This is a genomic window from Plantactinospora soyae, from assembly GCF_014874095.1.
Classification (GTDB): domain Bacteria; phylum Actinomycetota; class Actinomycetes; order Mycobacteriales; family Micromonosporaceae; genus Plantactinospora; species Plantactinospora soyae.
Window position 1 is genome coordinate 2,069,709 of sequence record NZ_JADBEB010000001.1, and the last position, 56,296, is coordinate 2,126,004.

53 protein-coding genes, 2 tRNA genes, 2 pseudogenes and 1 riboswitch (1 of these 58 running past the window's edge) are annotated in these 56,296 nt (G+C 70.9%); of the genes and pseudogenes, 31 read left to right on the plus strand and 26 right to left on the minus strand.

The window, feature by feature from the left end; all coding sequences use genetic code 11:
- Both H4W31_RS09220 and H4W31_RS09225 read right to left on the minus strand, forming a co-directional pair.
- On the minus strand, positions 1 to 1,073 hold the 5' portion of the coding sequence (locus tag H4W31_RS09220; RefSeq protein ID WP_318783107.1) for a class E sortase. It extends 730 nt beyond the left edge of the window; 1,073 of the gene's 1,803 nt are visible here — the first part of the coding sequence; it begins with the start codon at positions 1,071 to 1,073; the stop codon falls past the left edge of the window.
- The gene (locus tag H4W31_RS09225; RefSeq protein WP_192766276.1) at positions 1,070 to 1,879 is read right to left on the minus strand and encodes a DUF881 domain-containing protein; all 810 of its coding nucleotides are present in this window, start codon (positions 1,877 to 1,879) and stop codon (positions 1,070 to 1,072) included. The genes H4W31_RS09220 and H4W31_RS09225 overlap by 4 nt, the downstream gene beginning before the upstream one ends.
- A gap of 224 nt (positions 1,880 to 2,103) precedes the next feature.
- Between H4W31_RS09225 and H4W31_RS09230 the strand changes: the two genes are divergently transcribed.
- From H4W31_RS09230 to H4W31_RS09245, 4 genes are all read left to right on the plus strand, one after another.
- Complete coding sequence (locus H4W31_RS09230) at positions 2,104 to 2,367, plus strand: cell division protein CrgA (RefSeq protein ID WP_192766277.1); 264 nt, start codon at positions 2,104 to 2,106, stop codon at positions 2,365 to 2,367.
- A gap of 430 nt (positions 2,368 to 2,797) precedes the next feature.
- Complete coding sequence (locus tag H4W31_RS09235) at positions 2,798 to 4,975, plus strand: (Fe-S)-binding protein (protein WP_192766278.1); 2,178 nt, start codon at positions 2,798 to 2,800, stop codon at positions 4,973 to 4,975.
- A 209-nt stretch (positions 4,976 to 5,184) separates the two neighbouring features.
- On the plus strand, positions 5,185 to 6,324 hold the full coding sequence (locus H4W31_RS09240; RefSeq protein WP_192766279.1) for a sensor histidine kinase: 1,140 nt from the start codon (positions 5,185 to 5,187) through the stop codon (positions 6,322 to 6,324).
- Entirely contained in the window at positions 6,315 to 6,959 is a 645-nt protein-coding gene (locus tag H4W31_RS09245; protein WP_192766280.1) for a response regulator, read from the plus strand. The genes H4W31_RS09240 and H4W31_RS09245 overlap by 10 nt, the downstream gene beginning before the upstream one ends.
- 61 nt (positions 6,960 to 7,020) lie before the next feature.
- Here the strand turns inward: H4W31_RS09245 and H4W31_RS09250 are convergent, their stop codons facing one another.
- Positions 7,021 to 7,689: a DedA family protein gene (locus H4W31_RS09250; protein ID WP_192766281.1), complete on the minus strand. Its 669-nt coding sequence runs from the start codon at positions 7,687 to 7,689 to the stop codon at positions 7,021 to 7,023.
- A 227-nt stretch (positions 7,690 to 7,916) separates the two neighbouring features.
- Between H4W31_RS09250 and H4W31_RS09255 the strand changes: the two genes are divergently transcribed.
- The 3 genes from H4W31_RS09255 to H4W31_RS09265 all read left to right on the plus strand — a co-directional run bounded on the left by H4W31_RS09255 (position 7,917) and on the right by H4W31_RS09265 (position 11,166).
- On the plus strand, positions 7,917 to 8,699 hold the full coding sequence (locus tag H4W31_RS09255; protein WP_192766282.1) for a hypothetical protein: 783 nt from the start codon (positions 7,917 to 7,919) through the stop codon (positions 8,697 to 8,699).
- Positions 8,700 to 8,786: 87 nt separating this feature from the next.
- The gene (locus tag H4W31_RS09260) at positions 8,787 to 10,127 is read left to right on the plus strand and encodes a hemolysin family protein (RefSeq protein WP_192771962.1); all 1,341 of its coding nucleotides are present in this window, start codon (positions 8,787 to 8,789) and stop codon (positions 10,125 to 10,127) included.
- Positions 10,120 to 11,166 carry a hemolysin family protein gene (locus H4W31_RS09265; protein ID WP_192766283.1) on the plus strand — a complete coding sequence of 349 codons (1,047 nt, stop codon included), beginning with the start codon at positions 10,120 to 10,122 and terminating at the stop codon, positions 11,164 to 11,166. The genes H4W31_RS09260 and H4W31_RS09265 overlap by 8 nt, the downstream gene beginning before the upstream one ends.
- 123 nt (positions 11,167 to 11,289) lie before the next feature.
- Here H4W31_RS09265 and H4W31_RS09270 read toward each other — a convergent pair whose 3' ends face one another.
- Positions 11,290 to 13,290, minus strand: a complete 2,001-nt coding sequence (locus H4W31_RS09270) for an N-acetylmuramoyl-L-alanine amidase (protein WP_192766284.1) — start codon at positions 13,288 to 13,290, stop codon at positions 11,290 to 11,292.
- Positions 13,291 to 13,555: 265 nt separating this feature from the next.
- Positions 13,556 to 13,697: riboswitch (cyclic di-AMP (ydaO/yuaA leader) on the plus strand.
- Between the two features lie 84 nt (positions 13,698 to 13,781).
- Between H4W31_RS09270 and H4W31_RS09275 the strand changes: the two genes are divergently transcribed.
- Positions 13,782 to 14,747 (plus strand): C40 family peptidase, encoded by a 966-nt coding sequence (locus H4W31_RS09275; RefSeq protein WP_225945455.1) that lies wholly within the window; start codon positions 13,782 to 13,784, stop codon positions 14,745 to 14,747.
- 177 nt (positions 14,748 to 14,924) lie between these two features.
- Here the strand turns inward: H4W31_RS09275 and dcd are convergent, their stop codons facing one another.
- On the minus strand, positions 14,925 to 15,503 hold the full coding sequence (gene dcd / locus H4W31_RS09280) for a dCTP deaminase (RefSeq protein ID WP_192766286.1): 579 nt from the start codon (positions 15,501 to 15,503) through the stop codon (positions 14,925 to 14,927).
- A 98-nt stretch (positions 15,504 to 15,601) separates the two neighbouring features.
- Between dcd and H4W31_RS09285 the strand changes: the two genes are divergently transcribed.
- The gene (locus tag H4W31_RS09285; RefSeq protein WP_192766287.1) at positions 15,602 to 16,153 is read left to right on the plus strand and encodes a pyridoxamine 5'-phosphate oxidase family protein; all 552 of its coding nucleotides are present in this window, start codon (positions 15,602 to 15,604) and stop codon (positions 16,151 to 16,153) included.
- 11 nt (positions 16,154 to 16,164) lie between these two features.
- Here the strand turns inward: H4W31_RS09285 and H4W31_RS09290 are convergent, their stop codons facing one another.
- Positions 16,165 to 17,142 carry a zinc metalloprotease gene (locus tag H4W31_RS09290; protein WP_192766288.1) on the minus strand — a complete coding sequence of 326 codons (978 nt, stop codon included), beginning with the start codon at positions 17,140 to 17,142 and terminating at the stop codon, positions 16,165 to 16,167.
- A gap of 213 nt (positions 17,143 to 17,355) precedes the next feature.
- Between H4W31_RS09290 and H4W31_RS09295 the strand changes: the two genes are divergently transcribed.
- Positions 17,356 to 17,426, plus strand: a tRNA-Gly gene (locus tag H4W31_RS09295).
- Positions 17,427 to 17,470: 44 nt separating this feature from the next.
- On the opposite strand, the gene H4W31_RS09300 is transcribed toward H4W31_RS09295, so the two are convergent.
- Positions 17,471 to 17,995, minus strand: coding sequence for a tyrosine-type recombinase/integrase (locus H4W31_RS09300; RefSeq protein WP_225946344.1), 525 nt, complete (start codon positions 17,993 to 17,995; stop codon positions 17,471 to 17,473).
- Positions 17,996 to 19,081: 1,086 nt separating this feature from the next.
- Positions 19,082 to 19,435 (minus strand): nuclear transport factor 2 family protein, encoded by a 354-nt coding sequence (locus H4W31_RS09305; RefSeq protein WP_192766289.1) that lies wholly within the window; start codon positions 19,433 to 19,435, stop codon positions 19,082 to 19,084.
- A gap of 293 nt (positions 19,436 to 19,728) precedes the next feature.
- On the opposite strand from H4W31_RS09305, the gene H4W31_RS09310 reads away from it, so the two are divergent.
- From H4W31_RS09310 to H4W31_RS09330, 5 genes and pseudogenes are all read left to right on the plus strand, one after another.
- Positions 19,729 to 20,076 (plus strand): hypothetical protein, encoded by a 348-nt coding sequence (locus H4W31_RS09310; RefSeq protein ID WP_192766290.1) that lies wholly within the window; start codon positions 19,729 to 19,731, stop codon positions 20,074 to 20,076.
- 538 nt (positions 20,077 to 20,614) lie between these two features.
- Positions 20,615 to 21,091, plus strand: a pseudogene (locus H4W31_RS09315) (SigE family RNA polymerase sigma factor); the annotation flags it as partial.
- A gap of 115 nt (positions 21,092 to 21,206) precedes the next feature.
- Positions 21,207 to 22,118, plus strand: a complete 912-nt coding sequence (locus tag H4W31_RS09320) for a hypothetical protein (protein ID WP_192766292.1) — start codon at positions 21,207 to 21,209, stop codon at positions 22,116 to 22,118.
- 188 nt (positions 22,119 to 22,306) lie between these two features.
- A complete protein-coding gene (locus H4W31_RS09325; protein ID WP_192766293.1) occupies positions 22,307 to 22,675 on the plus strand; it encodes a GntR family transcriptional regulator in 369 nt (122 codons plus the stop codon).
- Complete coding sequence (locus tag H4W31_RS09330) at positions 22,672 to 23,685, plus strand: hypothetical protein (protein ID WP_192766294.1); 1,014 nt, start codon at positions 22,672 to 22,674, stop codon at positions 23,683 to 23,685. Before H4W31_RS09325 ends, H4W31_RS09330 begins: the two co-directional genes overlap by 4 nt.
- A gap of 54 nt (positions 23,686 to 23,739) precedes the next feature.
- On the opposite strand, the gene H4W31_RS09335 is transcribed toward H4W31_RS09330, so the two are convergent.
- From H4W31_RS09335 to H4W31_RS09350, 4 genes are all read right to left on the minus strand, one after another.
- On the minus strand, positions 23,740 to 24,270 hold the full coding sequence (locus H4W31_RS09335; RefSeq protein WP_225945456.1) for a SigE family RNA polymerase sigma factor: 531 nt from the start codon (positions 24,268 to 24,270) through the stop codon (positions 23,740 to 23,742).
- Positions 24,270 to 25,367: a hypothetical protein gene (locus H4W31_RS09340; RefSeq protein WP_192766295.1), complete on the minus strand. Its 1,098-nt coding sequence runs from the start codon at positions 25,365 to 25,367 to the stop codon at positions 24,270 to 24,272. Before H4W31_RS09340 ends, H4W31_RS09335 begins: the two co-directional genes overlap by 1 nt.
- Before the next feature lie 115 nt (positions 25,368 to 25,482).
- Complete coding sequence (locus H4W31_RS09345; protein ID WP_192766296.1) at positions 25,483 to 25,692, minus strand: hypothetical protein; 210 nt, start codon at positions 25,690 to 25,692, stop codon at positions 25,483 to 25,485.
- Positions 25,693 to 25,770: 78 nt separating this feature from the next.
- Positions 25,771 to 26,376 carry a UTRA domain-containing protein gene (locus tag H4W31_RS09350; protein WP_318783108.1) on the minus strand — a complete coding sequence of 202 codons (606 nt, stop codon included), beginning with the start codon at positions 26,374 to 26,376 and terminating at the stop codon, positions 25,771 to 25,773.
- Between the two features lie 144 nt (positions 26,377 to 26,520).
- Here H4W31_RS09350 and H4W31_RS09355 point away from each other — a divergent pair, with 144 nt between their 5' ends.
- Both H4W31_RS09355 and H4W31_RS09360 read left to right on the plus strand, forming a co-directional pair.
- Complete coding sequence (locus tag H4W31_RS09355; protein WP_192766297.1) at positions 26,521 to 26,883, plus strand: YciI family protein; 363 nt, start codon at positions 26,521 to 26,523, stop codon at positions 26,881 to 26,883.
- Between the two features lie 22 nt (positions 26,884 to 26,905).
- A complete protein-coding gene (locus H4W31_RS09360) occupies positions 26,906 to 28,171 on the plus strand; it encodes an RNA polymerase sigma factor (protein WP_192766298.1) in 1,266 nt (421 codons plus the stop codon).
- 12 nt (positions 28,172 to 28,183) lie between these two features.
- Here H4W31_RS09360 and H4W31_RS09365 read toward each other — a convergent pair whose 3' ends face one another.
- The 4 genes from H4W31_RS09365 to H4W31_RS09380 all read right to left on the minus strand — a co-directional run bounded on the left by H4W31_RS09365 (position 28,184) and on the right by H4W31_RS09380 (position 33,044).
- Positions 28,184 to 28,939 carry a LytR/AlgR family response regulator transcription factor gene (locus H4W31_RS09365; protein ID WP_192766299.1) on the minus strand — a complete coding sequence of 252 codons (756 nt, stop codon included), beginning with the start codon at positions 28,937 to 28,939 and terminating at the stop codon, positions 28,184 to 28,186.
- Positions 28,940 to 28,955: 16 nt separating this feature from the next.
- Positions 28,956 to 30,173: a sensor histidine kinase gene (locus H4W31_RS09370; protein WP_192766300.1), complete on the minus strand. Its 1,218-nt coding sequence runs from the start codon at positions 30,171 to 30,173 to the stop codon at positions 28,956 to 28,958.
- Between the two features lie 96 nt (positions 30,174 to 30,269).
- Positions 30,270 to 31,835: a sugar transferase gene (locus H4W31_RS09375; protein WP_318783723.1), complete on the minus strand. Its 1,566-nt coding sequence runs from the start codon at positions 31,833 to 31,835 to the stop codon at positions 30,270 to 30,272.
- A gap of 348 nt (positions 31,836 to 32,183) precedes the next feature.
- The gene (locus tag H4W31_RS09380) at positions 32,184 to 33,044 is read right to left on the minus strand and encodes an Fpg/Nei family DNA glycosylase (protein WP_192766301.1); all 861 of its coding nucleotides are present in this window, start codon (positions 33,042 to 33,044) and stop codon (positions 32,184 to 32,186) included.
- A gap of 112 nt (positions 33,045 to 33,156) precedes the next feature.
- On the opposite strand from H4W31_RS09380, the gene H4W31_RS09385 reads away from it, so the two are divergent.
- Positions 33,157 to 34,320 carry a glycosyltransferase gene (locus H4W31_RS09385; protein WP_192766302.1) on the plus strand — a complete coding sequence of 388 codons (1,164 nt, stop codon included), beginning with the start codon at positions 33,157 to 33,159 and terminating at the stop codon, positions 34,318 to 34,320.
- 69 nt (positions 34,321 to 34,389) lie between these two features.
- Here the strand turns inward: H4W31_RS09385 and H4W31_RS09390 are convergent, their stop codons facing one another.
- The 5 genes from H4W31_RS09390 to H4W31_RS09410 all read right to left on the minus strand — a co-directional run bounded on the left by H4W31_RS09390 (position 34,390) and on the right by H4W31_RS09410 (position 38,419).
- Positions 34,390 to 35,118, minus strand: a complete 729-nt coding sequence (locus H4W31_RS09390) for a CDP-alcohol phosphatidyltransferase family protein (RefSeq protein WP_192766303.1) — start codon at positions 35,116 to 35,118, stop codon at positions 34,390 to 34,392.
- Entirely contained in the window at positions 35,093 to 36,160 is a 1,068-nt protein-coding gene (locus H4W31_RS09395; RefSeq protein WP_192766304.1) for an iron-containing alcohol dehydrogenase family protein, read from the minus strand. Before H4W31_RS09395 ends, H4W31_RS09390 begins: the two co-directional genes overlap by 26 nt.
- A complete protein-coding gene (locus H4W31_RS09400; RefSeq protein WP_192766305.1) occupies positions 36,148 to 36,879 on the minus strand; it encodes a phosphocholine cytidylyltransferase family protein in 732 nt (243 codons plus the stop codon). Before H4W31_RS09400 ends, H4W31_RS09395 begins: the two co-directional genes overlap by 13 nt.
- A gap of 260 nt (positions 36,880 to 37,139) precedes the next feature.
- Entirely contained in the window at positions 37,140 to 37,973 is an 834-nt protein-coding gene (locus H4W31_RS09405; protein WP_192766306.1) for a hypothetical protein, read from the minus strand.
- On the minus strand, positions 37,970 to 38,419 hold the full coding sequence (locus H4W31_RS09410; protein WP_192766307.1) for an NUDIX hydrolase: 450 nt from the start codon (positions 38,417 to 38,419) through the stop codon (positions 37,970 to 37,972). The genes H4W31_RS09405 and H4W31_RS09410 overlap by 4 nt, the downstream gene beginning before the upstream one ends.
- Before the next feature lie 118 nt (positions 38,420 to 38,537).
- Between H4W31_RS09410 and H4W31_RS09415 the strand changes: the two genes are divergently transcribed.
- The 3 genes from H4W31_RS09415 to corA all read left to right on the plus strand — a co-directional run bounded on the left by H4W31_RS09415 (position 38,538) and on the right by corA (position 42,153).
- On the plus strand, positions 38,538 to 38,930 hold the full coding sequence (locus H4W31_RS09415) for a CBS domain-containing protein (protein WP_192766308.1): 393 nt from the start codon (positions 38,538 to 38,540) through the stop codon (positions 38,928 to 38,930).
- Positions 38,931 to 39,072: 142 nt separating this feature from the next.
- Positions 39,073 to 40,167 (plus strand): aminotransferase-like domain-containing protein, encoded by a 1,095-nt coding sequence (locus H4W31_RS09420; protein WP_192766309.1) that lies wholly within the window; start codon positions 39,073 to 39,075, stop codon positions 40,165 to 40,167.
- Between the two features lie 840 nt (positions 40,168 to 41,007).
- On the plus strand, positions 41,008 to 42,153 hold the full coding sequence (corA, locus tag H4W31_RS09425; RefSeq protein WP_192766310.1) for a magnesium/cobalt transporter CorA: 1,146 nt from the start codon (positions 41,008 to 41,010) through the stop codon (positions 42,151 to 42,153).
- Between the two features lie 168 nt (positions 42,154 to 42,321).
- On the opposite strand, the gene H4W31_RS09430 is transcribed toward corA, so the two are convergent.
- Positions 42,322 to 43,035 (minus strand): hypothetical protein, encoded by a 714-nt coding sequence (locus H4W31_RS09430; protein WP_192766311.1) that lies wholly within the window; start codon positions 43,033 to 43,035, stop codon positions 42,322 to 42,324.
- Positions 43,036 to 43,226: 191 nt separating this feature from the next.
- Here H4W31_RS09430 and H4W31_RS09435 point away from each other — a divergent pair, with 191 nt between their 5' ends.
- Both H4W31_RS09435 and H4W31_RS09440 read left to right on the plus strand, forming a co-directional pair.
- Positions 43,227 to 43,757, plus strand: coding sequence for a peptidylprolyl isomerase (locus H4W31_RS09435; protein WP_192766312.1), 531 nt, complete (start codon positions 43,227 to 43,229; stop codon positions 43,755 to 43,757).
- Positions 43,758 to 43,883: 126 nt separating this feature from the next.
- Positions 43,884 to 44,795: a rhomboid family intramembrane serine protease gene (locus tag H4W31_RS09440; RefSeq protein ID WP_192766313.1), complete on the plus strand. Its 912-nt coding sequence runs from the start codon at positions 43,884 to 43,886 to the stop codon at positions 44,793 to 44,795.
- Between the two features lie 17 nt (positions 44,796 to 44,812).
- On the opposite strand, the gene H4W31_RS09445 is transcribed toward H4W31_RS09440, so the two are convergent.
- The gene (locus H4W31_RS09445) at positions 44,813 to 45,277 is read right to left on the minus strand and encodes a PH domain-containing protein (protein WP_192766314.1); all 465 of its coding nucleotides are present in this window, start codon (positions 45,275 to 45,277) and stop codon (positions 44,813 to 44,815) included.
- Positions 45,278 to 45,453: 176 nt separating this feature from the next.
- Here H4W31_RS09445 and H4W31_RS09450 point away from each other — a divergent pair, with 176 nt between their 5' ends.
- The 5 genes from H4W31_RS09450 to H4W31_RS09470 all read left to right on the plus strand — a co-directional run bounded on the left by H4W31_RS09450 (position 45,454) and on the right by H4W31_RS09470 (position 50,649).
- Entirely contained in the window at positions 45,454 to 46,653 is a 1,200-nt protein-coding gene (locus H4W31_RS09450) for a thiolase family protein (protein WP_192766315.1), read from the plus strand.
- A gap of 59 nt (positions 46,654 to 46,712) precedes the next feature.
- Entirely contained in the window at positions 46,713 to 47,312 is a 600-nt protein-coding gene (locus tag H4W31_RS09455; RefSeq protein ID WP_192766316.1) for a hypothetical protein, read from the plus strand.
- Positions 47,313 to 47,438: 126 nt separating this feature from the next.
- Positions 47,439 to 48,134 carry a response regulator gene (locus tag H4W31_RS09460; protein ID WP_192766317.1) on the plus strand — a complete coding sequence of 232 codons (696 nt, stop codon included), beginning with the start codon at positions 47,439 to 47,441 and terminating at the stop codon, positions 48,132 to 48,134.
- Between the two features lie 178 nt (positions 48,135 to 48,312).
- Positions 48,313 to 49,677: a sensor histidine kinase gene (locus tag H4W31_RS09465; RefSeq protein ID WP_225946353.1), complete on the plus strand. Its 1,365-nt coding sequence runs from the start codon at positions 48,313 to 48,315 to the stop codon at positions 49,675 to 49,677.
- Between the two features lie 267 nt (positions 49,678 to 49,944).
- The gene (locus H4W31_RS09470) at positions 49,945 to 50,649 is read left to right on the plus strand and encodes a glycosyltransferase family 2 protein (protein WP_192766319.1); all 705 of its coding nucleotides are present in this window, start codon (positions 49,945 to 49,947) and stop codon (positions 50,647 to 50,649) included.
- Between the two features lie 71 nt (positions 50,650 to 50,720).
- On the opposite strand, the pseudogene H4W31_RS09475 reads toward H4W31_RS09470, so the two are convergent.
- Positions 50,721 to 51,616: pseudogene (locus H4W31_RS09475) on the minus strand (transketolase family protein).
- A 5-nt stretch (positions 51,617 to 51,621) separates the two neighbouring features.
- Positions 51,622 to 52,359, minus strand: a complete 738-nt coding sequence (locus H4W31_RS09480) for a transketolase (protein WP_192766320.1) — start codon at positions 52,357 to 52,359, stop codon at positions 51,622 to 51,624.
- Positions 52,360 to 52,421: 62 nt separating this feature from the next.
- On the opposite strand from H4W31_RS09480, the gene soxR reads away from it, so the two are divergent.
- Positions 52,422 to 52,859, plus strand: a complete 438-nt coding sequence (gene soxR / locus H4W31_RS09485) for a redox-sensitive transcriptional activator SoxR (RefSeq protein ID WP_192766321.1) — start codon at positions 52,422 to 52,424, stop codon at positions 52,857 to 52,859.
- Between the two features lie 70 nt (positions 52,860 to 52,929).
- Here the strand turns inward: soxR and H4W31_RS09490 are convergent, their stop codons facing one another.
- Entirely contained in the window at positions 52,930 to 53,907 is a 978-nt protein-coding gene (locus tag H4W31_RS09490; RefSeq protein ID WP_192766322.1) for an NAD(P)H-quinone oxidoreductase, read from the minus strand.
- A gap of 335 nt (positions 53,908 to 54,242) precedes the next feature.
- Between H4W31_RS09490 and H4W31_RS09495 the strand changes: the two genes are divergently transcribed.
- Together H4W31_RS09495 and H4W31_RS09500 are read left to right on the plus strand one after the other, a co-directional pair.
- A complete protein-coding gene (locus H4W31_RS09495; RefSeq protein WP_192766323.1) occupies positions 54,243 to 55,937 on the plus strand; it encodes a D-glucuronyl C5-epimerase family protein in 1,695 nt (564 codons plus the stop codon).
- A 120-nt stretch (positions 55,938 to 56,057) separates the two neighbouring features.
- Positions 56,058 to 56,144 (plus strand) — tRNA-Ser (locus tag H4W31_RS09500).
- Positions 56,145 to 56,296: the final 152 nt, after the last annotated feature.

Below are 56,296 nucleotides of genomic sequence, written 5' to 3' on the forward strand. Positions count from 1 at the left end.
TGCTCGGGCCGGAGCTGGACGACACGCTCGCCGCGTCGGGGGCGTTCGCCGTCGGCCGCCGAATCGCCGTCCGGCCCGTCACCGCCGGGCGGCGCGGGTGGGATCGCCCCGATCAGGGCGGTGGCCTCGATGTCGTCCCGGCGTGGCGCGGCCGGCCCGGGCAGGTGTGGAAGGCTCGTGGTGGCGCCGTCGTCGCCACTTCCCCGCCGGTTCGTGACGGTGGGGATCAGAGCGGTGACCCCGGGATCCGCATTCGGGATCGTCGGGATGAGGGTGGTCGGACTGTCGCTCCGGTTGACTCCGCCGGGGCGCTCGGCCGTACCCGCCGAATCGGGGCCGGGCGGACGTATCCGGCCGGTCGGCGCGGCGGCGGGCGGGGTCGGCACCGGCGCGCCGCCGCCGAGCCCGGCCATGGCGGCGGTCACCGGCCCGGCACCGGCGGGGACGGCGGTGGGGCGGCCCGGCACCGAGGGCGCCCAGGGAGCAGCGCCGGAGGGCGCCGGAGTCGCCGAGGCGAGTCCGGGACCGGCCGGCGGGGCCTCCCGGCGTTCCCGGGCGGTGGCCGGGGTCAGTTCCCAGCGGTCCGCGCCGACGGCGGGGGTCGGCTCCCGCCGCTCGGAGCCGGCGACCGAGGGGGGTGTCCAGCGGCCCGGGGCGGGCTGCGGGTCCCACGCCTCGGGGGCGGACGCCGGTGGGGCCGGGCGGCGCTGGAATCCGTCGGCACCGTCGTGGGGCCGTGGTTCGGGGGTGGCCGACGCCGTCCGGCCGTTCGGCTCGGTGGCCGGTCTGCGGCCGTGGTCACCGGTGGGGATTGCGACGGTGTCGTCGTTGTCCCGGCCGACTTCCGGCTCGCGAGGTGGACTCGGCGGCGGTACGACGTGGTCGACGGTTATCCGGAGCCGCCGGCCGGCCGGTTCGGCGGGCCCGGGTGAGGCCGACCGCTCCGGCCGATCCACCGGGGACGGCTCGCCGGCCTCGCCGGGCCGGGGGATGAACATGGTCGGGTCTTCGCCGTCGGGGGCGCGGTGCCGACCGTTGCGGGCGGAGTACGGGTCGCCGGTCACTGGACTCACCCCGGAACCTTCGCGGACCGCAGTCCGCCGGGACCGTCGTACGCCGGCACGGTCACGGTGGGCTCCACTGTCTCGCGGTATCCGAGCTGGTAGTGGGCGACGGCGTCTTTGAACAACCGGACCCCCTCGGATGCGGCGAGTGCCCGCGTGAGTGCGGCGGGATCGCCGATGGCGGTGATCTGGAAGGGTGGTGAGTACACCCGCCCGTGCAGGAGCAGGGTGTTCCCCACGCAGCGTACCGCGCTGGTGGAGAGGATGCGGACATTCATGATTGCCATGGCCTCGGCCCCTCCGGCCCAGAGCGCGTTGACGACGGCCTGCACGTCGCCCTGGTGCACCACGAGATCGTCGTTGCTGGCGTCGGCCGGCTGGCTGCCGTCACCGAGCCGTGGTGCGTCGTTGAGTTCCACACTGATCCCGGGGCCGGTGAGCGCGGTGAAGCCGGCCGCCTCCCGGCTGTTCGCGGCGCGGCCGCGTTGGGCCGCGACCCTGCCGTCGGAGCCGCCGAGCGCTTCGGTCTGGCTCTCCACCTCGTCCCGGAGGGCGGCGGCCCGTTCCTGGCCGGTGGCCACCTGATCTCGACGGTCCTCGATGAGCTGAGCGATTTCCGGCCGCCGGTCCTCGCGCAGCGAGGTGCCGCCCGCCGCCGTGGCCGAGGTCGTGAAGAGCACCCCGGCGGCGAGGGCGATCAGCGGTACGCCGATCGACCAACCGGGTTTGCGCTGCGTGGGCCGTCGAGGGAGCAGCCCTGCGGCCGCTCGCCGGAGCACCTTCTGCCAGGAGGCGGCGCCGGATGTGTACTCCATCGAGGCTCTCCCTCCGGGTCATGCCGATATGGTAAGTATGTCCTGATCGCGGGAATTCCTGGAGCGATCTGGATGTTCACCCTTCCGTACCCACGTGACCGGGTCCGTGGCTTGAACGGGTCATCGCGACTACGCTAGCTGTCGAACATTATTGGCCATGGACCGTCGCCCTTGCGTCCGGTTGTCAGGCCGGACGAGGATCACCACCCCCTCAGGAGAGCGCCGTGCCCAAGTCTCAGGTCCGCAAGAAGAAGGTGTACACGCCACCGACCGACGTCCGACCGACGTCGACCGCGGCGACGCGTAAGCCTAGCCCGGTGTGGTTGCCGGCCACCGCAGTCGCCTTGATCGTCTTCGGTATCGGCTGGCTGGTGGTTTTCTACCTGTCCGACATGCAGTACCCGGTCGCCACCTGGCGCTACTGGAACCTCGCTATCGGCTTCGGCGCGATGGTCGGCTCGCTCGGACTGCTCTCCCGCTGGCGCTGACCTCCGAGTTCACCCGCGCGGCGGGCACACCCGGCCGTGCCGGGTTCGCTGGCGTGCGGCGCAGGTTGCGGACCTGAGGAACAGCGTCGTACGCCACCTGCGAGTGGAAGGTTCGCGCCTCCCGGTCGCGTCTCCGCCCGGCGATTCGCCGCTCGGACGGCGGGTCCCGGGGTGACCCCGTGTCGCCGTTCCTCGGCGCCTCCGGGCGGGTGACGCCATGCTCCGACCCTGGTCGGTGCCGCCTGGCCGACCGGCGGTACCGCCCGACGGCCTAGGGTGTCCGCAGGGTGGCGGCGGGCGCCACGAGGACGGCCACGTTACCAACGAGTAACCTCGCCGCGTAGGCTGCACCCATCGCCGCCGCCGGTCGATGGACCGCCCGCCCGGCAGCGGACGGATCAGGCAGCAGCAGGACGGGGAGGCCAAGCGCATGGGCAGCGTCCAGATCGTCACCACGGTCCTCGCCGCCGGCATCACCGCGGTAGCGGTATGGCTGGCGACGCGCGCGGTGCTGCGGATGACGGCGGTGATCCGGCGGGGGCAACCAGACCCGGAGCGGTTCGCCGACAAGGGCGTCCGGGCCAGGAACATGCTGGTCGAGACCGTCGGCCACACCCGGATGCTGCGCTGGGGTGTGGTGGGCGCCGCGCACTGGTTCGTCATGGTGGCCTTCGTCGTCCTCTCCCTGCTGGTGCTGGAGGCGTACTTCGAGGTCGTCAGCCCGACCGGTGGGCTTCCGGTGCTCGGACACTGGGTCGTCTACGGCCTGGTCACCGAGGTGATCGGCGTCCTCGGGGTGGTCGGCATCCTGGTGCTGATCGCCATCAGGCTGGCCAACCGGCCGGGTAATCCGGAGCGGCGGTCGCGGTTCACCGGCTCCACCATGTGGCAGGGCTACTTCGTCGAAGCCGTCGTGCTCGCCGTACTGGTCTGCGGATTCCTGATCCGGGGATTCAAGGTCGCCACGGACCACTTCGAGTTTCCCCTCTGGGCCACCCCGGTCAGCCACGCCGTCGGCAGCCTGTTGCCGGATGCGGCGGCCGGCGTCAGCGTCACCGCTGCGGTGAAGATCGCCATCTCCATGACCTGGGTGATCGTCATCGCGCTGAACGTGACGATGGGGGTGGCCTGGCACCGGTTCGCCGCGTTCTTCAACATCTTCTTCAAGCGCGACCCCGCCGGGCCGGCATCCGGCCTCGGCGCACTGCGCCCGATGATGAGCGGGGGCAAGCCGCTCGACTTCGAGGAGGCGGACCCCGAGTCCGACCAGTTCGGAGTGGCCCAGGTCGAGCAGTTCACCTGGAAGGGCCTGCTCGACTTCACCACCTGCACCGAGTGCGGCCGCTGCCAGTCGCAGTGCCCGGCCTGGAACACCGGCAAGCCGCTGTCGCCGAAGCTCCTGGTGCTGTCGCTGCGCGACCACGCGTACGCCAAGGCGCCGTATTTGCTGGGCGGTGGTGGCAAGGACCTGTCCGGCGAGGAGAAGGCGACCGCCGCGCAGCTCGCGCACATGGACGTACTCTCGCTGGCGGAGGCGAACCGGCCGCTGATCGGCGGCGCGGAGGAACTCGGGATCATCGATCCGGACGTGCTCTGGTCCTGCACCACCTGCGGCGCCTGCGTCGAGCAGTGCCCGGTGGACATCGAGCACGTCGACCACATCGTCGACATGCGTCGCTACCAGGTGCTGATCGAGTCGAGCTTCCCGTCCGAGGCCGGCGTGATGCTGCGCAACCTGGAGAACAAGGGCAACCCGTGGGGAGCGCCGCCGAACACCCGGGAGGACTGGACCAAGGGCCTGGACTTCGAGGTGCCCCGGGTCGGCGAGGTCGACGACTTCGAGTACCTCTTCTGGGTCGGCTGCGCGGGAGCGTTCGAGGACCGGGCCAAGAAGACCAGCCGGGCGGTGGCCACCCTGCTGCACGAGGCCGGGGTCGACTTCGCCATCCTCGGCGAGGGCGAGACCTGCACCGGTGACCCGGCCCGGCGGATCGGCAACGAGTTCATCTTCCAGATGCTGGCGCAGCAGAACGTGGAGACGCTGAACGAGGCGTTCGGCGACCGCGAGCCGGCCAAGCGCAAGATCGTCGCCACCTGTCCGCACTGCTTCAACACCCTCGGCAACGAGTACGGGCAGCTCGGCGGGGACTTCGAGGTCGTACACCACACGCAGTTGCTAGCCCAACTGGTCTCGGCCGGCCGGCTCACCCCGGTCCAGCCGGTGGAGGGCTCGTTGACGTACCACGACCCGTGCTACCTGGGTCGGCATAACCGGGTGTTCACGCCGCCACGCGAGGTGCTCGGGGCGGCGGCGGCCGACGGGGTGACCGAGATGCCCCGCAACCAGGAGCGGTCGTTCTGCTGCGGCGCGGGTGGCGCCCGGATGTGGATGGAGGAGCGGATCGGCAAGCGGATCAACGTCGACCGCGTCGAGGAGGCCATCTCCACTGGTGCCCGGACCATCGCGGTCGGCTGCCCGTTCTGCAGCACGATGCTCAGCGACGGCGTCAACGGCAAGGAGGCGGCCGACCAGGTCGAGGTGGTCGACGTCGCCACCGTGCTGCTCCGGTCCGTACGGCCGAACCCGGAACCGGCCACGCCCGCCTGAGCCGCCGAGCCCCGGTGCGTACCTCCAACAGCTCCGCGGCGCCCGTACCAGGCACGTCCCGGCGCCAGGCTGTGGAAAACCACACCACCGGCCGAGGGCATGCCCCATTGGATGGCGGGGCCGACACCACCTAGCGTCGGAGGCATGACGACCAACCGAGCGTGTCCGGGGCATGACCCGGTCGCCCATCCAGCGGTCGCGCGCCTGGCATGAGCGGTGTACGGGTCTGGATCAGGTCGGTTGCGGGGATCGGTCTGGGCGCGGCCACCGCGACACTCGGCCTCTGCTATCTCGCCGTCGCGGCCGTCGGGTACCCCGCCCTGGCCAGGGCCCCACAGCTCCGCCGGCATCTGGGCGGGCTCGCCCGCCGGGTCGCCGAGTACGACCGGCGGAGGGTCGAGCGGTTCCTGGGCGACAGTCCGGCCGGCGTGGTCAGCGATGCCCGTGCGCTGGGCTACCTCGCCGTACGGCTGCCGCTCGGCGTGCTCGGCGGGATCGTGCTGTTCCTGATGTTGTACGGCACGGGAGTGATGTGCGCCGTACTCGTCGGCTGGCTCATCGGACGTCCGGTGGACGGGATCGAGGCCACGCCGCTGATCGTGACGTACATCGGGGTCTTCGCCCTGGTTCTGCTGTTCCTCGCCGTGCAGGGCGTCATCGGCGTCGCGGCGCTGGATCGGCGGCTCGCCCGGGCCATGCTCGGGCCGACCGACCGGGCGGCCTACCAGCGGCGGATCACCGAACTGGCCACCAGCCGGGCCGGAGTGGTGGCGGCGGTCGACGCCGAGCGCCGGCGAATCGAACGGGACCTGCACGACGGCGTACAGCAGAGGTTGGTCGCCCTGGGCATGCTGGTCGGCCGGGCCCGGCGCAGCGGTGACCCCGCGAAGGCCGCGGAACTGCTGCGTCAGGCGCACGAGGAGTCCGGGCGGGCCCTCGACGAACTCCGGGAGGTGGCCTGGCGGGTCTATCCGACCGCGCTGGACAACCTGGGGCTGGCCGATGCGCTGGACCGGGTCGCGGAGCGGGCCGGGCTGCCGGTCCGGATCGACTACCGGCTCACCGGACGGCCGCCGCGCCCGGTCGAGACCGCCGCGTACTTCGTGATCTCCGAGGCGGTGACCAACGCGGCCAAGCACGCCCGCGCCAGCCGGGTCGAGGTCGCGGTCACCGCCCGGGAGGGCTGGCTCGTCGTCGAGGTCCGCGACGACGGCATCGGCGGCGCCGACCCGGCCGGCGGCGGGCTGTCGGGGCTGGCGCGCCGGGTCGCCGCCCAGGACGGCCGGCTCCGGGTGGAGAGCCCACCGGCCGGGCCGACCAGCGTCGTCGCGGAGTTGCCGTGCGGGTGATCCTGGCCGAGGACTCGACCCTGCTCCGGGAAGGGCTGGTCCGGCTGCTCGTCGAGGAGGGGCACGAGGTCACGGCCGCGGTCGGCGACGCGGTCGCCCTGCTGGCGGCCGTCGCGGCGGATCCGCCGGACGCGGTGGTCGCCGACGTACGGATGCCGCCGACCCACACCGACGAGGGGCTGCGCGCCGCGTTGGAGATCCGCCGTCGCTGGCCCGCCGTCGGGGTACTGGTGCTCTCCCAGTACGTCGAGAAGCGTTACACCGTGGAGCTGCTGACCAGTCAGAGCGCCGGAGTCGGGTACCTGTTGAAGGACCGGGTGGCCCAGGTCGGCGAGTTCCTCGACGCGCTCACCCGGGTGGGCGACGGCGGAGCCGCCTTCGACCCCGAGGTGGTACGCCAACTGCTGGCCCGGACCAGCCACACCGACCCGCTGAGCCGGCTGACCGAGCGGGAGCGGGCCGTGCTCGACCATATGGCGCAGGGGCACACCAACGCCACCATCGCCGAGCACCTGCACGTCTCGCAGAGCGCCGTCGAGAAGCACGTGAACGCGATCTTCGACAAGCTCGACCTGGCGCACGTCACCGGGTACAGCCGCCGGGTCCTCGCGGTCCTGCGCTACCTCGGCGACTGAAGCTGCAAGGAAGGGCCCCCTGTTATCGCTTTTTGTAGATGCGGGGGCCCTTCCTAACCGGTCACATCCGGTGCCGGCTGCGTACCCGGTCGCGTCGGGTCAGCCGGGCGACCACGAACCAGCCGACCACGACCACGACGGCGACGATGACGACCTTCTGGAACAGTCCGGCGTACTCCTCGACCAGGTGCCAGTTCTCGCCGAGCAGGTAGCCGGCCAGCACGAAGACCGTGTTCCAGATCAGGCTGCCGAGGGCAGTGCAGGCCAGGAAGGTCCGCAGCCGCATCCGTTCGATACCGGCCGGAATGGAGATCAGACTGCGGAAGATCGGGATCATCCGACCGAGGAACACGGTCTTGACGCCGTGCCGGAGGAACCACGCCTCGGTACGGTCCACGTCGGCGAGCTTGACCAGCGGGATCCGGGCGGCGAGCGCCCGGGTACGGTCCCGGCCGAGCAACGCGCCGAGATAGTAGAGCGCGAGGGCCCCGACCACCGAGCCGAGCGTGGTCCAGAAGATCGCCGACCAGAGGCTCATCTCGCCCTGACTCGCGGCGAAGCCGGCCAGCGGCAGGATGATCTCGCTGGGCAGCGGCGGGAAGAGGTTCTCCAGGGCCACCGCCAATCCCGCTCCCGGGGCGCCCAGGGTGTCCATCAGGTCGGTCGCCCATTCGGCGATCCCGGTCAGCGGTGCGGGCTCGGCGGCGAGTGGGTCCGTAGCAGTGATCATGACTTCGACGCTAGTCGTTGGCACCTGCGTAAACCCTGGGGAGTGGCGCCGGGCCGGTTGCCGCGCACCACAGTCACGGACTGCGGTGAACCACACACGCCGTTCGCTCGTACCTTGCTGGTGTCGGGAAGGCTGACGCTCGCCGATGGATCGAGGTCGGCCACAATCGACCGGAGTCGCGATCACATCGATCGAGTTCCAGAAGATCACGAGGGGGCGGACGGCGCGTGGTGGAGGATGCACCGACGGGGACGGCTGCGGAGGCGACCGGACGTCACCGGGCCAACCGCTCGGCCGGCGGGACCGGGCCGGCGGGGAAGGCGACCGGGGCGGTGGACCGGGCGACCGGGGCGGTGGACCGGCGGGCCCGGTCCGGGCGTGGACTGCGGCTGACGGCGATCCTGGGACTCGGCCTCGGGCTGCTGGTCCTCGCCATCCCGGCCGGGGCGAGCGTGCTGCGACCGTACGTCTGGGGTGGTGATTCCGGGCCGGAGGCCGCGGTGCCGGTCGCGGTCGCCAGCCCGCCGGCGGCCTCCCCGCCGACGCAGGAGGCCGGACCGACGCCGAGCGGTACGCCGGAGCTCTCCCCGTCCCCGACCACGTCGCCGTCGGCACCGCCCGCGACCGGCACTCCGACCACGTCGCCGTCGGTCCGGCCCGTTCCGACCCGGACGGCGCTGCCGGGGGTCACCCCGCCGCTGGCTCCGGGCGGTACGTCGAATCCGCCGGCCGCCCAGCTGCCGCCCCCGCCCGCGCCGCCGGAGCCGGTGCTGCTCGGTCCCGACGGCCGGGACGAGCTGGCGCAGATGATGGACCGGTACTGCGACCGGCACGTCGGCGGTACGAGCTGGGCGGACCCGCGCGGCGACGGCCGGTGGGAGTGCCAGCGGCTGCTGCTGTCGTCCCGCACGGTCGACATGGACACCGCCTGCCGGGACACCTACGGCGACGGAGCCTTCGCCCGCAACGACGGTGGGGACGCCTTCGACTGGCGCTGTTTCCGACGCTGACCGGGCGGGGCGCTCGATGGCTGGTCGGGCCGGTACTCTGCTCGATTATCCCGGGCGGGACGCAACCACGGTCGAGGTGAACCGAACATCGACGCCCTACTTCTGACCACACTGCTGCCACTGGTCGGATTTCTGCTGTTGACCGGCGGCAACGCGTTCTTCGTAGCGGCCGAGTTCGCGCTGGTCACCGTCGACCGGGCGGAGTTGGAGCGGCGTGCCGCCGAGGGCGACCGCCGGGCCGCCACCGTACGCAAGGCCCTGCGCGAACTCTCCTTCCAGCTCTCCGGTGCCCAGCTCGGCATCACCATCACCGCCCTGCTCACCGGCTACCTCGCAGAACCGGCGCTGGCGAAGCTCTTCACGCCGGTGCTCCGGCCGATCGCCGGGGACGCGACCGGGCGGATCACCCCGTTGCTGGCGCTGGCGCTGGCCACCCTGCTCTCGATGCTCTTCGGCGAGCTGGTGCCGAAGAATGCCGCGCTGGCCCGGCCGATGCCGGTCGCGCTGGCCACCGCCGCGCCGATGCGGACCTTCTCCCGGGTCTGCGGCTGGTTGATCCGGGCCCTGAACAACTCGGCGAACTGGCTGGTCCGCCGGCTCGGGGTGGAGCCGCAGGAGGAGCTGGCCAGCGCCCGGTCGCCGGAGGAACTGGGTCTGCTGGCGGCGATCTCGGCCAAGGCCGGCGCCCTGCCCCGGGAGACCGCGATGCTGCTGCAACGCACGATCCGGTTCGGCGACAAGCGGGCCGCGGAGGCGATGACCCCCCGGGTCGACGTGGTCGCACTCCGGGCCGGTGCCTCGGTCGCGGAGCTGCTGGCGCTGGCGCAGCAGACCGGCCGTACCCGGTTTCCGGTCTACGAGGACACCGTCGACCTGGTGACCGGGGTGGCCGGGGTCCCCGACGCGCTGGGCGTACCGCCGAAGGACCGGGCCGGTACGACGGTGGGCTCGGTGGCCCGGGAACCGGTGTACGTACCGGAGAGCCTGGACCTCGACGGCGTCCTCGCCGCGCTGCGCGCCGCCGGTGCCGACCTGGCCATCGTGGTGGACGAGTACGGCGGCACGGACGGCGTGGTGACCGTCGAGGACCTGGTGGAGGAGCTGGTCGGGGAGATCGCCGACGAGTTCGACCCGGACGCGATGCCCGACAGCCCGGGTGAGCTGACGGCGCCGGGCGGGGACCGGACGGTACTCGTCGACGGGGTGCTGCGCGAGGACGAGCTGGCCGAACAGGTCGGCTTCCGGCTGCCCGAGGGGCCGTACGAGACCCTGGCCGGGTTCCTGCTGGCCCGGCTCGGGCACATTCCGGTGGCCGGCGAGACCGTGCGGGAGCAGGGTTTCGAGTTCACCGTGGTCGAGGTGGACCGGCACCGGATCGAGCAGGTTCGGGTGGTCCGCCCGGAGGAGCCCGGCGATCGCCGTGACTAACCTGCTGATCACCGTCGGGCTGCTGCTCGGCAACGCCTTCTTCGTGGGCAGCGAGTTCGCGTTGATCGCGTCGCGACGTACCGTGATCGAGCCGTTGGCGGCCGGCTCCAAACGGGCCCGGATGGCGCTGTCGGCGATGAACCAGATCCCGCTGATGATCGCGGGCGCCCAGCTCGGTATCACCATCTGCTCGCTCGGCCTGGGTGCGATCGCCGAGCCGGCGATCGCACACCTGCTGGAGAACCCGATCCACGCGCTGGGGATGCCGGAGCGGGCGGTGCATCCGGTCGCCTTCGTGATCGCGCTGGGCCTGGTCGTCTTCCTGCACACGGTGATCGGCGAGATGGTGCCGAAGAACATCACCCTGGCCGGTCCTGAGCGGTCCGCGCTCTGGCTGGGGCCGGCGATGCTGGCGTTCTGCGTGGCGACCAAGCCGCTGCTGCTGGCGATGAAGTGGGCCTCCGCGCGGATCCTGCGGTTCTGGCGGATCGAGGCGACCGACGCGGTGAAGACGGTGTTCACCGCCGAGGAACTGGCCGGACTGGTCTCGCAGGCGCGTACCGAGGGGCTGCTCGGCTCGGAGGAGCATGCCCGGATCACCGGCGCGCTCGCCCTGCACCGCCGTACCGCCGGGGACGCGCTGCGGCCGTGGGCGACGGTGACCACGGTCGCCGAGGACGTCTCACCGGCCTCACTGGAGGTACTGGCCACCCGGACCGGGCGGTCCCGGTTTCCGGTGGTCCAGCGGTCCACCCGCCGGGTGCTGGGCTTCGTGCACGTCAAGGACATCCTGGGGTACGAGGGTGTGGCGCGCACGGCGGCGGTGCCGGCCGACCTGCTGCGTCCGCTGGCCGTGGTGCCACCGGATCGCACCCTGGCCGACCTGCTGCTGGCGATGCGCCGGGAGCGCCGACACATGGTGCTGGTCAGTGACGGGCGGGTGCCGATGGGTGTGGTCACGCTCGACGACGTGCTGACCGCCGTCGTCGGTGCCGGCGCGGAGCCGGGCGGCGTAGGGCAGCAGCCGGCGCCGGCCTGAGCTCCGGCCGCGCCGCCGGACCTCGTTGACGCCCGTCGGACCTCGCCGACCCGCGCCGGACCTCGCCGACGCGGGTCCGGGGCCCGCCGCGTGGCGAGCCCCGGACGTGTCGAGCGGATCGGATCAGCCGGGTGCGCCGATCGGCGAGAGGAGCAGCCGTACGTCGGCGGCGTCGACGTACATGATCCGGTGGCCGAACTGGATCTGGACGTACCGGGTGTCGCCGCGGATCACCGTCCAGTCTCCGGGTGAGGAGCCGTCGAACGTGGTGGCCCGGTAGTACTCGCTCGGCAGCAGGTTGCCGACGGCGTACCGCTGACCGGCGGAAAGGGTGTACTGCAACGGGGTGACCGCCTGGTAGGGCACGCCGGCAGGGTAGGCGGCCTCCTCCGGGTACGCCCTGCCGTACACCGGGATCGTCGCCCGACCCGGTTTCGGCGTCGCGACGAGTCCGATCGACCATTTCGCGCTCGGGTTCGCGGTCGGGTTGTGGAACCAGGCCTTCTGCCCGAGGTACCAGATCGCGGTCCAGTCGCCCTGCCGGCCGGCGACCGCGTACGTCTGGCCGGCCGAGGCCCGCGCCCCGTGGTCGGAGATGTGCATCGTGTTCGGGGTGCCGTCGGGGCGCAGTGCGATGTCGTTCACCAGTGGCGCGCCGGCGGCCGGGGCGCTGCGCAGGATCACCGACGACGAGCCGCGCGCCGGGCACGGTACGCCGGCCGCGTCGCAGCCGGTGAAGGCCGGCCGGTTGGTGGCGAAGTCCGGGTCGATGGTGACCAGGCCGGTGCGGGACGTGCCGGTGCTCCAGAACGGGGAGCGGAGCAGGTCGAAGTAGTGCGACCAGTCCCAGTACGGCCCCGGGTCCCAGTGCATGCCCCGGACGTTGGCCGGCAGGATCCCGGGCACGTTGTCGTGACCGATGATGTGCTGGCGGTCCAGCGGGATGTCGTACCGGTCGGCGAGGTGGCGGACCAGCTTGGCCGAGGTCCGGTACATCGCCTCGGTGTACCAGGTGCCCTGGGCGGCGAAGCCCTCGTGTTCCAGCCCGATCGCCTTGGCGTTGACGTACCAGTTGCCGGCGTGCCAGGCGACGTCCTTCGCCTTCACGTGCTGCGCGATGTGCCCGTCCGCCGAACGCAGCGTGTACTGCCAGCTCACGTAGGTGGGATCCTGCACCAGCCGGAGCGTGGTGTCGTAGCTCCCCTCGGTGTCGTGGATGACGATGTACTCGATCTTCTGTCGTGCCGGCCGGTCGGACAGGTCGTGGTTGCCGTAGTCGCCGGCCCCGAACGCCTGGTAGGGCGCGGGGATCCACTCGCAGGAGATGTCGCGCGGGCACTCCAGCCCGTCCGGCCGGGCGGGCTTGCGCAGGCCGAGCCGGTCCAGCCAGGACCGGGCCGGAACGAGTCCGGGGTGGGCGGCCAGGACGATCCGGTGGCCGTCGTCGGTGGTCCGGGCCGCACCCTCGGTGACGGTCCGGTACACCTCGTCGGCGAAGGTACGTGCCGCGTCGGCGCTGTCGCTGCCGGCGTACCGGGCCACCGCGCCGTACCAGGCCGCGGGGTCGCTGGTCCGGCCGGTCGGTCCGGCGAGCGCCTTCTGGTACGACGCGAGCAGCGCCGCCCCGCCCCGGATGTTCACCGCCGGTTCGGTGCGCAGTGCCCGTTCGTCGACCCCGGTCAGCGCGGCGGCGGCGTCGAGGGTCTGCGCCCCCGGAGCGGCCGGTGGCGCGGTCGCCCTGTCGGTGGGAGTCCGCTCGGGCGCGCTGGGGTGCGCGGCTGCGGCGGGCCGGGCACTGTCACCGCGCCGGTCCTCGCCGTGCTCGTGCGGTGCTGCGGGCAACCCGCGCAGGTACTCGGCGTCGGTGAGGTGCATCGGGCCGTACCCGCCGCTGGTGCTCGGCGTGCCGGCGTTGGTGTCCCAACGGGACTCCAGATAGGAGACGCCGAGTAGAACGCTCTCGGGTACGCCGAACTCGGTCGCGGCGGCGGCGTACTCCTGTTGCCGGCCGTCGGACGCCGGGGCGGCCGCCGGCGCGGGGCCGGACGGCACCAGTGCGACGGCGCCGACCATGGCGGTGCCGAGCGCGATTCTCCTGCTCAACGGCATTGTCGTTCGAGGCATCGAACCTCCATTCGCCGGGGGTGGGCTTGAAGATCACCCTCCACCCGGGACCGGCGTCCGTCAATAGCTGCCGGTCAGGCTCACCGCGATGTAGGAAATCTTCACCTATTTCCCAGGGCGTTCGGACACCTGTTCGCTCGCACCCTCAGCGAGCGTCCAGATACATAACGAATCGACTCGAATCATGGGTTGCGTTTGAATAACAGGCTTCTCTAATGTTGGGGACCGTCGGAGACGACGGCCTGCCGCCCATCCGGGCGGCGACGTCTCTACACCGCCGAATCGTCGAGAATCAGCGAACCGGGGACCCGGGCACCATGGGGTGAATCCGCGCGTCAGCGGTAGGGCGAATCTCTTCCCGCCCGAACCCGTCAGCTAACCCGGTAGGCGGGCTTACGGAAGAAGGAGTACGGACCCCGGTGGCTGCCCCTGCCCCGCGGTCGCCCTCCCTCCGGTCGGTTTCGACTGGCCAAGGGACGGCGACACCGCCTTTGCGAAGGTCCATTCTCGCCGCCGCATTCGCCGTGCTGGCCAGCGTCGCCGTGCTGTTCGTGGGCACCACGCCGGCCCTCGCCGAACCCACGGTGGCCGAGATCGAAAAGCAGATCGACACCGCCTGGCGCAAGCTGGAGCCGGTCGTCGAGAAGCACAACGCCACCCGGCAGGACCTGACCGCGAAGAAGGCCCAGGCCAAGACCCTGCGGAACAAGATCGCCCCGCTCCAGTCGCAGATCGACGCCGCGATGGACCGGGTGAGCGAGTTCGCGGTGGAGGCGTACAAGGGCGACAAGGCCTCGTCGCTCAACGCCCTGCTGACCAACAAGTCGCCGGCCGCGCTCGTCGGCCAACTCTCGGTGCTCGACCAGTTCGCCCGTCAGCAGCAGCGCGACGTGCAGGCGGTGATCGACCTCAGGGACAAGTACGACGCCCAGAAGCGCCCGCTGGACACCCTGGTCAACCAGCTCACCAAGACCGAGGCCGAGCTGGCCAAGAAGAAGAAGGAAATCGACGCCGAGGTCGACAAGCTGCAGAAGCTGCGGATCCAGGCGTACGGCAACGGTTCCGCCGGTCCGCTCGCCCCGGCGCCCTGCCCGGCCACCTACCCGGGTGGCAACGCCGGCAAGGCGGTCAAGTTCGCCTGCCAGCAGATCGGCAAGCCGTACGTGTGGGGTGCCGAAGGCCCGAGCTCGTACGACTGCTCCGGCCTGACCCTGGCCGCCTGGGCCAAGGGCGGTGTTTCGCTGCCGCACAACGCCCGCGCCCAGCGGGGCAAGGTCAAGTCGGTCAGCCGCTCCGAACTCCGCCCCGGCGACCTGGTCTTCTACTACGCCGACCTCAGCCACGTCGGAATGTACGTCGGAGGCGGTTGGATCGTGCACGCCTCCCGGGCCGGCGAACCGGTCAAGATGAAGCGGATGGACGACGGCGAGATCCACAGCTTCGGCAGACCTGGCTGATTCAGTCCGATCGGTCGACCGGAGGAGGGACCCGGAAGACCGAGTTGTACGCGGAAGAACCCCCGTCGCAACCATGCGGCGGGGGTTCTGTCCTTCTCGGGCGGGCCGTACGAGCCCGCGGCGTGCTCCGGTCGGGTCAACTCCGCCTGGCGGCGTCCGGGACGCTGTAGGCGGGCCTCAGCGGGTGGGCCAGGTGTGCCAGTTCTGCCACGAACGGCTCGGGGTCGGTCCGCGCTGCCCCTGGTAGCGCGAACCGTAGACGGCCGAGCCGTACGGGTGCGCGGACGGCGACGAGAGTCGGAAGATGCAGAGCTGACCGATCTTCATCCCGGGCCACAACCTGATCGGCAGGTTGGCGACGTTCGACAGCTCCAGGGTGACGTGACCGGAGAACCCGGGGTCGATGAAGCCCGCGGTCGAGTGGGTGAGCAACCCGAGCCGGCCCAGACTGGATTTGCCCTCCAGTCTGCCGGCGAGCTGGTCGCCGAGCGAGATCGCCTCAAGGGTCGACGCGAGCACGAACTCGCCGGGGTGCAGCACGAACGGCTCGCCGTCCGGCACGTCGACCAGCGAGGTCAGCTCGTCCTGCTGGATCGCCGGGTCGATGTGGGTGTAGAGGTGGTTGTTGAAGACTCGGAACAGGCGATCCAGACGTACGTCGATGCTCGACGGCTGCATCAGCGCGGGTTCGAAGGGCTCAAGCGCGAGGGTGCCCGCCTTGATCTCGATCACTAGGTCGTGGTCAGAGAGCAGCACCGTGCCACCTTAGCGACTTCCCGGACCGGGCTCGGCCGTGACCTGCCGAAGTGCGGGTCGGGGTAGGTGATCGAACATATGTTCGATAGAATGTTCCCATGGCATCCTGGTCCGAATTCGCCTCCGACGAGCCCCGTCTCGCCGACGCGATCCGCGTCCTCATCCAGCAGTACGGGCCGGGTCTCGGCTACCTGGCGACCGTGCGCGCCGATGGTGGGCCGCGCGTGCACCCGGTCTCCCCGGTCATCACCGACGAGGGGATGTTCTGTTTCGTGGTCGACTCGCCCAAGCGCCGTGATCTCGAACGGGACGGCCGCTACGCGTTGCACTCGTTCCCACCGGAGGACAGCGACGACGAGGCCTACGTGGCTGGCCGGGCCCGCCCGGTGACCGACCAGACCCGGGTGGACCAGCTCGCCGGCAACCTGAGGGCCGCCCCTCAGGTCGACTGGCGGCTGTTCGAGTTCACGGTCGACGTGGCGATGCTGTCCCGGCACGGCAGCAACGGAGCCACCCCGCTGGCGGGCGACCGTTCCGAGCGCCCGGCGGTGCAGGTCTGGCTGGATCCGGCCGGCGCCACCCCGGCCGTCGGGCCGAAACGGAGGATCCGGCACCGGGCCGCCGCCGAGGAGCCGGTGCCGGCACCCTGACCGGAGCGGAACTACGACTCGCGGAGCGCCTTCCACGCCTTCAGCATCCGGAGCGCCTGCCCGTACGTGAACTGGCTCATGCAGGCGTCGACGGAGTAGTCCATGAAGTTGTGGATCGGGTCGAGGCCGGGCCTGGTGGGGCAGCTGTCGCGCCCCGCCGGGCAGCCGAATGCCGGCACCGCCTCCGGGGGCGTGTCGAACACCTGGTCGCCCCGACCGGCGCAGCCCTCCTGGAAGGTGTGGTAGAGATTCAGCCAGTGGCCGATCTCGTGGGTGGCCGTGTCCCCCGCGTTGTACGGCGTCGCCGTACCGCCCGGCAGCGACTCGGAGAGCACCACCACGCCGTCCAGCCGGTCGAACCTCCGCTCCGGGAAGGTGGCCCAGCCGAGCAGCTCCTCGTCCAGGAGCCCGGTGTAGAGGTTGAGGGTGTCCTTTCCGCCGACCCGGAGCGCCCGCTTCATCTGCGCCTCCGCCGGGCTGTCGACGACGATCGGGTACCAGGCCGGGTTGACCACCCGGTTCACCTTCTTGAGCTTGAACTGGAAGGGCGTCCAGGCCCCGCCGGTACGGCCGGCGAACGAGTCGTTCAGCACCTTGAACTGTGTGTCGATCAGTGACTGTGGAACGTTGCCGCCGGCCCGGGACCCGTCCCTGGCGATGACGTGGATGACCACGTCGATGGTTATCCGGAGCTTGCCGGGAATGCCGAGCGGCGCGACCCCCACCCGTTGGGCGTACGCGGAGTCGACGACGCGTTCCCGTTCGGCCGCCTCGGTCGCGGTCAGCTCGTTCGGCTCGAGCCCGTGTGGCGTACCGGGTCTGGCCTTGGCGCTTGGGTGGTCGTCGGTCGCCTCGACGCAGTCCGGCTCGGCGCTGCCGGCCGGGATCGTCGGCGCCGCGACCGCCGGGCTGGACCCGAGCAGCAGTACGAGTGGAAGGCTCGCCAAGCCGACCCAGCGCGACGACCGTCGAATGTTGTGCAACGCCATTGCCTCACCCTTTGCCTCCGGAAAGTGGCGCTACGATCACGCAGAGCCACTGTTACAGGTGGGGCGGACGTTACCTTGCGTGACGGCCTTTGCAAATGACACGCGGCGGTGTGGTGTACGGCGATTGAGACGGCACGGCGGCGTGGGCGAGCCACGAGGGAGGGGGCGGGTGAGTGCGCGAGCCGACCCGACCAGGTACAGTGGGGTCCGCTCGCGGGTGTAGTTCAATGGCAGAACATCAGCTTCCCAAGCTGACAGTGAGGGTTCGATTCCCTTCACCCGCTCAGAGATAAAGGCCCTGGTCGGACGTAGTATCGAACCAGGGCCTTTACTTATGAGCGTCGATTCTTTCGGGGGCCGTGCCCGTTACGCGCCCGATCACGTTCCCTGGTGATCTGAGCGCGCCAGCGATGCCCTCGTCTTGCGCCTGAGCAGCGTGTTGACAGACAAGTGCGGCCCGCGTGGAGCCATGACCCATACGGGCCAGCAGGTCGGCGAGACTCGCTCCGGATCGGGAAGCGAGCGTGTTTCCGGTGTGTCGAAGGTCGTGGAAGTGGAAGCCCGGTAGGCCGACCTCGGTCACAGACCTGGTCCAGTTCGAGGTGCGTTGAAAGTTGGAGCGGCGCAGAGGTGCGCCCTTGGTGCCGGTGAAGACCAGGGCGTCAAGCTCGTTGGCGACGAAGTCCCGCAGGTGCGTGCGGACGTCGCGGCGGATCGCGTTCGGGATGGTGACCGCGCGGAGTCCGGCGTCCGACTTGGGCGGGCCGAAGACGAGGCCGCCGTTCTGTCGCTCGACAAGAGTCGCGCGGACCGTGACGGTCCCACAGCGCGGGTCGAGGTCGCGGCGGCGCAGCGCGGCGAGTTCGGAGCTGGGATCTTCGGAGTAGTTCGGCGCGGTGAGAACTTTCTATACGTTGCGGGGGCCATCCCGCCTGCCATCGACCCAGGCAAGCCGAGCACACCACCGCCCGGCCCACCAGCGTCCGTACGAGCCGTCAAGGCCCGCTTGACATGGCGGGCCGGGCGGCGGCCCGCTCCCCAAGAGGGCGGCTCGACGGCAGACGGGATGGCATTTCCTTTGGGCTGCGGCGAGAAGTCGGTGTCACACATCAACGTCTGACACCCGAGCTGGGTGACCAACTGGGTGACAATGGGCACGAGCAACGCTGGACGTCCATGGACTCCGGTGGACCGTTCGGGCAGCTCAGCCCTGTTGCTGGCACAGCCCACCAACGGCTAGTGGTTCCTTCACACCGAAGTGGTCAGTCCCGGCCCGTCGTCTCGGCGTACGTGACGCGCCGGGTCGAGCTCCTAACCCCGAGTGTCAATGATCGCCGTCTCGATGCGCAGCCCGATCCCTGTCAGGACAAGGAGGCCCGCAATGATATGCGTTTCGGCCTGTCCGGAGTTGCTCGCCATGGTGAGCACGGAGGCCAGGAAGCCCCCGGCTATTGCCATGGTTCCAAGTACACGCTTGCTGGCAGCTTGCCGAGATCGAAGGTCCACGGCGTGACCGTACCCGGAGACTTCGCGTCGAGACCAGCTCACACCGAAGTGGTCGGCGTGCCCGATGCGTGCCCGATGCAGCGGTCAACACCAGCCAGCACCGGCACCTCTACGGCGTCGACCTGAACGCTCCGTGCCTGTCTGCTGGCCGGCACAACTACCCAGAGTGCTAATCAACGTGATTCCCAAGCTGACAGTGAGGGTTCGATTCCCCTCACCCGCTCCACACGCGGAAGCCCTGGTCAGGACAGACGTCCCGCCAGGGCTTCCGTGGTTCTAGGTCATGCTGAAACAGGGATGGGCCATTAGCGGGCCATTAGCGGGCCTCGGGAGGCCCGCACTCCCCCGAGCGCCAGGCTGCCACCGCGATCGGGCAAGCCATCCTGGCCCTACACCACATCGAAAACTTGACCTACGGCAGTTGAAGCGCTCACTAGACCGGGACGAAGGTGGCGGCCAACACCCGCCAGTTGCCGTCCTCACGCACCCACAGCCGGGTGTAGCGCAACCGCGCGGACATAACGGCACCGCCCTGAACGGCATCCACCGCAGCGACCGTGCGAGTCATCCCGGTCTCACCGTCTTCCTGGACGTCGAGCGACTCCTCCACCAGGTTAGTGATTCGCAGGGCCCCCGAGCGGTAGCTCTCCAGGTCATCTTCCTTCGTGAAAACCGTGCCATCCGGTCCAGCACCCACGACCTGGGGGTGCAGAAGCGCGTCGAGGGACTCGACATCGGCGGCGCGCTGAGCCGCTTGGAGCTGCCGTTCCGCAGTATGGAGATCCATTCACCGATCCTCCACAGCGCCCCGCAACAAGACAAGCGGGTTCGCTCGCGGCAGAACGGCAATGTCAGCCCAGTACGGCGTTCGCGGCACAACCGAACTTCGGCATGACCGGGTCGGCCACCTGAGAGGGTCCTCTACCTCGCTCCGAAACGGGGAACCATCCGTGCTGAGCGAACCAGTTGGACAGTGCTCAGTGGGGCGCGCGGAAGATCGCGTGCGGCAACTGCCGCCGGGCAGCCGCAGCCGCACCCGCACCGGACATACTGGCCATGCCTGGAACGAGGACGGTGGCGGTGGCTGAGACAGAGCTCAACATGGCTGTTGCGCGAATCCAAAGCAGCGGTGGCTACCGCAACTTGGTCCGGGGGTACCGCTGCCTAGCCGTCGGGCTGGTCTTCGGCCTGTTGGTCCTTGTGTCGGCGCTCGTTCGCTTCCTGCCGTTGACGATTGCGTTGTTCGCTGTCGCGGCCGTGGCGATGGCTGCCGGTGTGGCGCTCTGCTGGACAGGGATGATCAGGATGTCGCGAGACCAGTTGATGCCACGTGGCGGAACAAATCGACATCAGGCCTTGATGCGAGGGCTGTGGCGGGACGTGATCAAGCCAGCACAGCGTGCTGACATAGTCGATAGCCGACGGTAGCCGTGATCGCAGTGCGCGGCGAGGGAGAAGGCCAGGGCTGGCTTCGCAAGGACGCTGGGCGGCACGTGATCGATCTGGCCAGGCATCCCAACGGAGCGTGCCATTAGCGTGCCATTGAGCCAGGGCAACAGAGGCCAACGCAGGCCGCTGGAGGCCGCCGTGATCAGGGTGCCGGCTGGTCGGAGGCCCGATCTTCGACACTTCTCAAGCTGACGATGAGGGTTCGATTCCGTTCACCCCGCTCGGACAATGAAGGCCCAGGTCGGAGGAGCATTTCTGACGCTGGCCTTCGTTCTTTCTGATCTCTGTCCGGAGGTCGTCCCCCTTCGTGCCCCTCCAGTCTGGCGTGCTGGCTGCGTCCGTCTCCGCCGATCATGGGCGTCACAACTTGCTCACCTACGACGGCTGCCAGCCCCGCTGAGGCTGTCGACTTCCCGCGCCGTAGCCGCGCGGATATTTCGCCGATCCGGTGCAACCGTGGCGTCGCTCTGCTGCGTGAGTGGGAGGAGCAGCAGGCACCGAGGAGAGTGAGGTCGGCGTGACAGAGGACGACTACCGGGCGTTCTACGCATCGTCGTTCGCGCGGTTGGTCGGTCAGGTGTACCTGCTGACCGGCGACTTTGCTGAGGCGCAGGACTCCGTTCAAGAAGCGTTTGTCCGAGCTTGGAGCAGACGTCGCCGGTTCGTCGACGGGGACGAGCCGGAGGCGTGGATCAGAACGGTCGCCCGCCGGGTCGCGGTCAGCCGTTGGCGCTCGGCGCGGTCCGGGTTGGCGGCGTGGCGGCGCCGTGGGGTGGTTCCACACGTGCCTGGGCCTGGCGTGGAGACGCCGTTGATCGTGGCGGCCCTACAACGTCTGTCCGAGGAGCAGCGACGCGCAATCGTGCTGCACCACCTGTGCGATCGGTCTGTCGAGCAGGTCGCCGCCGAGACGGGGGTGCCATCCGGGACGGTCAAGGCCCGGTTGTCGCGCGGGCGGACCGCTCTGCGACAGATTCTCGAAGAGGCGGACGTTTCGCATCCGGGGAGCCGGCAGGAGTTCGGCTCCACACCTCCCTCGGGCGAGCCGCCGGCTGGCACGCCGCGCCGGTCCGACCGACAGAACGACAGCACAACCTTGGAGCGTCGTCATGCCTGAACGCCAGTACTCTGACCGAGAGAGCCGCGACCTCGAAAGCCCCGCGCCAGATACGCCTGTCCTGGAGAGCCCGCTGCCCGGCCTGGACACCATGCTCCGGGACGCGGCTGACGACGCGACGCGCCGGACGTTCGTGCCGCCGTACGACCTGGTCGAGGGTCTGGTGCGGCGGCGCCGAACCGCGCGGGTCGCGACGGCCGGCGTGTTCGGGGTAGTGCTTTTTCTGGCGTTCGGGGTCGCGGCCGTCAGCGGTGGCGGGCCTGACCGGGACGGGGGCCGCCCGCAGCCGGCCGCGTCGGCCACCGCCCTGGACCCTTCGTTGCGCGAGTACTGGACCCAGATTCCCATCTTGAGCTGGACGCCGGGCGCGGGACGCCGGGCGCGGGACGTGAGTTCCACGAGCGAGTTCCGTACGGCGGTGTTCTCCGCGCTTGGCCCGGGGGATCATGACTACTCCCAGCTCCACGATTTGCGAAAGAGCTTTCCCGACGCTCCGGTCGGTGGCCCGGCCATCGCCATCGATCAGTCGGTCACGAGAGCGGAGTTGGAGCACGCCGCCGCGAACCTGCGCAAGCTCGCCGGCGTGCAGGACGCGCGGGTCGTCGAGGTACCCGGCCTCTGGTTCACCGTATCGGCCACCGGCCCCGCCGCCTCCGGCACCAGCAGGGCACCAGTCATTGACCTCGAGGGGATAGCCATCAGAGGCTCCGCCAGCGGGCGGGAACGTGACGCACAGAATCGGTGGGTTAGCTGGGTACGCGCCACGTACGCCGGGCCGGCCATCGACCGCGCCACCTTCGACCTGCTGCGCGCACGGGCCGCCGAAGCAGTGGAGATCGATGTCTCGCAGGTAGTGGTCACCGCAGAATCCTCCGGCAGGAACCCGGAGCCGACGACGAGCTGACGCCGGACTCAGCCAGTTCCCTTCACCGGGACAGATTCGGAGGCCCTGGTCAGGACAATCAGTCCGGACCAGGGCCTCCGATCTTCCGTTGGCCGCGATCGGTGTACCAGCCATCCGCGGGCCAATGCTCGGCGCCGAGCATACGGTGGACTGTCGCGCTGCTTGACTTGTTCTAGTAGTATGCGAACATGTTGTTCAGTGTTGTGCCGGAGAGCGGAACGCCGCTGGCCGAGCAGATCGCGGCCAGCGTGCGTCGTGCGTTGGCCGAGGGGGCGGTGCGGCGCGGTGATCGTCTGCCAGCGGCCCGGGAGCTTGCCGAGACGTTGGACGTCAACATGCACACGGTTCTCCGGGCGTACGCGGCACTGCGCGATGACGGGCTGATCGAACTGCGGCGCGGTCGTGGCGCCGTGGTGACCGGCGCGGTGCCCCGGGAACGGGCGCAGGTGATCGAGTGGGTGCGACATCTGGTGAGCGACGCGCAGCGGGCTGGCGTTGGCCTGGACGAGGTCGTCGCACTGGTACGCCAGCAATACACAAAGGAGGCAGGCGGATGAGGACAGCACGGTGGATCGCCGGAATCGGGCTCCTGCCGGGGGTCCTGCTCGGCGGCGCGACAGCCCTGACGCTGGCGTGGCGGGAGCGGCTGCCGGATCACCTACCCAACCAGGGCGGCGTCGGCGACCGCCCGATGGTGACCACGATCTCGGTCGACATGCTGACCGCGATCCTGATCGGAGTGGCCCTCGCCGCGTGGATCACCGGGCTCGTCGTGTTTCTCGCCGCCGGCCGGCTGCCCCGGATACCCCGGCACTGGCTACGCACCGGTGTCCAGGTCGCGGTCGCCGCCGTTGCTGGCGCGGCGGTGACGATTCTCCTGATGGTGCTGGGAGCAGCGCTCGACGCGACCACCGCGGCCGACGTACACATCTCCTGGGCCTACTTTGCCGCCATCATGGCCGTGCCGGCGGTGGCCGCCGTCCTGTCAGGTCTCGTGGCGACCCTGCTGGCCGGCCGCGCCCCGGCGCAGCCCTCGGACCCCACCGCGACGACCGCGACCGCCTCGGCGCCGCAGCCCGCCCGGCCCGCCGCGACGGCCGACGACGAGCGACTGCTCTGGTGGGAGTCGCGTTCGCTGCGCCCGGTCGTGTGGGCGATGGTCGCACTCGCCGTCTCCGGTCTCCTGCTCGCCGCCGTGCTGGTGCCCTTCGTCGGCCTGCCGGGCTGGGCCGGGCTGGCGCCGACCGTGACCGCACCCGTTCTGCTCCCGTTCACCCGCTACCGACTCGCCATCGACGCCCGCGGCGTCCGGCTCACCTTCGGCCTGGTCCGATGGCGGCTGCCGCTGACCGCCATCGCCGCGGCGGAGGAGACTCGCCTGGACGCGGCAACCTGGCTCACCCGTGGAATGCTGCGCGGCGCGACCGACCCCACGCTACCGCTGCTGCCCGGCCAGGTTCTGGCCCTACGGCTGACCGACGGCACCCGCCGCCTGGTCACGTGTCGCGACGTCGCCACCGCAGTGGACACCGTCAATACCCTGCGTGCCAGGGCGACCGCCCGCTGAGTCTCACGCCGTCGGGACCCCGGTGCCCGGCATCGGGGTCCCGACGATGCCCGGTCAGTTCGAGCCTGCCAGGGACACTCGGAACGCCTCCGCCAACGGGCCGTCGACCCGGCGAAGGGCGCTGATCGCCCGGCTGGCCCGGCTCTTCACCGTTCCGGTCGAGCAGTTCAACATCCCGGCGATCTCCTGTTCGCTGAGCCCGGCCCAGTACCGCAGCACGAGCACCACCCGCTGCTGGACGGGCAGTTCACGTAGCGCGGACAGCACGAGCCGAGCCGTGTCGCGCGGTTCGTAGGGGTCGGCGGCCCGCCGCTCCGGCAGTTCCCCGGTGGGGACCTCCCGCCGCCACAGCCGCCGTCCGGCCCGCCAGGCCGCGCGCACCATCACCCGCCGGGTGTACGCGTCGGCGTCGCCGTCCGGGTGCAGCCGGTGCCAGGCCCGGTACGTCTTGACCAGCGCCTCCTGGGCGAGGTCCTCACCGTGGCCGTGGTCACCGGTCAGCAGGGTGCCGTGCCGGACCAGCGCGGCGTAGCGGGCGTTGACGAACTCGGCGAAGCTGTCCGGCGCGGTCACCTGGCTGCCCATCACTTCTCCCCGTCGGCGAGCAGGGCCCGGATTTCGGCCAGGAATCCGGCGGGCAGCCAGACCCGGCCGCCCATCGACGAGGTGGCGAAGGCGCACTCGTCAGTGCTGCTGATCGCCACCAGGGCCTGCGCGGGACCCGACGGGTAGTGCAAGGTGAGTGCGGCCATGTCCTTACCAGCCAGCTTCCGACTCGGGGTCAGCGGCAGCGGCGAAGCGCAGGGCAGTTCGTCGGTCTGGACGACCTGGTCCAGTCCACGCAGGCGCTCCAGCACCTGGGAAATGGCGGACGTATCGGCGGAGTCGATTCGGTCCCGGTCCCGCTGACCGAGGGCCACGAACGGCGAGGTGTCCGGCAGGACCAGCCGCCCCGGTACGACCGGTTCGCTGCTGATCGAACCGAGGACGAGATCCAGCTCCTGCTGAGCCACTTCGACGCCGAAACTTGTTCCGGCCCACGGGAACCCTATGTTGAAGGCCGCCCACGGCCCTTTTACCCGGAAGTTACCAACGTCGTTGTCGGTCAACCAGGCTGGCTGCCCGCCGGGCAGGACGATCTCGCTGATTCCCTCGCTGAACTTCTTCGGCGACTCGGACCGATAGGACATCGTGCCCCAGGAACCGACCTGGATCTGGGCGCGCGCGTCGCAGTCCCCGCCGGGACTCCATCTGACATTGATCAGCACCGACCTGGGTACCACGTCGCAGTCGGTCACCTGCTGGCCACTTTCGGGGACGACCTGCCATCCGTCCGGAACGGTCAGGACGAGGCCGTTCGCGCGTACCTCTCCATCGGTCACCGTCGCCGCCACTGTCCGGCGACTGCTGGGCCTCCTGCTCGTCTCCGAGGGGAGGGTGGGCGGGGCGCTGACGCTCGGGGAGGGGTTGGCGGTGGTTGTTCCGCCGCCCCCTCGGTTCGCGGCGACGAGGCCGCCGGTGGCGAGCAGGGCGATCGTCACGGCGCCGGCCGCACCGGCGACGGCCAGCCGGTGCCGCCGGTGGGCCCGCCCACGCCGGAGCACCTCCGACACCGGGTCGACGACCCGTGGTCGGGTGTCGGCGACCGCCGCGTCGAGCAGCGATCGGATTCGCTCGGTCATGCCCGTACCTCCTCCGATGGATGAGATTCCACCTCTGCAAAGACACCGGGAGGCGGATCGGTTCCACCGTCAGGGGCCGCACGACCGCGCAGCAGGCCGGGCTCGCCGGTCCGACTCAATCGAAGAACAGACGTTCCGCGTCGGCGGGTATCCACGGGCTCGGGTCCGTGACCCAGTCCGGGTCGTACGACTCGACCGCGTCGGCGGGATCGAGGGACTGGTACGACCCTCCGACCGGTCCGGCAAGCCGGTCGACTCCCTGCCGCAGGACGTACGGGTGGGCGACGAGATGTGGGTCGAGATCGTCGACGTCGAGCCGGTGCACCGCCGGGTCCGGCTGGCGCCCGTACCGCCGATGCCGAGGAGCCGGGTTCGGTCGGAGGCGCCGGAGTGACGGGGCTCGTTACCCGTCCCACCGCTTCAGGGGCGTGGCGTAGACCAGCTCGGTCCGGTGCCCGGGAAAGAGGGCGTCGGCGACCTCGACCACCCGCCCGGTGACGTCCACCGAGATCTTGCGCAGCGCCAGGACCGAGGTCCCCGGTTCGAGGTCGAGCATCTCGGCCTCGTCCGGCGACGGCGGTCGGGTCCGGATCCGGTCCTCGACCCGGGCCAGCTCGACGCCGACGGTGTGCAGCTGGTGCTGCGTACCGCCGGGCCAGGGTTCGCGCTCCGGGTCCAGCAGGTCCCGGTTCCGGGCCACCAGGTCGTACGGCAGGTAGGAGCGGGACGCGGAGAGCGGTGTGCCCGCGCTCCGGCAGCTGGTCCGGTACGCCCGGCGGAGCAGGGGAGTACCGATCGGCACCCCGAACGCCGAGGCCAGGTCCTCGTCGGCCTCGATCCGGGCGTACTCGGCGTGGAAGTCGAGATCGTGCGTGCGCAGGCCGGTGTCCCGCTCGGTCCCGCCGGTCCGGCGCCGCTCGGCCTCGGTGAGCCGTACCCGGTCCTTCTCCCACTGGTAACGCTCGCTGTTCCGGCGCCGGACCATCGGGCGCCCGTTCCTGGAACTCACGCTCCGTACGCTACGGCCTGCCCGCCGAAACGTGTGGGAGGTGGCGACGGGGGGAGCCCCGGCGGCGATGTCGAGGCCGGCGTCGCGGTTCCGTCCGTAGGGTGGAAGCGTGCCAGCGGGGTACGCCGACGGAAGGAACACCCGATGAAGTACCTGCTGCTGATCTACGGTAACCAGGAGAAGTGGGACTCGATCCTGGCCGAGTCGTGGCCGGCGGAGATAGCCAAGCAGGACGCCTTCAACCGGAAGTACCACGAGAGTGGTGAACTGATCGGTGGCTACGGCCTGTCCGATGCCGCCGCCGCCCGGCTGGTCCGGCGTAAGGACGGGGCGCCGGCGGTCACCGACGGGCCGTACCTGGAGGCCAAGGAGTACATCGCCAGCTTCTACCTGCTGGACTGCGAGAGCGAGGAACGGGCGTACGAGATCGCGGCGGAAATGCCGTGGGCCGACCAGGAGCCCGTCGAGGTGTGGCCGATCCTGCACGAGTCGGCGGCCGACCTGTGACCGACGAGCCGGTACCCGTCCGGTGAGCCTGGACCGGAGTGTCGAGGACCTGCTGCGGGAACTCGCGCCGCAGGTCCTCGGCGCCGTGGTCCGGCGGTACGGGCAGTTCGATGCCAGCGAGGACGCCACCCAGGAGGCACTGGTCCGGGCCGCCACCCGCTGGCCCACCGACGGGATACCCGACAACCCCCGGGGTTGGCTGGTGACCGTCGCCGTGCACCGGCTGCTGGACGAGTTCCGCAGCGACACGTCGCGGCGACGCCGGGAGGATGCCGTCTTCGCGGCGACGCCGCAGTCGGAGTTGCTGGGCCGTCCGGCGGACGTGGAGCCGGGCACGGACCGGGACGACTCGCTCGCCCTGTTGTTCATGTGCTGCCATCCGGCGCTCTCGCCGCCGAGCCAGATCGCGTTGACCCTGCGCGCGGTCGGCGGTCTGACCACCGCGCAGATCGCCGCCGCGTTCCTGGTTCCGGAGGCGACCATGGCCCAGCGGATCAGCCGGGCGAAGCAGGGGATCAGAGACAGCGGCGCGCCGTTCGCGATGCCGGCGGGACCGGATCGCGCCGAGCGGCTGCGGGCGGTGCTGCACGTGCTGTACCTCGTCTTCAACGAGGGGTACACGACGTCGGCCGGGCCGGACCTGACCGCGCCGCAGCTGTCCGACGAGGCGATCCGACTCACCCGTTGGCTGCGCCGGCTGCTGCCCTCGGACGCCGAGGTGGCCGGACTGCTCGCCCTGATGCTGCTCACCGACGCCCGCCGGCCGGCGCGTACCCGGCCCGACGGGGCGCTGGTGCCGCTGGCCGAGCAGGATCGCGGCAGGTGGGACCGGGGGCGTATCGCCGAGGGGGTCGCGCTGATCACCGAGACGCTGCCCCGGGGGCCCGTCGGCCCGTACCAGGTGCAGGCCGCGATCGCCGCGGTGCACGACGAGGCGGAACGGATGGAGGCGACGGACTGGCCGCAGATCCTCGGCCTCTACGACCTGCTGGAGAAGATGGCGCCGAATCCGATGGTCACGCTCAACCGGGCGGTCGCGGTCGCCATGGTGTCCGGCCCGACCGCCGGGCTGGAACTGCTCGGCACGCTGGAGTCCGACAAGCGGTTGGCGAAGCACCACCGTCTGCTCGCGACCCGGGCCCACCTGCTGGAGCTGGCCGGCCGGTCCGGTGCCGCCGCCGACAGCTACCGGGAGGCGGCCCGGCGTACCAGCAGCCTGCCCGAGCGCCGGCACCTCGCCGAGCGGGCCGCCCGCGCCGCCCGGGCGCAGGTCGACGAGGCCGACTGAGCCGGCCGCAGCTCAGCGGTTCCAGTCCTGCTTGGCGGCGCGGACCAGTTTGTCCTTCAGCTCGCGGGTGTGCCGCCGGCTGACCGGCAGCTCGGTCTCGTCGACCACGACCACGTAGCCCGAGTTGGCCAACCGCAGTTCGGCGATCAGCCGGAGTTGGACCAGATACGACCGGTGGATCCGGACGAATCCCGCATCGGCCCAGCGTTCGGCGAGGGTGGCCAGCGGCACCCGGACCAGGTGCGAGCCGTCGGAGGTGTGCAGCCGGGCGTAGTCGCCCTGCGCCTCCACCCAGCGTACGGCCGAGCGGGGCAGCATCCGGGTGGTGCCGGCCAGCTCCACCGGGATCGTCGGATCGGGCTCGGCCCGCGCCATCGCCGCCGGATGTGTCGGCACCACCCGTGCGCCGACCACCCGGCGTAGCGACTCGGCGAGCCGTTCGGCCCGGACCGGCTTGCGTACGTAGTCGGTGGCGCCGAGGTCGAAGGCGTCGACGGCGCCGTCGTCGTACGCGGTGACGAAGACGATCGCCGGTGGCCGGGCGAACCGCCGCAGCACCCGGGCCAGTTCCATGCCGTCGAGGCCGGGCATCCGGATGTCGAGGAAGACCACGTCGACGTCGGCGTCGCGGAGCACCCGCAGCGCCTCGGTCGCGTCGCCGGCCGTGTGCAGCCGGGCCACCCGGGGGTCGGCCCGCAGGTGGTACGCGAGTTCGTCGAGTGCCGGAGGCTCGTCGTCGACCGCCAGGACCCGCAGGAAACCGCTCACGCCCCCGTCACCCCGCTCATGCGCTCGCCCGGACGTGGCGGTGGAACTTCGGCACCCGCATGCTCACCTTCGTACCCGATCCGAGACCGGTCTCCACGACCAGGCCGAACTGGTCGCCGAAGACCGACCGGAGTCGCTCGTCCACGTTGGACAGCCCGACGTGCTGGCCGGAGTCGTCGGTCGGATCGGCGGCGGCCTCGGCGATCCCGGCGACCAGTACGGCCGGATCCATCCCCACCCCGTCGTCCTCGACCGTGATGTGACACTCGGCGCCGGCGTCCCGTGCCTCGATGCTCACCATCCCCACCCCCGGCTTGCGGGACAAGCCGTGCCGGACGGCGTTCTCGACCAGCGGTTGCAGGCACAGGAACGGCAGGCTGACCGGCAGTACCTCGGGGGCGATCTGGAGCTTCACCTGGAGCCGGTCGCCGAACCGGGCCCGCTCGATGGTCAGGTACCGGTCGATGGACCGCAACTCCTCGGCGAGCGTGGTGAACTCCCCGTGGGCCCGGAACGAGTAGCGGGTGAACTCGGCGAACTCCAGGATCAGTTCGCGGGCCCGCTCGGGATCGGTCCGGACGAACGATCCGATCGCGGTCAGCGCGTTGTAGATGAAGTGCGGGCTGATCTGCGCCCGCAGCGCCCGTACCTCGGCCCGGGCCAGCCGCTCCCGGGACGAGTCGAGTTCGGCGAGCGCGAGCTGCGCTCCGGCCCAGTGCGCGGTCTCCAGCGCGGCCTGCACCAGGCCCGGCACGGGCTGGTCGTCGGCGATCGCCACCAGCGCCACCGTGGCCCGGCCGTCCGGGCCGGTCAGCGGGGCGATCACGGCGCCCCGGACCGGGCAGTCGACCCGGTCACAGCGCAGTTCCGTCTCGCCGAGCACTGTGGACCGGCGGGTGTTGATGGTCTGGGCGGCGGCGGCGAGCAACTGTTGGCCGTGGTGGCCGCCCCGGCCGTCGAGCGCCAGCATCCGGTCACGGTTGGCCAGCGCCAACCCGGCGGAACCGACCAGGGTACGCAGGTGGCGTACCGCCTTGGCCGCTCCGGCCGGGGTGAGCCCGGCGCGGAGCGGCTCGGCGGCCAGCCCGGCGGTGTGCAGTACGTCGTAGGTGGCCCGCTGGGTGGCGGTGGCGATACCCCGCCGGGCCCGGAGCCGGACGACGGCGAAGAGCGCAGCGCCCAGCGCGCTGATCATCGCCACCACGGCGATCGCCGTGGAAAGGTTCGGCCCCACGCAGAGATCCTGACGGGTCCGGCCCGGTTCGCCAAGCCTGCGTACGTCCGGACCCCGCCCCCGGTCGGCCCGAAGTGCGCCGCTGCCGGTGCGTCGTCAGTACGCGCCCTTGCGGGCCAGTACGACTCCGACGGTCCGCCACAGAATGCTCAGGTCGTACGCCAACGACCAGTTGTCGACGTAGTAGAGGTCCAGCCGGACGGCCTCGTCCCAGGACAGGTCGGAGCGGCCGGAGACCTGCCAGAGCCCGGTGATACCGGGACGTACCAGCAGCCGGCGCCGGACGTCGCCGAGGAAGTCGCCGTCGTCGGCCGGCAGTGGGCGGGGGCCGACCAGGGACATCTCGCCCCAGAGCACGTTGATCAGCTGGGGCAGTTCGTCGAGCGAACTGGCCCGGAGGAACCGCCCGGCCGCGAAGACCCGGGGATCCTCCTTGATCTTGAACAGCATGCCGTCGGTCTCGTTCTGGTCGACCAGGCCGGCGAGGCGCTGTTCGGCGTCGACGTACATCGTCCGGAACTTCCAGACCCGGAAGGTCCGGCCCTCGTGGCCGACCCGGGGCTGGCGGAAGAAGACCGGCCCGGGGTCGGAGAGCCGGATCGCCACCGAGATCGTGACGAAGAGCGGAATCAGCAGCAGAAGTCCCAGCCCGGCGGCGAGCCGGTCGAGCAGGTTCTTGGCCAGCAGGGCCGGACCGGAGAGGGTCGGCTCCTCGACGTGCAGCAGCGGCAGGCCCTCGATCGGCCGGATGTGCACCCGGGGACCGGCGATGTCGGTGAGCTGCGGCGCCACGATCAGGTCGACGCCGGAGCCCTCCAGTTGCCAGGCGAGCCGGCGCAACTCGCCCGGTTCCGTGCTGGCCGAGCCGCAGACCGCGATGGTGTCGCCACCGACCTCCCGGACCAGCGACAGCACGTCCCGGCCGGCGTACACCGGGATCGGGGTCTCGAGGCCCCGGGCCGCCGCGTACCCGTCGGTGAGGTGGATGGCCACCGGGATGAGACCGGCGGCGGGGCTCCGGCTGACCGCCTTGTAGACCTCGAGCGCTTCCGGCAGGGTGCCCACCAGCACCACCTGCTGGGCGGCCTGCCCGGCTCGGCGGCGGATCGTGTGCAGGACGATCCGGGCGAGGTACCGGGCGAACAGGACCAGCAGCATCGCGCCGAGCAGCGCCGTGCCGACCGTGAGCCGGGACACGTCGGTGTTGGTGGCGAAGGTGACGAAGGAGACGCTGGCCGCGACCGCCACCCCGGCCCGGGTGACCCGCTTGAACTCGTCGGTGCCGAGCCCGAGGTAGCGCCGATCGTAGGCCCCGTTGGACCAGAGCACGATCACCCAGCCGAGCGGAAGCAACAGGTAGGAGACGGTGTAGAACCAGGTGGCGTTGGAGGTCTGGAAACCGGCCCTGGCCTGCTCGAACTCCGTGCTGGCCAGCCAGCTCGCCAGCACCGTCGCCGCGAGGTCCATCAGCAGCAGGATCGCGATGTACGGCCGGTGCCAACGCGACACCCGCCGATGGGACCGCGCCCACGCGGAGCGGGGTACGCCATTCGGCTGCGGAGCGGTCGGCGGCTGGATCTCGAAGCTGTCGACGTGCCGCAGGGTGCTCGGTTGGCCAGCGTTGCCTACCGGGCGCTGGAGGCTTGTCGTCACCTCACCCACGTCCTCCCGCGTGACACGTGCCGCCCATTTGCCGTAAGGGCTCGGGTCGCCCACCGTCTCAGTCTCTCCCATGCAGGCCCCACGGGGACGCCGACCCGAGGGACAGTACGCCGCCCGCTCCACCGGCAGAAAGAGCCGGGCCGCCCCAGAGCAGAGTCGCAGACCGGGTCACTATACCGACGGAAGGGGCTGGCGGTAGAGCCCAGCGCGGGCCGGTTCATCGCCTCGTGGGCGTTTTCCACTCTTATCAAGAGCCAGAGTCACCCAACGTACAAGCACAATCGCTCAACATACAAGCAGGCGCAGTCAACGGGTGAGCCGAACCGATCAGCGAGCGCCCCGGGCCGGTCAACGGACGAGCCGGGAGAGCCGCCGGTCGGCGAGCGGTTTGCCGCCGGTCTGGCAGCCGGGGCAGTACTGGAGGCTGGAGTCGGCGAACGACACTTCACGGACAGTGTCGCCACAGACGGGACAGGGCAGCCCGGTCCGGGCGTGTACCCGCAGCCCGGCCCGTTTCTCCCCCTTCAGCTCGGCGGCCCGCTGCCCCATCGAGCGCGTGACGGCGTCTCCGAGCACCTCCGCCACCGCCGCGTGCAGGGTCGCCAGCTGGGCCTCGGAGAGCCGGTTCGTGAGCGCGAACGGCGAGAGCTTCGCGACGTGCAGGATCTCGTCCGAGTACGCGTTCCCGATCCCGGCCAGTACCTCCTGATCGGTGAGTACGCCCTTGACCTGTCCCCGCCGGCTGCGGAGCCGTTCGCTGAAGGTCGCCAGGTCGGCGGCGAGCGCGTCCGGCCCGAGCCGACTCACCCCGGGCACCAGGGCCGGATCGGTGACCAGGTAGGCGGCGAGCTTCTTCTGCGTACCGGCCTCGGTCAGGTCGAACCCGGAGCCGTCGTCGAGGCGTACTCGAACGGCTATGGGTCCTTTGCCGGGTTTGAGGGGAAGAGTAGAGTTGAATGCCTCCCGGTAGTGCAGCCAACCCGCTCGGGCCAGGTGCACCACCAGGTGCAGATCGCCGTCCAGTCGTACGTCCAGGAACTTGCCGTGTCGACCCGCGTCCACGACCTTCCGACCGGCTGCCGCGGACGGCGCCGGATCGTACGTCTTCAGGGCGCTGATCGCCGCGACCTCAAGTCGGTCGACCCGCCGGCCGACCGCCCGCTCGCGCAGGTAGCCAGCGAGGGCCTCCACCTCCGGTAACTCAGGCACGAGGTAAACGGTAGCGTTCAATCCCCCGGGTGCGGCAATGCGCGCCCATCGGCGACCGGCCCGCTCGCCGCGCGGCCGGGTCGGCGGACGGTCCCGAAGGAGGGCAATCGGCGTGCAGGTGATCGTCGCGCACAACCGCTATCGGGAGGCGCAGCCGTCCGGCGAGAACACCATCGTCGACCAGGAGATCGTCCAGCTCCGGGCGGCCGGAGTGGAGGTTCATCCCTTCCTGCGCAGTTCCGACGAGATCGCCGAGTTCTCGCCGGCAGCCAAGGCGCTGCTGCCGATCTCGCCGATCTACGCCCCGAAGGCGCAGCAGGAGCTGAGCCGGCTGATCACCGAGCACCGGCCGGACGTACTGCACCTGCACAACCCGTACCCGCTGCTCTCGCCCTGGGTGGTCCGGACCGCGCACAAGCACGGGGTGCCGGTGGTGCAGACGGTGCACAACTACCGCCAGGTCTGCTCCTCCGGGCTCTACTTCCGGGACGGCCGGATCTGCCAGGACTGCCGGGGGCGGGCGCTCGGGGTGCCGGCGATCGTGCACAAGTGCTACCGGGGCTCCCGGGCCCAGAGCGCGCTGATGGCCACGACGCTCGCCGTACACCGGCCGACCTGGCGCTCGGTGGACCGGTACATCGCGCTCACCTCGGGCATCGCCGAGCACCTACGGGACTACGGCATCCCGGACGACCGGATCGTGATCAAGCCGAACGGGATTCCGGACCCCGGAACGCCGGCACCGCTCGGCGAGGGCTTCCTCTTCTTCGGCCGGCTCTCCCCGGAGAAGGGCGTCGGGCTGCTGCTGGACGCCTGGCGCCGGCACCCGGACGGTGCGCTCGGTCCACTCCGGATCGCCGGCGACGGCGAACTGCGCGGCCTGGCCGAGGCCGCCGCCGCCGAACGCGGGGACGTCGAGTTCCTCGGGCCGCTGGACCGGGCCGGGGTGGCGGCGGCACTCCGCTCCACCGCCGTCGTTCTGACCGTACCCACCTGGCACGACGTACTGCCGACGGTGGTGATCGAGGCGCTGGCCGCCGGCCGCCCGGTACTCGGCACCGCACTCGGCGGCATTCCCTACCTGGTCGGCGCCCACGACCCGGCCGGCGCGGCCGGCTGGATCGTCCCTGCCGACCCGGCCGCCCTCGCCGCGGCCCTGCCGACCGCCCGCGCCACGGCCGGCACGCTCGCACCCCTGGCCCGGACCCGCTACGAGCGGACGTTCCACCCCGACGTCGTCACCCGGCAGCTCGTCGACGTCTACACGAAGATGTAAGGAAGGGCCCCTTCCTATCGTTTTTTGTAGAAGAAGGGGCCCTTCCTAACAGTTCAACCGGAGCGGCGCTCAGCGCAGCGAGGCGCGGGCCGAGAAGGCGATGCTGGCGAGCAGGAAGCCGCCGTTGACGAGGGTGAACGCCGCGATGAGCCAGGTCGTCCACTCCGGCACGACGGTCAGCACCAGGCCGGCCAGGAAGATCACCGCACCGTAGTCCCGGATCAGTTTCGCCAGCCGGACCGGCAGCGAGGTCGAGGTGACCATGCTGGCGGCGTTCGGGCCGGCGGCCATCACCGAGGTCACCAGGTTGACCATCCAGGTACCGGCGAACGCCGCGACCAGCCAGGTCGGGGCCGACGGCCGCTGCGCCACCGCCGTCGCCGACAGCGCGGTCACCAGCGCGATCTGGGCGGCCACGTCGCAGAGCACGTCCACCCGGGCGCCGGCCGGGCTGCCCTGGCCGGTGACCCGGGCGAGCTGCCCGTCCGCGCAGTCCAGGGCGTACGCCAACTGCCAGCCGACCAGCGCGACCAGGCCGACCACCCAGGCGGGTACGTCCCCGCTGGCCACCTGACCGGCCAGGGTCACCACGGTCACCGAGACCGCCAGCCCGAGCACCAGGTTGCCCATGGTCAGTGCGGTGGGCGGCAGTCCCATCCGGTGCGCGGCCAGGGCCATGCCGGCGCCGATCCGTTGGCTGATCGCCTCACTGAACAGGCCACCGCCCCGGTTGACCCGGTAGAAGTCGGCGGCGGTGGGCGGGGGCAACAACTCAGCCGAGATGTTCACGGAGTGCATCGACGTAGTTTGCCAGCCGTTCACCGATCGCGTCAGGAGCCAGGTCGAGGTGTTCGAGAATGGTGTAACGGTCCGGTCGGGTACGCGGCGCGTGGTGCACCGCCGCGACGAACTCGGCGTCGGTCAGGCCCAGCTCGGCCGGGGTGGTCGACAACCCGTGCCGTTGCAGGCAGGACGCCATCTGGCCGAACCGTTCCAGGTCCCCGCGCAGGAACGTGCAGAACAGCGCCCCGAGCCCGACCTGTTCGCCGTGCGACCCGAGGCCGGGGTTGAGCCGGTCCAGGGCGTGCGAGATGAGGTGGCAGCCGCCACTGGCCGGTCGGCTCGAACCACAGACCGACATCGAGATGCCGCCGAGGATCAGCGCCTCGGCCAGCGTGGTCAGGAAGCCGTCGTCGGTGATCTTCCCGGGATGGTTGACCAGCGCCTCCGCGCCGGTCCGGGCGAGCGTCACGGCCAGCCCGTCGATCGGCTCGGCGCGTACCCGGTGGGCCAGTTCCCAGTCCGCGACCGCGCTCAGGTTGCTCAGCGCGTCGCCGATCCCGGCCTGGGTCTGCCGGTCCGGGCCGTTCTCCACGAAGTCCAGATCGACCACGACGGCGATCGGGATGTGCACCCCGTAGGAGCCCTTCCCACCGTCGTGGTCCAGCGCGGCGACCGGCGAGGCGATCCCGTCGTTGGCCAGGCTGGTCGCCACGCTCACCATCGGGATGGCGTACCGGGAGGCGGCGTACTTCGCGGTGTCGATGGTCTTGCCGCCGCCGATTCCGACCACCGCGTCGTAGGAGCGGCGGTGCAGTTTCTCGCCGAGTTCCTGGGCGGCGTCCACGCTTCCGCCGGTCACCGTGAACAGGTCGGCGTTGCCGAGGCCGGGGCGGATCAGCTCGGCGATCCGCTCGCCCTGGCCGGGCCCGACCACCACCGCCACCTCGCCGCCGGCCGAGATGCGCCGGTCGGCCAGGAGCGAGCCCAGGTCCGCGATCGCTCCGCGACGTACGTCGATCACGAGCGGGGTGTTGACGGTACGGGCTAGTAGTGGCATGCGATCTCCCGTGCCCGGGCGAGGTCGTCGTGGTTGTCGACCTCGACCCAGGAGACGTCACCGATCGGCGCCGCCCGCACCTCGCCGCCCCGGTCGGCGAACTCCTGGTAGCCGTCCTCGTAGTAGAGGTGCGGATCGCGCCGCCAGGTCGTCTCCAGGGCGTCGGCCAGCTCCACGGCGATCCGGGATTCGATCAGGGTGGCCCCGATGTACTCCCCGTACGCCTCGGCGGGGTCGATCGCCTTGTTGATCCGGGTGAGCTGGCCACGGTCGTCGAAGATGGTCTTCATCTCCTCCTCGGCCAGCTTCTTGATGTCGTCGACCGCGAGCAGGATGCCGGGGCCACGCTGGGCGAGCAGGGTCTTCTCCACGCTCACCGGATGCACGGTGTCGCCGTTGACCAGCAGCGCACCCTGGGCGAAGTGGTCCCGGGCCAGCCAGAGCGAGTACGCGTTGTTCCACTCCTCGGCCCGGTCGTTGTGCACCAGGGTGAGTCGTACGCCGTACCGGTCCTGGAGGGCGGCCTTCCGCGACTCGACGGCCTCGGCCGCGTACCCGACCACCACGGTGACGTCGGTCAGCCCGACCTCCGCGAGGTTGCCCAGCGCGATGTCGAGGATCGTCGTCTCCCCATCGACCGGAATGAGCGCTTTGGGTAGGGTGTCCGTGTACGGGCGCAATCTCCGGCCTGCTCCCGCAGCCAGCACCATACCGATCATTCCGGGTCCTTCCTCACGACGAGCGCCATCGCACGGAGGATAGCGCCGCGTGACGACAGCACGAATTCCCGGCGAATGCTGGGCCAATCCGTGTCGACCGTAGCCGCTGGTGGCACCGGCCGGGCGGGCCGGGGCGGACGCCGCCCGTTCCGTGCCCCGGCAATCCGGGCGGCCGACGACGGGGTCGCCTCGGCGTTCCGGGTGCCCGACGACGGGGTCGCCCCGGCGATCCGGGCGGCCGACGACCCGAGTCCCCCGGCTCAGCCGGGTAGCGCGGCCAGGTCGGCGAGGAGTCGCAGCCGCTCGGACGGGGTGAGTACGGCGTACGGCCCGGCGGCCCGCCGGTCGGTCTCCAACTCGATGGCGACCCGTTCCGGCCCCGAGGTCAGATCGACGATCGTCCGCGCGGTGTGCCCGGCAGCCTGCCAGGCGGCGGCGTGCGCGTCGGCACGGTGGTAGCGCAGCGTGCCGAGACGGTTGAGCAGCAGAACACCGGCCGGGGTGCCGTCCGGCTCGTACGGCCACGCCATCGCGCCGAACGCGCCGACCTCGGCCGGCCGACCCGGGTCCTCGGCCAATCCACCGCCGGTCGGGCCGGTCCAGCCGCCCGGCTGGAGGTCGAGCGCCGGTGGCGGGGCGTCGACCGCGGCGCCGAGCAGCCGGCCGGCCGTGTCGACGAGCCGGCGTACCCGCTCGGAGTGCCCGGTCCAGATCTCCCGGGTCACCTCGGCGTGCAACTCGTAGAGCTCGGTCAGGAAGGCCCGGCCGCGCTCGGTGGCGAGGATCCCGCCGTCCGGCTGCCGATGGATCATGCCGTGCGCGACCTGCTTGTCGAGCGCACGTTGGCATTCGGCCTGGTCGCCGTAGCGGATCAGGGCGGCCAGGCCGGTACCGCTGATGGTGCCGCCCGGTGCCGCCAGCCGGGTCCGGAAGTCGACCAGGAAGCCGACCGCGGCCGGCCCGCCGTAGCGCTGGACCAGCTCGGCCCCGCCCCGGTTCCGGGCGGCCGTCATCGCGGCGCGGAAGACCCGGTCGACGGCCGGCCAGACCAGCGCGGCGGCCTGGTGCGGCGCGAGCGGGACGGGGTCGTTCACAGGCCGATCAGGTGCAGGGCGCGGAAGCCGTCCTCCGCGATCTGCCGGATCAGCCCGTCGCCCGGGTCGCGGCTCTCGTCGAGGACGGCGACCTCGTGCTCGGCGAGCCACCGGAACTCGGTGTGCTTGCCGGGTTCGAGCCGGGGCCGGGCGAGGTCACCGTCGACCCGGACGAGGAAGTCGGACTCGATCCGGTCGAGCCCGTCGTCGCCGGTGTAGCGGTACTCGCCGACCAGTCCCAGGATCAGCGAGACGCTCCAGCCGGTCTCCTCGGTGACCTCGCGGAACAGCGCCTCCTCGACGGTCTCGCCCGGTTCGAGGTGACCGCCGACGACGTCCCAGGTGTTGGGAAAGAGCTTCCGGTGGGGGGACCGTCGCTGGAAAAAGATCCGGCCCTCGTCGTCGACGACGAGGGCTCCGGCGCAGCGTAGGGGCTCTGTGGACACCTGTCGAGCGTAGTCACCCGGAGCCGACGCCTCCCACCGCCGGCTTGTACTTCCCCGGCCGAGCGTCCAGTCTGTCCCTACCGGTACCGCCCGTCCCGTCCCGAAGGTGTGATGTGTGATGCGGGTACGCGAAGCGATGTCCAGCAACGTCCTCGTGGTGGGTCCGGAGCACACGCTTCGGCAGGCCGCCCAGATGATGTCCCAGCGCGGTGTCGGGTCCGCGGTCGTGGTCGACCCCGATTCCGAGGGCGTCGGCATCATGACCGAACGCGATGTCCTGAAGGCGATCGGCGCCGGCCTCGACTGCGATGTCGAACGGACCGCCGCCCACCTGACCTGGGACGTCGTCTACGCCGGCCCGGACTGGACCGTGCACGAGGCGGCCGAGGCGATGTCCAGGGGCGGCTTCCGCCACCTGGTGGTGCTGGAGGACGACGAAGTGCTCGGGATGATCTCGGTCCGGGACATCGTCCGGGTCTGGGTCGACGCCCCGGCGACCGCCTCGATCTGACCGTTCCGCCGGCCCATCCCGGAGCGAATTCCCAGCTCGGTAGCGGTGGGCGGAGGCGTACCCCTCCGGTTCCACTGCTCAAGATACGGACATTGTCGTGCCTCCGCCCCGGACGCCGGGAGCGCCCGTAGGCTGGGGAGTCATGACTGCCGAGCAGCTGATCTCCTTCGCCCGTGGGGCGCCATCGCTGGACATCGTCGATATCGACGGGCTCAAGGCCGCGGCCGGACGCGCCTTCGACGCCGATCCGGCCGGCATCACCGGGTACGGGACATCGGTCGGATACCCGCCCCTGCGGAAGTGGATCGCCGACAAGCACGGCGTCGGAGTCGACCAGGTGCTGGTCACCAACGGATCCCTCCAGGCCGACGCATTTCTGTTCGCGCACCTGATCCGGCCGGGCGACGCGGTCGTGGTGGAGCGGCCGACGTACGACCGGACGCTGCTGAACCTGCAACAGCAGGGCAGCGAGGTCCACCCGGTGACCATCCAGCCGGACGGGATCGACACCGACGAACTGGGCAAACTGCTGGAATCCGGGGTACGCCCGAAGCTGGCGCACATCATTCCGAACTTCCAGAACCCGGCCGGGGTGACTCTCTCCCTGGAGAAGCGACGGGCCCTCCTCGACCTGGCCACCGAGTACGACTTCACGATCTTCGAGGACGACCCGTACGCGGACATCCGGTTCCGGGGCGAGCCGCTGCCCTCGATGCTCTCGCTCGACGAGCGGGGCAGCGTGGTGCACGCCTCCAGCTTCACCAAGACGGTCTGCCCAGGTGTCCGGGTCGGCTACCTGGTCGGGCCGGCCCCGCTGATCGCCGACATCGCCAAGGAGGCGACCAACCTCTACATCTCGCCGGGGATGGTGGCGCAGGCGATCGTGCACCAGTTCTGTGTCTCCGGCGACATCGACCGGTCGATCCGTACGGTCAGCGGCGCACTCGGCGAGCGGGCCGTCGCGTTGGCGTCGGCGCTGCGGGAGCACATCCCGGACGTCCGGTTCACCGAGCCGAACGGCGGCTACTTCCTCTGGATCGAGTTGCCGCAGAACGTGCACGTGGACCGGCTGGTGCCGGCGGCGACCGAGCGGGGCGTGACGGTCGTCAAGGGCAGTGACTTCCTCGTCGAGGGCGGCCAGCACGCGTTGCGGCTGGCGTACTCGGGGGTGACGGTGGACCAGATCGACGAGGGCGTACGCCGGCTCGCCGACGCCGTGCGGGCGGTCCGCGACTGAGATCCGAACGACCCGACGCCGGGGTACGGACAGGGGCGGACATCGCCCGTTCCGTGCCCCGGCGTTCTGTTGTTCCGGTCCGTTTTCCGCGTCTGTTCGGGGGTCCGTTTCCGCGTCTGTTCCGGGTCCAGCTCCGCGTCTGTTCCGGCTCAGTTTCCGCGTCCGCCTGCGGTCGGGGCCGACGTCTCGGGAACGGGCTCGGGTGCGGGGGCTCGGGTTAGCCGGAGCATCGGACCAATGCCCACTTTTTCCGGCCGTAACTTGTGTCGGATATCCGACAATCGCCAGCAGCGGTCGATCCGGGGTTTCCTACGGGCCGGTAGGCGGCTCACAATGCTGCGAGCGCCACTCGCGTCAGGGTCGACCATCCGCCGACGGGCGGCGGCCCGGCGGAGTTCCGTACGTGGTTGGCGCGCATGACAGAACCCCCCGCCCCCACGGCGCCGGGTGGGCCGTCCGCACCTTACCCCCCCGACGTGGACGGTCCACCCGGCGCCACCCCCCGGTGACCCGACCGGCGGAACCGCCCGAATCCGCCCACCGCGAGCACCCGATTCCGTCCACCGCGAGCGACGGAACGCGGCCCCGGGCGACGGCCTGACCGTCCAGCGCGACCGCCCGGATTCCGCCAACCGCGACGGCCGGATCCTGCCAACCGCGACGATCGGATTCCGTTCACCGCGACGGCCTGATCCGTCCAGCGCGACCGCCGGACCGGCCGGTCGATCGCCCTCGGTGTCCCGGCTCGGCGCGGGTGGTGATTCGCGACATGCCAGCCGGCGCGCGGGGCGGGCGTACCCTGCAATCCGCACCCAGACTCTGGCCGAAAGGGGGGCGGCGATGCCGGATCGAGTCGATCACGATCGAGTTGACCTCAACGGGAACGGCAGGCCGAGACCCCGGGCCTGGACCGCGCCGGTACGCGCGGTGACCCGGATGCTGAACACCGAGGTGGGCCAGCAGCAGACTCCGGAGAGTCGCGCCGAGCACGGCGGTGTCGTCGACTGCGGCCTCTACGTCGACGGGGTACGTCAGCCCGGCGAGTGGAGCCACGCCGATGCCCTGGAGGCGGCCCGCGCACAGTCCGGCGCCTTCGTCTGGCTCGGCGTGCACGAGCCGAGTTCGGCGGAGATGGCCGGCATCGCGGAGACGTACGGGCTGCACGAGTTGGCGGTCGAGGACGCGGTCAAGGCGGAACAGCGCCCCAAGCTGGAGCGGTTCGGTGAGGTCACCTTCCTCGTGCTGCGTACCGTCCGTTACGTCCGGCACGGCGAGCTGACCGAGAACTCCGACGTGATCGAGACCGGCCAGGTGATGCTCTTCATCGGCCCCGACTTCGTGGTCAGCGTGCGGCACGGCGACGCGTGCCGGCTCGCTCCGGTCCGGTCGGATCTGGAGAGCCGGCGGGAGATCCTGGGCCAGGGGCCCTGGGCGGTGGCGTACGCCGTGATGGACCGGGTGGTCGACATCTACCTGGAGGTGACCGACCGGGTCGGCGACGATCTGGACGTCCTCGAGGGCGAGGTGTTCGCCCGCCAGGCGCACGGCCGGATCCAGCGGATCTACCAGATGAAGCGGGAACTGGTCGAGTTCAAGCGGGCCGTGGTCCCGTTGCAGCGGCCGCTGATGACCCTGACCGCCCAGGTGAACCGGAACGTGCCGAAGGAGATCCGGCGGTACTTCCGCGACGTGCAGGACCACGTGACCCGGACGGTCGAGCAGGTCAGCGCCTACGACGACCTGCTGAACTCCATCCTGCAGGCCCGACTCGCCCAGGTGACGGTCGAACAGAACAACGACATGCGCAAGATCGCCGCATGGGCCGCCATCGCGGCGGTCTGGACCGCGATCGCCGGGATCTACGGGATGAACTTCACCTTCATGCCGGAGACCACCTGGAAGTACGGCTATCCCGTCGTCCTGGCCCTGATGCTGGCGATCTCGTTGGGTCTCTACCGCTGGTTCCGGCGCAACCGCTGGCTCTGACCGTCAACCGCCGTCGGCGCGATCGGCGCGATCCGCTGGTCGTCCGGGTCGACAGGAGACGCGGCGTGGGGCGAGCCTCGCCCCACGCCGCGATCGTCTCGACCTCCTGTGATCCGTACCGCCCCCCGACGGTCGTACCGGCGGAGCGCCATCCACCCCGTCCGACCCTCAGCTGCCGCTGTTCCTCGACGGCGTGGCGGCGGCGCCGAGCAGGCCGTCCGACTTGTCGCCGCTCTTGGTCGCGACCTTCTTGACGTTCTCGCTGATCGGCGCGGTGGTCGTGGCGAGCTTCTCACCGGCCGCCGCGGTGCGGTCCTTGGCCCTGTCCGTCGGCGACGACTTCGGCGCCGCCGGTTCACGCCCGGAACCACCCGCGGAACTGCCCATGATCGAGGCGGCGTCGTCACGTACCGCGTCCAGGGTCGCCGCCGGGTCGTACTCGTCCCAGGGTTGTCGTCCCCGCCGCCGCATGGCGGCGGCGCCCACCGCGCCGGCCACCGCCCCGGCGACCAGCAGCCCGGTCAGCATCGGCCAACGTCGACGCATCATCGAGTTCTTCTTCCGCATGGCTTTCATCTTCTTCTTCGACCTCGCCTTAAGGGCGACCGAGCCTGCCTGGCGGGCGCCGTCCGCAGCGGCCGCGGCGGCCACGGCCAGCGGTGCGAACCGGGTCATCGTCGACTCCCAGCCGTCCGACGCCGTCCGCCGCACCATGGTCGCCGTCGGCGAGAGGTACGCACGAGCGGCGTCCGCCCGTGGCCCCACCGCCGCCCCGACCCCCGACGCGGCGTGGGTGGCCGCCCGCATCAGGTGATCGAGACTCTCGCCCAGTTCGGCCTTGGCGAGTTTCCTACGGGATCTGCGCCCCCCGAATCCAAACACCGGTCCCCACCTCCTTGGGTGTTGTTCCTCCGTCATCCTGCACCCTCGGATGCGCCCGCACTGCCAGAACGGGCACATGGGAGGATCCGCATAGAACCACCTACCCAGCGCCGGCCTGGGCCTCCTGGCCGGCGGAGGAGTCCCGCCGGCCGGTACCTCCAGGCCGGCGGCATGTCGATCGAGGAGTACTCGTGGCCGAGGCCGTCTACGCAACTCTGCACACCAACGCCGGGCCGATCCGGCTGGAGCTCTTTCCCAACCACGCACCCAAGACCGTCACCAACTTCGTGGAGCTCGCCGAGGGCACCAAGCAGTACACCGACCCGCGTACCGGTCAGCCGGGCAGTGGGCCGTACTACGACGGCACGATCTCGCACCGGGTGATCAGCGGCTTCATGGTCCAGATGGGTGACCCGACCGGCACCGGCCGGGGTGGCCCGGGTTACAACTTCGCCGACGAGTTCCACCCGGACCTGCGGTTCGACCGGCCGTACCTGCTGGCGATGGCGAACGCCGGGCCCGGCACCAACGGCTCGCAGTTCTTCATCACCGTCGGAGCGACGCCGCACCTGAACAACCGGCACACCATCTTCGGGCAGGTCGCGGACGAGGACTCGGCCAAGGTCGTCGATTCGATCGCGAACGCGCCGACCGGAGCCATGGACCGGCCGATCCAGGATGTCGTCATCGAGCGCGTCCAGATCGAGCGTAAAGACGGCTGACGTCGATCCCGGGTACCTTTGCCGGCATGAGTGAGCGCGGCGGAGGGCGGGCATGAGCGAGCGTAGCGGGCGAACCGGTCAGCTCGGTCCGGCTTCTGCCGGACCGGTGTGCGGCGGAGGGCGGGCATGAGCGAGTCTCCTCCGACCACCCCGGTCTGTTATCGCCACCCGTCCCGGGAGACCTACGTCCGGTGTACGCGGTGCGAGCGGCCGATCTGCCCGGACTGCATGCGGGAGGCCTCGGTCGGGCACCAGTGCCCGGAGTGTGTGGCCGAGGGGCGGAAAACGTCCCGGCCGGCGCGCACCGTCTTCGGTGGCGGTGCCGCCGGCCACGCGGGCTACGTGACCAAGGCGTTGATCGCGGTCAACGTCCTGCTGATCCTGCTCTCCGTCTACTCCGCCCGGGGCGGTAACTCGCTCGCCGGGGCCGGATTCGGCGGGCTGCTCGGCGGGTCGACCCCGCTGACCAACTGGGGAGCGGTGCTCGGCCTGGACATCGTCTTTCCGTTCGGCCCGGAGGAGGGCGTCGCGGCGGGCGAGTACTACCGGCTGTTCACCGCGATGTTCCTGCACTACGGGCCGCTGCACCTGCTGATGAACATGTGGGCGCTCTGGGTGCTGGGCCGCTCTCTGGAGGCCACCCTCGGGCCACTGCGGTTCCTGGCGCTGTACCTGGTCGCCGGGGTGGGCGGCAACGTCGCGGCGTACCTGTTCAGCGATCCGACGGCGCGTACCGTCGGCGCCTCGACCGCGATCTTCGGACTCTTCGCCGCGCTGTTCGTGATCATGCGGCGGATGGGTCGGGACACCTCGTCGGTGATTCCGATCCTCGTGATCAACCTGGTCTTCACCTTCGCCGTACCCGGCATCTCCATCGCCGGTCACCTGGGTGGTCTGACGGCTGGCGCCGCCATGGCCCTGGTGCTGGCCTACGCCCCACGGTCCCGGCGCACGCTGTTCCAGGTCGGTGGCGGTGCGGTGATCGGGCTGGTGCTGACCGGGCTGACCCTGATGCAGACGGCCGCCCTGCTGAGCTGACCGGTCGTCCGTCCGGATCAGTGCGACGGGTCGCTGGACTGGCCCGTCGCCGAGGTCGGGCGTGCGCTCTCCAGTACGGCGGCGACGTCCGTCGGGGGTGCGCCGAGGTCGTACTGGCTGAACAGGTGGATCGAGGCACCGGTGTCGATCTCCAGTGTCTCGCTGCGCAGCCCGAGCCGGGGTCGGCTGTCGACGCTGATCTGCTCGACCTCCGCCCAGGGGATGTACCGTCGGCCGGCGAATCCTCTGGGCACGGTGACGCCGCCGGCATCGGCCGCGAGTCTCACCGGGGCGACGAGATCCCGTACGCCCCAGCCGAGCAGGCCGAGCGCGACGAGGGCGGCGATGCCGAGCCGTACCGGGTCGCCGTCGGCGAAGGCCGCGCCCAGCGCGACGAAGAGCGCCGCGCCGGTCAGCTTGAGTACGGGCAGCGCCCGGTTGACGCGCCAGCGAAGCGGCGGGATGTCCGGGTCGGAGTGCACGGGTCCAGGATGCCACCGTCCGTACCCGCCCTTCCGGGCCCGGTCCACGCCTGCGCCGTAGCCGGCTCTCGTGCCCGGTCCACGCCACCGCCGTACCCGTATCCGGTCCACGCCAGCGCCCGCGAGCCGTTGGTGACGACGTAGGATCGGGGCAGACAAGTTACTGGGGAGTAGACATGGCGGACGCGGTCATCGTCGGTGCGGTACGGACCCCGGTCGGACGGCGCCGAGGCGGACTCGCCCCGGTGCATCCGGTCGACCTGTCGGCGCGGGTGCTGGCCGCGCTGGCCGAGCGCGCCGGGCTGGACCCGGCCGAAGTGGACGACGTGATCTGGGGATGCGTGTCCCAGGTCGGCGAGCAGGCGTGGAACGTCGGCCGGAACGCCGTACTCGCCGCCGGTTGGCCGGAGTCGGTGCCGGGTACCACGCTGGACCGGCAGTGCGGATCGAGCCAGCAGGCGTTGCACTTCGCCGCCGCCGCCGTCCTTTCCGGGCAGGCGGACCTGGTGGTCGCCGGTGGCGTGGAGTCGATGACCCGGGTACCGATGGGCAGCAGCATCCAGCCTCCGGCCGACGGCACACCGGCCGGCACCGGGCTGCCGTACGGCGGCCAGCTCCGGGACCGCTACCGGGGCCGGCCGGGCTTCGCCGCAGACGATCCGGTGCCGTTCAGCCAGGGCGTCGGCGCGGAGATGATCGCGCAGCGGTGGCGGCTGTCCCGGACCCAGCTCGACGAGTACGCACTGGCCAGCCACCAGAAGGCGGCCGCCGCCCAGGACGCCGGCGCGTTCGAGCCCGAGATCGTTCCGGTCGCCGTACCCGACGGGGCGAAGGTCGCCCTCGACGAGGGGATCCGCCGCGACACCACCCTGGCCCGGCTGGCCGAACTGCCGACCCCGTTCCGGGCCGACGGAATGGTCACCGCCGGATCCGCCTCGCAGATCTCCGACGGCGCCGCGGCGCTCGCCGTGACCAGTTCGGACTGGGCCCGGGAACGGGGTCTGCGACCGTTGGCCCGGATCCACACCGCCGTGGTCGCCGCCGACGATCCGGTACTGATGCTCACCGCGCCGATCCCGGCCACCGCGAAGGCGCTGCGCCGGGCCGGGCTGGGAATCGAGGAGATCGGGGTGTACGAGGTCAACGAGGCGTTCGCTCCGGTTCCGCTGGCCTGGCTGGCCGAGACCGAGGCCGATCCGACCCGACTCAACCCCCGGGGCGGGGCGATCGCCCTGGGACATCCGCTCGGCGGCTCGGGCGCCCGGATCATGACCACGATGCTCCAGCACATGCGCGACAACGGCATCCGCTACGGCCTGCAGACCATGTGCGAGGGCGGCGGGATGGCCAACGCAACCATCGTGGAACTTCTATAATTTCATTTTCATCCATGTCCCTGCCGCGTCATCCTCGGCAGAATCTCGTTGAATCGGACATGGATGTGTTCTGTCGAACGTTCCTGCCGGCCGCCGCGGCGACCGGGGTGGCCAGCCCGACCGTGAGTCGGCACCTGCCGATTCTGCGCAACTGCGTGCAGGCGGGGGACGCCACGATCCTGGTGACCCGGTGCACCCGGCCGGAACAGTCGGCACACCACAGCTACCTGCTGCTGATGACCACCCGGCGGCTGGTGGTCACCCAGCAGAGCCGGGTACTGCACCGGCTGCGGTTGCACCTCAACACCGACCTGCGGCACCTCGGCAACGTCAGCTGGACCCCGGATCCCCGGGAGCTGCTGGTCGAGCTGGCCGCGACCGCCGTCGACGGGGTCCGTGAGCGTTTCCTGATCCGGGCCGACCGGCCCAGCCAGATGTGGGAACTCGACGCCCTGTTCAGCCACGTCTTCCGGCCGAAGATGACGGCGCGGGCCGTCCCCCTTCCGCAGGCCGTCGCGCTGCCGACCGTCGGCACGCCGACCGACTCCACCGCCGCCCAGGGCAGCCGGGCCGGCGGAGCGCCGGTGCTCCGGCCGGTCGGTGCGGGCGCCACCGGAGGCGGTCGCGCGTCGAGGCTGCGCCCCGCGATCGCCATCTGACACCTCGCGGGCGACCGTGACGACCTCGCGGCGGAGCCTGACGACCTCGCGGCGGAGACCGACTCCGTACCCGATCCGAACGTTCCCACCCGGGTGGCCGGGCCGCCCGTCGGACATCATTGTCGGGTGGCCGTCGATGCGTACCCGCGAGGTCTCGTCCTCGTCGTCGAGGACGAGCGGTCCATCGCCGACCTGGTCCGCCTCTATCTGACCCGGGACGGGTTCGGGGTGCACGTCGAGCACGACGGCATCGCCGGGCTCGACGCCGCCCGCCGGATGCGTCCGGTCGCCTGCGTGCTTGACATCGCCTTGCCCGGGATGGCCGGTACCGAGGTCTGTCGCCAGATGCGTGCTGTCGGCGACTGGACGCCGGTAATCTTCCTCACCGCCCGCGACGACGAGGTGGACCGGGTCGTCGGCCTGGAACTCGGTGCCGACGACTATGTGACCAAGCCGTTCAGTCCTCGGGAGTTGGTGGCCCGGATCCGGGCGGTGCTGCGCCGGACCGGCGGTACCCCGGACGGTGCGGAGCGGCCCCGGGTGGTCGGCCCGGTCACGCTCGACCCGGTACGGCGACTGGTCACCGTGGGCGGAATCCCGGTACAGCTCACCTCCACCGAGTTCGACCTGCTGGCGCACCTGATGGGCCGGCCGGGACGGGTGTTCACCCGGGAGGAACTGCTCGCCAGCGTCTGGGGCTACGCGGCGCACACCGGAACCCGCACCGTCGACGTGCACGTGGCGCAGGTACGGGGAAAGCTCGGCGGCGCCGCCGAGGTGATCCGGACCCATCGCGGCGTCGGGTACGCCTGTGCCGACTGACCTCGTCGGGCCGCCGGACGGCCCCGAACCCTCGACCCGGTTCGAACCCTCGACCCGGTTCGAACCCTCGACCCGGTTCGAGTCGTCGGGGCGGTTCGAGTCGCCGGGCCGCCAGCTCGACTCGTCGGGCGGCCGGTTCGAGTCGTCGGGCCGGAGGCGGCGCCGGTTCGGTCGTACCCTGACGGCCCGCGCGGTCGCGGTCAGTTGCGCGGTGGCCCTGGTGTCGGTCTTCGTGACCGCCGTGATCGCCCTCCCGCTCGCCGCCCGCTCGGCGGAGCGGCAGGCCAGCGACGCGTTGACCGCACAGGCCCGGCTGGCAGCCGAGGCGCTGCGCCCCCGGATCGACCGGGGACGGACGGTCGACGAGGAGCGGATCGTCCGACAACTGCGCAACCAGGGGATCGACGCGTACCTGATCCGGGCCGGCCGCGCCGACCGGCCCGGACTGCCGGACCAGGTGGTGGATCGGGTGGCCGGGGGCCGGAACTTCTCCGGGCTCCGGCAGCTCGCCGGCCAGCCGACCATGATCGAGGGCCGCTGGTTGCCGGGCGGCAACGGCGTCGTGCTGGCCCGTCCGGCGACCACCGGCCTCTGGCAGGAGATCGTCGGGTGGCTCTGGCTGCCGCTGCTCGCCGGGCTCGCGGCCGGAGTCGTCGCCGGGGCGTTGCTCGCCCGCCGGTTGGCTCGGCCGATCAGCAACGCGGCCACGGCGGCGGCCCGGCTACGCGCCGGCGACCGGGCGGTCCGGGTACCGGTGGAACCGCCGGAGGAGGCCGCCGACCTGGCGTACGCGCTCAACGACCTGGCCGCCGCGCTCGCCCAGAGTGAGGGACGGCAGCGGGAGTTCCTGCTCTCCGTCTCGCACGAGTTGCGTACGCCGTTGACCGCGATCCGTGGCTACGCCGAGGCCCTGGCCGACGGGGTGGTCGGCCCGGACGGGGGCCAGCGGGCCGGTCAGATCATGCTGACCGAGGCGGAACACCTCGATCGGCTGGTCACCGATCTGCTGTCGCTGGCCCGGCTGGAGGCGGCCGACTTCGCGCTGGAGCCGGTGCCGGTCGACCTCGACCAGTTGGGTCGCGATGCCACGCAGACCTGGGCGGCCCGGTGCGCGGCCCTCGGCGTCGTGCTGCGGACCGAGACTCCGGCCGTACCGACCTGGGTCCATACCGATCCCGGACGGATCCGGCAGGTCGTCGACGGGCTGTTGGAGAACGCGCTCCGGGTGGTGCCGCCGGGGGCGACGATCGTGCTCGCGGTACGGCCGCCGGCTCCGGACGAGCCGGCGGGTGCCGTGCTGGAGGTCCGGGACGGTGGGCCGGGGCTCGCCGACGACGACCTCGCGGTCGCCTTCGAACGCGGCGCGTTGCGGCAGCGGTACCAGGGGGTCCGTAAGGTCGGCAGCGGCCTGGGCCTGGCGCTCGCCGCCGGGCTGGTTCGCCGGCTCGGCGGCCGGATCAGCGCGGGGCACGCCCCGGAGGGCGGCGCCCGGTTCACCGTCTGGCTGCCGGCCGTCGGTGCGGTCCCGCACCGGACGTGCTGACCGTCGCCGCGGCCGGCGGCCGAGGCCCGGAAGAGCCTGCTGGTACGCCGCCGACAGTCCCTGGCCACGCGACCGCCAGAGCCGCACAACGGCTGCCGGACAGCGGCCGGACGGGCCCCGACCAGCACTCGGATGCGCCGGGAACAGCCTGGACGTGAAACCGGGTCGCGAAGATCTGACCAGGGGTCGTGCCGATGCCAGGGACGGCGAAGAGCGCCGATCAGGCTAGGCTAGGGCCGATTCGTCGTCGGCACCGTGGAGATCCCCGTGAAGCTCTCGATCCTCATGCCGGTCTACAACGAGGAAGAACGTGTCGCGGACGCCCTCAAGCAGGCGCTCGCGGTCGACTACCCGTGCGAGATCGAGCTTGTTGTGGTCGATGACGGTAGCCGTGATGGTACCGGAGAGATCCTCGGACGGGTCGACGACACCCGGCTCCGGGTGATCACCCATCCGCGCAACGCGGGGAAGGGCGCCGCGATCAAGAGCGCGGTCGACAACGCCGACGGCGAGTACATGGTGATCCTGGACGCCGACCTGGAGTACGACCCGCAGGACATCCCCAAGCTCCTCGCCCCGGTGCTGGACGGCCGGGCGACCGTGGTCTACGGAAATCGAACATTCGGCAGCCACAGCGCCTACAGCTTCTGGTACGTGATGGGCAACAAGGCCGTCACCACGGCCGCCAACGTGCTGTTCAACTCCTACATCGGCGACCTGGAGACCTGCTTCAAGCTGATGCCGGTCGCGCTGTACCGCTCCCTGGACGTGCGTTCCCGTGGGTTCGGAATGGAGGCGGAGGTGACCGGCAAGCTGCTGCGTCGCCGGATCCGCCCGTACGAGGTGCCGATCAGTTACCGGGCCCGGGGTCGGGAAGAGGGCAAGAAGATCACCTGGAAGGACGGCGTCGAGGCGCTGTTCATCCTCGGCCGGGAGCGGACCCGTCGCCGGGCCCTCCCCGGCCGCCGCTGACCGACCGGGCCCTCCCCGCCCGTCGCGCTGACCGACCGGGCCCTCCCCGGCCGGTGCGCTGATCGACCGGGTCAGCCGAGGAAGGCGCTGATCGACCGGCGCAGTCCCGCCGCGTCCAGGCCGTGCCAACGGGCGTGGTCGGCCGGACTGCCGTAGCGGCGCAGGTCGGCGCGGCCCACGCCGAGCGCCAGCAGCCGATGGGGTACGCCGGCCAGCGCCCCGCTCAGCACCGCGCTCGACGTACCGGCGAGGTACGGCTCCACCAGCACCACCGCCGGGGCGGCCGGTGCCGGCGTACCGACCAGTTCACGCAGGCCGACAGCGTCGAACGGTCGGGGCGTGTGCGTGTACGCGACCGTGACGTCCAGCCCGGTGACGGCGTGCAGTACCGGGTTGAGCATCGGGCCGACCGCCAGCACCAGGGGTGCGCCGGCTGATCCCCGGTGCACCACCATCAGCCGTCCGGCGGCGGGTCGGGGCAGGTCGTTGGCCGCGGTGGAGAGCCGTAGGTAGACCCGTTCGTCGTGGTTCGCCGCTGCCCGCAGCAGCGCCGGCACCTCGTCCGGATGCCCGGGTACGTGCACCGTCCAGTCGGTGAGGGTGTCCAGCAGCGCCACGTCACCGGGCGACATGTGCGTACGGCCCATGCTCGACCCGTCGTACGACGCGCCGACGCTGACCACGACGGCGCCCACCCCCTGGTGGTCCAGGTCAAGTTTGAGCTGCTCGTAGACCCGGTCGACGGCGAACGTGGCGTACGAGTGCACGATCGGGCGCAGGCCGGTCAGGGCGAGTCCACCGGCGACGCCGACCATCAGTTGTTCACGGATCCCGACGTTGAGTACCGGTCGGGGTGCCGTCGGGCGGCGGGGGCGAAGGCCGAGGCGGAGATGTCGGCGAGGACGATCGCGGTGCGCGGATCGTCGTCCAGCAGGGCGGTGGCGGTGTTTGTGAAGGTGTCCCGCATCTCGGTCATCCCTTGGCTTCGACGACGGCGACGAGCACGTGCGGCCGGTCCGGTTGGCCGATGGTGAGGGCGGTCTCGATCGCGTCGTGGTCTCGGCCGTCGACGGTGCGGGCGGTCCAGCCGTGCACTGTGAACCGGCTCGCGATCCCGCCGGGCCAGCCGTGACTGGCGGACTGGTTGTCGATCACGATCGCGGTGAGCGTGGCCAGTCCGGTCGCACCGGCGTACGCGATCGCCTCGTGGTTCGAGCCCTCGTCCAGTTCGGCGTCGCCGAGCAGCACGTACACCCGGGGTAGGTCCAGGCCCTGGGCCCGCAGCCCGAGTGCGGTGCCGACGCCCAGCCCGAGGCCGTGGCCGAGTGAGCCGGTGCCGATCTCGACCCCGGGTACCAGGGTCCGGTCGGGGTGGTGCCCGAGCCGGCTATCCGGACCGGCGAGGTCGTCGAGCCAGTCCTCCGGGATGAATCCCCTGGCGGCGAGTACGGCGTAGTAGGCGGCCGGTCCGTGGCCCTTGGAGAGCAGGAAGCGGTCCCGGTCCGGCGAGTCGGCGGTCTCCGGCGAGACCCGCAGGATCCGGTCGTAGAGCACCCAGAGCACGTCGAGGGTCGAATGGGCGCTGGGCGCGTGTTTCTCGTCGCCGGTCAACCGGCGGAGCAGCGGCCCGAGTCGGGCCGGCCGTCCGGGGCGCCGGTTCCGGGTCGCGGTGCCGACCGGCGGGTCGGGCGCGGTGGAGGTCGTGGTCATGCCCCTAGCCTGCAAGTTAAAGTGCACTTGAACTCAAGGGTCCTCGGGCAGCGGAGATTGATGTGCGGCAGGAGAGTCTGACCATCGGCGAGCTGGCGGTCCGGTCCGGCGTGGCGCCGTCGGCGCTGCGCTACTACGAGCGGCTCGGGCTGATCCGGGCCGGTCGTACCGGCGGCAACCAGCGGCGCTTCGAGCGGGCCGAGCTGCGCCGGGTGTCCTTCATCCGGATCGCCCAGCAGCTCGGAGTGTCCCTGGAGGACATCCGGTCCGCGCTCGACGCGCTGCCAAACTCGCGTACCCCGAACAAGGCCGACTGGGCGCAGCTCTCCGCGACCTGGCGGAGCCGGCTGGACGACAAGATCGATCTGTTGACCCGGCTCCGGGACAGCCTGACCAACTGCATCGGTTGTGGATGCCTTTCGTTGCGCAGTTGCAGCCTCTACAACCCGGACGACGAGCTGGCCCAACAGGGACCGGGCCCGCGCCGGATGCTCCCGTGAACCGGCATCGCCCCGCCGACGGATCGGCGGGGCGACGGGAGGACGGATCGATGGAATGCCGGTGACCTGATCAGTCGACGGTGAGCAGGACCTTGCCGAAGTGCGAGCCCGAGTCGACCACCCGGTGGGCCTCAGCGGCCTGGGTCATCGGCAGCCGACGGTCGACGACGGGCCGGATCGCACCCGACTCGACCAGCGGCCAGACGTTTTCAAGTACGCCCTGGACGATCGCGGCCTTGTCCGCCGCCGGTCGGGAGCGCAGCGCGGTCGCGGTCACCGAGGCCCGCTTGGCGAGCAGCGCGCCCAGGTCCAGTTCCCCCCGACGCCCGCCCTGCATCCCGATCACCACGAGCCGGCCGCCGGTGGCCAGTGCGGCGACGTTGCGGCCCAGGTACGACCCGCCGATGATGTCCAGGATGACGTCGGCGCCCCGGCCGTCCGTGGCCTCCTTCGTCGCCTCGACGAAATCCTCGGTGGTGTAGTCGATGACCGAGGTGGCGCCGAGTTCGCGTAGCCGGTCGTGCTTGCCGGCCCGGGCGGTGGCCAGGACGGTGGCGCCGAGCACGGCTCCGAACTGGACCGCGAAGGTGCCGATGCCGCTGCCCCCACCGTGTACGAGCAGCGTCTCGCCGGCACCCAGCCGGGCCAGCCGGGCCACGTTCGACCAGACCGTGCAGGCCACCTCGGGCAGCGCGGCCGCGTCGGTCAGTTCGATGCCCTTCGGTACCGGCAGGAGCTGCCCGGCCGGCACGGCCACCCGTTCGGCGTATCCGCCGCCGGTGAGCAGGGCGCAGACCGGTTGACCCACGGTCCAGCCGGTCACCTCGGCTCCGACCGCGCTGATCACGCCCGCGCACTCCAGCCCCGGGTACGGCGGGGCGCCGGCCGGCGGTGGGTAGAGGCCCTGGCGTTGCAGCAGGTCGGCCCGGTTCACCGCGCTGGCGCGGATGTCGACCACCACTTCGTCGGGTCCGGGGGTCGGGTCGGGCACATCGGCCCAGAGCAGCGCGTCGGGGCCGCCCGGTGAGGGGACAGTGATCGCCTTCATGGACACAGTCTTACCGCCGTGCCGCCAGTCCGCAGCACCAGCCGGCCCACCATCGCTCCTACCAACGTCGCGTACGGCCCCACGCCAAGTCCCCACATATCGGGACGCGTACTGCTCGCACCATTCAGCGAGTTTCGTGGCGACCTTTCCGGACGAATGGTCGCTGAATGCCGAGAAATGGTTGTCCGGCCGGCTGCCATTGGCCATCCGCCCCGAACGGCCGGGCGATTCAACATTGGTTTCCGGCGGGGATGAACGGTAAAGCGCCTTACTGACACCTGCGTCCCCGTGTGCTATACAGGTTGCCCAATCCGACACATTCAAACGGGGTGGGTATGGATAAGCAAGGTCCAGAAAGAGACGCTTTCCGGTCCGGCCGGTGGTCCCGGCGGACGCTACTCGGCGCCGGACTCGCGATCGGTGGACTCGGGCTCCTCGCCGACCCGGCGGCAGCCCGGCCGGGTGGTGGTACTCCGGGAGGGGATCCCTTCGGGCTGGACTCCGGCCTGGACCTCGGTCTGGAGAAGACCCTTCCGGGGCCGGCCGGCCCGGTCATCGACCCGGCGTTCGAGATTTCCCCGCCGCTGCCCCCCGAGGCACTCTCCGACGTGCCCACCCTCTCCCGCGCCGATGCGCGGCGGCTCGCCCCGGTCAGGCCGTCCACGCCGGGGATCACGTCCCGGGCCGTCCCGAACGCCGTACCCGGGGTGCCGTTCGACTTCGAGTACCACGACTTCGAGATCCGCGAGCTGCCGGACGGTATCCGGCCGTACCACATGAGTTACGCGGTGCCGCTGGTCGACCCGGGCGTGCACGACTCCTCGGGCGTGCGGATGGCGTCGCTCGGCGGGAAGCTCTACGACCATCCGGTCGCGCAGGCGCAGTACGGCCTGCACCTCATCGAGGCGTACCGGATCACCTCGAACGTCGAGTACCTGAACCGGGCCAAGAAGCAGGCGCAGCGGCTGATCGACCGGCGGGTCCTACAGGGCGGCGGCTGGTTCTACCCGTACCCGTTCCGCTACCAGCTGCACCGGTCCAACGACGTCTACGAGGCGCCGTGGTACTCGATGATGGCGCAGGGGCAGGCGCTGAGCGTGTTCTGCCGGCTGTTCACCCTCACCGGCGAGGCCGAGTGGAAGGCCGCGGCCGACGCGACCTTCGCGTCCTACCTGGTGACCCCGGTCGCCGGCAAGCCCTGGGGGGTGTACGTCGTCGGCGGGAAGCTCTGGCTGGAGGAGTACCCGAACCCGGAGGAGGTCAAGGGGGACCGGACCTACAACGGGCACACCTTCTCCGCGTACGGCCTCTGGGACTACTGGGTGGTGACCAAGGACGAGCGGGCGAAGGTGCTGCTCCAGGGCGCCCTGACCACCACCCGTGACGTCCACGGCGACGTCCGCAACCGGCACTGGCGGAGCAAGTACTGCCTGCGGCACGCAAATGACGCCGGCAACTACCACACCACCCACACCACCCAGCACATCCAGTGCTACGCGATCACCGGTGACACCATCTTCGCGCAGATCGCGGAACTGTATTACACCGATTTCCCGCCGCACGGCATAACCGGGACAATTATGTTCCAGGCGGGAAGTCACACCGGATACCAGTTCGACAGCGCCGGTACGATCACCGCCAGCCGGAAACTAACCCTGGAGCGCCGGAGTAACGCGCCGTCGACCGCCCGGCTGAAGATTATGCGGAACGACGGAATCTGGTACCAGATCAGTGCCGGCAGTCTGGCCGGCTACTACCTCAAGGAAGTGCCGCAGCACTCGTACCAGATCGGTGAGGCCGCCTCGATCGGGTACCGGATCCTGCGTCCGGCGACGATCGCGACGTCGCCGCTGAAGGCGTACACGATCGACGAGGCCGGCAACATGGCCTCGGAGGTCACCACCTACCAGGTGGGCGATCCGGTCAACCTCAACCGCCGTGCGGTGCTGAACGGTGTGGAGCATCTCCGGTTCGGCGACGGTGACTACGCCGGGAAGTGGGTGGGCTACCCGACCATCACCCGGAGCTGACCCGGTGGGCCCCGGGAGCGTCCGCTTCCGGGGCCGTGCCGGCGGGTGCGGCCCGACCCGGCGATCTGGCACACTACGTGCGGGCAGCGGCCCGTCCCGGCGGGGCGGTACGTCGCTCCGGGAGGGTTCGCCTAGTGGCCGATGGCGCTGGTCTTGAAAACCGGTAAGGGGGCAACCTCTTCGTGGGTTCGAATCCCACACCCTCCGCTTCCCCGCACGACAGCCCGTACCGCCCGCGACGACATGTGGTGCGGGCCCCCACACCGAGGTCCGGCACCTGGGATATCGCCCACAGCCTGTTGACGGGCACGTGGTGCGATCCTCTACCCTACGCATAGTAATCAATCAGTGATTCTACG

Coding starts and splice junctions, on each gene's coding strand:
- H4W31_RS09330 (WP_192766294.1), top strand. CDS start 22,672: ATGAGGACAGCACGGTGGATCGCCGGAATCGGGCTCCTGCCGGGGGTC.
- H4W31_RS09305 (WP_192766289.1), bottom strand. CDS start 19,435: ATGGATCTCCATACTGCGGAACGGCAGCTCCAAGCGGCTCAGCGCGCC.
- H4W31_RS09395 (WP_192766304.1), bottom strand. CDS start 36,160: ATGCCACTACTAGCCCGTACCGTCAACACCCCGCTCGTGATCGACGTA.
- H4W31_RS09285 (WP_192766287.1), top strand. CDS start 15,602: ATGGCATCCTGGTCCGAATTCGCCTCCGACGAGCCCCGTCTCGCCGAC.
- H4W31_RS09490 (WP_192766322.1), bottom strand. CDS start 53,907: ATGAAGGCGATCACTGTCCCCTCACCGGGCGGCCCCGACGCGCTGCTC.
- H4W31_RS09290 (WP_192766288.1), bottom strand. CDS start 17,142: ATGGCGTTGCACAACATTCGACGGTCGTCGCGCTGGGTCGGCTTGGCG.
- H4W31_RS09235 (WP_192766278.1), top strand. CDS start 2,798: ATGGGCAGCGTCCAGATCGTCACCACGGTCCTCGCCGCCGGCATCACC.
- H4W31_RS09390 (WP_192766303.1), bottom strand. CDS start 35,118: ATGCACTCCGTGAACATCTCGGCTGAGTTGTTGCCCCCGCCCACCGCC.
- H4W31_RS09270 (WP_192766284.1), bottom strand. CDS start 13,290: ATGCCTCGAACGACAATGCCGTTGAGCAGGAGAATCGCGCTCGGCACC.
- H4W31_RS09355 (WP_192766297.1), top strand. CDS start 26,521: ATGAAGTACCTGCTGCTGATCTACGGTAACCAGGAGAAGTGGGACTCG.
- H4W31_RS09495 (WP_192766323.1), top strand. CDS start 54,243: ATGGATAAGCAAGGTCCAGAAAGAGACGCTTTCCGGTCCGGCCGGTGG.
- H4W31_RS09400 (WP_192766305.1), bottom strand. CDS start 36,879: ATGATCGGTATGGTGCTGGCTGCGGGAGCAGGCCGGAGATTGCGCCCG.
- H4W31_RS09240 (WP_192766279.1), top strand. CDS start 5,185: ATGAGCGGTGTACGGGTCTGGATCAGGTCGGTTGCGGGGATCGGTCTG.
- H4W31_RS09340 (WP_192766295.1), bottom strand. CDS start 25,367: ATGACCGAGCGAATCCGATCGCTGCTCGACGCGGCGGTCGCCGACACC.
- H4W31_RS09225 (WP_192766276.1), bottom strand. CDS start 1,879: ATGGAGTACACATCCGGCGCCGCCTCCTGGCAGAAGGTGCTCCGGCGA.
- H4W31_RS09480 (WP_192766320.1), bottom strand. CDS start 52,359: ATGACCACGACCTCCACCGCGCCCGACCCGCCGGTCGGCACCGCGACC.
- H4W31_RS09455 (WP_192766316.1), top strand. CDS start 46,713: ATGGATGTGTTCTGTCGAACGTTCCTGCCGGCCGCCGCGGCGACCGGG.
- H4W31_RS09320 (WP_192766292.1), top strand. CDS start 21,207: ATGCCTGAACGCCAGTACTCTGACCGAGAGAGCCGCGACCTCGAAAGC.
- H4W31_RS09420 (WP_192766309.1), top strand. CDS start 39,073: ATGACTGCCGAGCAGCTGATCTCCTTCGCCCGTGGGGCGCCATCGCTG.
- H4W31_RS09450 (WP_192766315.1), top strand. CDS start 45,454: ATGGCGGACGCGGTCATCGTCGGTGCGGTACGGACCCCGGTCGGACGG.
- H4W31_RS09325 (WP_192766293.1), top strand. CDS start 22,307: ATGTTGTTCAGTGTTGTGCCGGAGAGCGGAACGCCGCTGGCCGAGCAG.
- H4W31_RS09440 (WP_192766313.1), top strand. CDS start 43,884: ATGAGCGAGTCTCCTCCGACCACCCCGGTCTGTTATCGCCACCCGTCC.
- H4W31_RS09335 (WP_225945456.1), bottom strand. CDS start 24,270: ATGGGCAGCCAGGTGACCGCGCCGGACAGCTTCGCCGAGTTCGTCAAC.
- corA (WP_192766310.1), top strand. CDS start 41,008: ATGCCGGATCGAGTCGATCACGATCGAGTTGACCTCAACGGGAACGGC.
- H4W31_RS09415 (WP_192766308.1), top strand. CDS start 38,538: ATGCGGGTACGCGAAGCGATGTCCAGCAACGTCCTCGTGGTGGGTCCG.
- H4W31_RS09250 (WP_192766281.1), bottom strand. CDS start 7,689: ATGATCACTGCTACGGACCCACTCGCCGCCGAGCCCGCACCGCTGACC.